Origin of the sequence: Streptomyces sp. NPDC004732 (assembly GCF_040609235.1) — a bacterium.
In the GTDB taxonomy this organism is placed as follows: Bacteria; Actinomycetota; Actinomycetes; order Streptomycetales; family Streptomycetaceae; genus Streptomyces.
The window spans coordinates 282817-338740 of record NZ_JBEXJR010000011.1 but is presented as its reverse complement, the minus strand read 5'-3'; the positions used below and the strand labels follow the sequence as shown (position 1 = coordinate 338740).

The 55924-nt window shown below is 72.5% G+C and carries 52 protein-coding genes and 1 tRNA gene (2 of these 53 running past the window's edge); 31 read left to right on the top strand and 22 right to left on the bottom strand.

Going from position 1 to position 55924, the window contains the following annotated elements:
• The 3 genes in view from ABZV77_RS32070 to ABZV77_RS32060 are tightly spaced (each overlapping or abutting the next) and all read left to right on the top strand, a layout consistent with a single transcriptional unit that may run on beyond the window.
• A protein-coding gene (locus ABZV77_RS32070; protein WP_356264420.1) for a putative cobaltochelatase crosses the window boundary here: on the top strand, nucleotides 1–1399 show its 3' portion. 659 nt of this gene lie to the left of the window's left edge; 1399 of the gene's 2058 nt are visible here — the last part of the coding sequence; the start codon falls outside the window, past its left edge; it ends in the stop codon at nucleotides 1397–1399.
• Nucleotides 1399–2007: a cob(I)yrinic acid a,c-diamide adenosyltransferase gene (gene cobO / locus ABZV77_RS32065; RefSeq protein WP_055569405.1), complete on the top strand. Its 609-nt coding sequence runs from the start codon at nucleotides 1399–1401 to the stop codon at nucleotides 2005–2007. Before ABZV77_RS32070 ends, cobO begins: the two co-directional genes overlap by 1 nt.
• Complete coding sequence (locus ABZV77_RS32060; RefSeq protein ID WP_356264417.1) at nucleotides 2001–3356, top strand: cobyrinate a,c-diamide synthase; 1356 nt, start codon at nucleotides 2001–2003, stop codon at nucleotides 3354–3356. Before cobO ends, ABZV77_RS32060 begins: the two co-directional genes overlap by 7 nt.
• 17 nt (nucleotides 3357–3373) lie before the next feature.
• On the opposite strand, the gene ABZV77_RS32055 is transcribed toward ABZV77_RS32060, so the two are convergent.
• Nucleotides 3374–4105 (bottom strand): ZIP family metal transporter, encoded by a 732-nt coding sequence (locus ABZV77_RS32055; RefSeq protein WP_356264414.1) that lies wholly within the window; start codon nucleotides 4103–4105, stop codon nucleotides 3374–3376.
• Between the two features lie 72 nt (nucleotides 4106–4177).
• Between ABZV77_RS32055 and cobC the strand changes: the two genes are divergently transcribed.
• Nucleotides 4178–5665, top strand: coding sequence for an Rv2231c family pyridoxal phosphate-dependent protein CobC (gene cobC / locus ABZV77_RS32050; RefSeq protein ID WP_356264411.1), 1488 nt, complete (start codon nucleotides 4178–4180; stop codon nucleotides 5663–5665).
• A gap of 946 nt (nucleotides 5666–6611) precedes the next feature.
• Here cobC and ABZV77_RS32045 read toward each other — a convergent pair.
• Nucleotides 6612–7535, bottom strand: coding sequence for an SCO1860 family LAETG-anchored protein (locus ABZV77_RS32045; protein WP_356264408.1), 924 nt, complete (start codon nucleotides 7533–7535; stop codon nucleotides 6612–6614).
• 307 nt (nucleotides 7536–7842) lie between these two features.
• Nucleotides 7843–8940 carry an amidohydrolase family protein gene (locus tag ABZV77_RS32040; protein WP_356264405.1) on the bottom strand — a complete coding sequence of 366 codons (1098 nt, stop codon included), beginning with the start codon at nucleotides 8938–8940 and terminating at the stop codon, nucleotides 7843–7845.
• 112 nt (nucleotides 8941–9052) lie between these two features.
• Between ABZV77_RS32040 and ABZV77_RS32035 the strand changes: the two genes are divergently transcribed.
• The 5 genes from ABZV77_RS32035 to thpD all read left to right on the top strand — a co-directional run bounded on the left by ABZV77_RS32035 (nucleotide 9053) and on the right by thpD (nucleotide 13879).
• Entirely contained in the window at nucleotides 9053–10192 is a 1140-nt protein-coding gene (locus tag ABZV77_RS32035; RefSeq protein ID WP_356264525.1) for an aminotransferase class V-fold PLP-dependent enzyme, read from the top strand.
• A gap of 350 nt (nucleotides 10193–10542) precedes the next feature.
• Nucleotides 10543–11094 (top strand): diaminobutyrate acetyltransferase, encoded by a 552-nt coding sequence (gene ectA / locus ABZV77_RS32030; protein WP_356264402.1) that lies wholly within the window; start codon nucleotides 10543–10545, stop codon nucleotides 11092–11094.
• 105 nt (nucleotides 11095–11199) lie between these two features.
• Entirely contained in the window at nucleotides 11200–12471 is a 1272-nt protein-coding gene (ectB, locus tag ABZV77_RS32025; protein WP_356264399.1) for a diaminobutyrate--2-oxoglutarate transaminase, read from the top strand.
• A 52-nt stretch (nucleotides 12472–12523) separates the two neighbouring features.
• Entirely contained in the window at nucleotides 12524–12928 is a 405-nt protein-coding gene (locus ABZV77_RS32020; protein WP_055698017.1) for an ectoine synthase, read from the top strand.
• A gap of 51 nt (nucleotides 12929–12979) precedes the next feature.
• Nucleotides 12980–13879 carry an ectoine hydroxylase gene (gene thpD, locus ABZV77_RS32015; RefSeq protein ID WP_356264396.1) on the top strand — a complete coding sequence of 300 codons (900 nt, stop codon included), beginning with the start codon at nucleotides 12980–12982 and terminating at the stop codon, nucleotides 13877–13879.
• A gap of 85 nt (nucleotides 13880–13964) precedes the next feature.
• Here thpD and ABZV77_RS32010 read toward each other — a convergent pair whose 3' ends face one another.
• Nucleotides 13965–15026, bottom strand: a complete 1062-nt coding sequence (locus ABZV77_RS32010) for an alkene reductase (protein WP_356264394.1) — start codon at nucleotides 15024–15026, stop codon at nucleotides 13965–13967.
• Between the two features lie 145 nt (nucleotides 15027–15171).
• Here ABZV77_RS32010 and ABZV77_RS32005 point away from each other — a divergent pair, with 145 nt between their 5' ends.
• Entirely contained in the window at nucleotides 15172–15693 is a 522-nt protein-coding gene (locus tag ABZV77_RS32005) for a MarR family winged helix-turn-helix transcriptional regulator (protein WP_356264391.1), read from the top strand.
• Between the two features lie 14 nt (nucleotides 15694–15707).
• Here ABZV77_RS32005 and ABZV77_RS32000 read toward each other — a convergent pair whose 3' ends face one another.
• The 6 genes from ABZV77_RS32000 to ABZV77_RS31975 all read right to left on the bottom strand — a co-directional run bounded on the left by ABZV77_RS32000 (nucleotide 15708) and on the right by ABZV77_RS31975 (nucleotide 21491).
• The gene (locus ABZV77_RS32000) at nucleotides 15708–16751 is read right to left on the bottom strand and encodes a maleylpyruvate isomerase family mycothiol-dependent enzyme (protein WP_356264388.1); all 1044 of its coding nucleotides are present in this window, start codon (nucleotides 16749–16751) and stop codon (nucleotides 15708–15710) included.
• On the bottom strand, nucleotides 16748–17401 hold the full coding sequence (locus ABZV77_RS31995; RefSeq protein WP_356264385.1) for a sigma-70 family RNA polymerase sigma factor: 654 nt from the start codon (nucleotides 17399–17401) through the stop codon (nucleotides 16748–16750). The genes ABZV77_RS32000 and ABZV77_RS31995 overlap by 4 nt, the downstream gene beginning before the upstream one ends.
• A gap of 43 nt (nucleotides 17402–17444) precedes the next feature.
• Complete coding sequence (locus ABZV77_RS31990) at nucleotides 17445–18500, bottom strand: aminotransferase class V-fold PLP-dependent enzyme (RefSeq protein WP_356264382.1); 1056 nt, start codon at nucleotides 18498–18500, stop codon at nucleotides 17445–17447.
• 22 nt (nucleotides 18501–18522) lie between these two features.
• A complete protein-coding gene (locus ABZV77_RS31985; RefSeq protein WP_356264379.1) occupies nucleotides 18523–19239 on the bottom strand; it encodes a DsbA family oxidoreductase in 717 nt (238 codons plus the stop codon).
• A 106-nt stretch (nucleotides 19240–19345) separates the two neighbouring features.
• Nucleotides 19346–19954, bottom strand: coding sequence for a DUF1349 domain-containing protein (locus ABZV77_RS31980; RefSeq protein WP_356264376.1), 609 nt, complete (start codon nucleotides 19952–19954; stop codon nucleotides 19346–19348).
• A gap of 4 nt (nucleotides 19955–19958) precedes the next feature.
• On the bottom strand, nucleotides 19959–21491 hold the full coding sequence (locus ABZV77_RS31975; protein ID WP_356264373.1) for an aldehyde dehydrogenase (NADP(+)): 1533 nt from the start codon (nucleotides 21489–21491) through the stop codon (nucleotides 19959–19961).
• 124 nt (nucleotides 21492–21615) lie between these two features.
• Between ABZV77_RS31975 and ABZV77_RS31970 the strand changes: the two genes are divergently transcribed.
• The 6 genes from ABZV77_RS31970 (at nucleotide 21616) to ABZV77_RS31945 (ending at nucleotide 27568) form a co-directional block, all read left to right on the top strand.
• On the top strand, nucleotides 21616–22389 hold the full coding sequence (locus ABZV77_RS31970) for an IclR family transcriptional regulator (protein WP_055698026.1): 774 nt from the start codon (nucleotides 21616–21618) through the stop codon (nucleotides 22387–22389).
• A gap of 3 nt (nucleotides 22390–22392) precedes the next feature.
• A complete protein-coding gene (locus ABZV77_RS31965; RefSeq protein WP_356264370.1) occupies nucleotides 22393–22869 on the top strand; it encodes a GNAT family N-acetyltransferase in 477 nt (158 codons plus the stop codon).
• A 74-nt stretch (nucleotides 22870–22943) separates the two neighbouring features.
• Nucleotides 22944–24083, top strand: a complete 1140-nt coding sequence (locus ABZV77_RS31960) for a hypothetical protein (RefSeq protein WP_356264368.1) — start codon at nucleotides 22944–22946, stop codon at nucleotides 24081–24083.
• Nucleotides 24080–25360 carry a histidine kinase gene (locus ABZV77_RS31955; protein WP_356264366.1) on the top strand — a complete coding sequence of 427 codons (1281 nt, stop codon included), beginning with the start codon at nucleotides 24080–24082 and terminating at the stop codon, nucleotides 25358–25360. Before ABZV77_RS31960 ends, ABZV77_RS31955 begins: the two co-directional genes overlap by 4 nt.
• Nucleotides 25357–26016, top strand: a complete 660-nt coding sequence (locus tag ABZV77_RS31950) for a response regulator transcription factor (RefSeq protein ID WP_356264363.1) — start codon at nucleotides 25357–25359, stop codon at nucleotides 26014–26016. Before ABZV77_RS31955 ends, ABZV77_RS31950 begins: the two co-directional genes overlap by 4 nt.
• A 103-nt stretch (nucleotides 26017–26119) precedes the next feature.
• Nucleotides 26120–27568, top strand: coding sequence for a penicillin-binding protein 2 (locus ABZV77_RS31945; RefSeq protein ID WP_356264360.1), 1449 nt, complete (start codon nucleotides 26120–26122; stop codon nucleotides 27566–27568).
• Between the two features lie 68 nt (nucleotides 27569–27636).
• Here ABZV77_RS31945 and ABZV77_RS31940 read toward each other — a convergent pair whose 3' ends face one another.
• The 5 genes from ABZV77_RS31940 to ABZV77_RS31920 all read right to left on the bottom strand — a co-directional run bounded on the left by ABZV77_RS31940 (nucleotide 27637) and on the right by ABZV77_RS31920 (nucleotide 31217).
• A complete protein-coding gene (locus ABZV77_RS31940) occupies nucleotides 27637–28416 on the bottom strand; it encodes a hypothetical protein (protein ID WP_356264357.1) in 780 nt (259 codons plus the stop codon).
• On the bottom strand, nucleotides 28413–28757 hold the full coding sequence (locus tag ABZV77_RS31935) for a PadR family transcriptional regulator (RefSeq protein ID WP_356264354.1): 345 nt from the start codon (nucleotides 28755–28757) through the stop codon (nucleotides 28413–28415). The genes ABZV77_RS31940 and ABZV77_RS31935 overlap by 4 nt, the downstream gene beginning before the upstream one ends.
• 44 nt (nucleotides 28758–28801) lie before the next feature.
• The gene (locus ABZV77_RS31930; protein WP_356264351.1) at nucleotides 28802–29533 is read right to left on the bottom strand and encodes a CPBP family intramembrane glutamic endopeptidase; all 732 of its coding nucleotides are present in this window, start codon (nucleotides 29531–29533) and stop codon (nucleotides 28802–28804) included.
• A gap of 111 nt (nucleotides 29534–29644) precedes the next feature.
• The gene (locus ABZV77_RS31925) at nucleotides 29645–30469 is read right to left on the bottom strand and encodes an HAD family acid phosphatase (RefSeq protein ID WP_356264348.1); all 825 of its coding nucleotides are present in this window, start codon (nucleotides 30467–30469) and stop codon (nucleotides 29645–29647) included.
• Between the two features lie 154 nt (nucleotides 30470–30623).
• The gene (locus ABZV77_RS31920; protein WP_356264345.1) at nucleotides 30624–31217 is read right to left on the bottom strand and encodes a TIGR03086 family metal-binding protein; all 594 of its coding nucleotides are present in this window, start codon (nucleotides 31215–31217) and stop codon (nucleotides 30624–30626) included.
• A 133-nt stretch (nucleotides 31218–31350) separates the two neighbouring features.
• Here ABZV77_RS31920 and ABZV77_RS31915 point away from each other — a divergent pair, with 133 nt between their 5' ends.
• Entirely contained in the window at nucleotides 31351–32556 is a 1206-nt protein-coding gene (locus ABZV77_RS31915; RefSeq protein ID WP_356264342.1) for an MFS transporter, read from the top strand.
• Here the strand turns inward: ABZV77_RS31915 and ABZV77_RS31910 are convergent.
• The 3 genes from ABZV77_RS31910 to ABZV77_RS31900 all read right to left on the bottom strand — a co-directional run bounded on the left by ABZV77_RS31910 (nucleotide 32531) and on the right by ABZV77_RS31900 (nucleotide 36089).
• Complete coding sequence (locus ABZV77_RS31910) at nucleotides 32531–33877, bottom strand: S28 family serine protease (RefSeq protein ID WP_356264340.1); 1347 nt, start codon at nucleotides 33875–33877, stop codon at nucleotides 32531–32533. The genes ABZV77_RS31915 and ABZV77_RS31910 overlap by 26 nt on opposite strands.
• Nucleotides 33878–33939: 62 nt before the next feature.
• The gene (locus tag ABZV77_RS31905) at nucleotides 33940–35112 is read right to left on the bottom strand and encodes a hypothetical protein (protein ID WP_356264523.1); all 1173 of its coding nucleotides are present in this window, start codon (nucleotides 35110–35112) and stop codon (nucleotides 33940–33942) included.
• A gap of 17 nt (nucleotides 35113–35129) precedes the next feature.
• Nucleotides 35130–36089 (bottom strand): 5-dehydro-4-deoxyglucarate dehydratase, encoded by a 960-nt coding sequence (locus ABZV77_RS31900; protein WP_356264337.1) that lies wholly within the window; start codon nucleotides 36087–36089, stop codon nucleotides 35130–35132.
• A gap of 228 nt (nucleotides 36090–36317) precedes the next feature.
• Between ABZV77_RS31900 and ABZV77_RS31895 the strand changes: the two genes are divergently transcribed.
• The 8 genes from ABZV77_RS31895 (at nucleotide 36318) to ABZV77_RS31860 (ending at nucleotide 44050) form a co-directional block, all read left to right on the top strand.
• Nucleotides 36318–37127: an NAD(P)-dependent oxidoreductase gene (locus ABZV77_RS31895; protein WP_356264334.1), complete on the top strand. Its 810-nt coding sequence runs from the start codon at nucleotides 36318–36320 to the stop codon at nucleotides 37125–37127.
• A gap of 233 nt (nucleotides 37128–37360) precedes the next feature.
• Nucleotides 37361–38131: a DeoR/GlpR family DNA-binding transcription regulator gene (locus ABZV77_RS31890; protein WP_356264331.1), complete on the top strand. Its 771-nt coding sequence runs from the start codon at nucleotides 37361–37363 to the stop codon at nucleotides 38129–38131.
• A gap of 126 nt (nucleotides 38132–38257) precedes the next feature.
• Nucleotides 38258–39622, top strand: a complete 1365-nt coding sequence (locus ABZV77_RS31885) for a sugar ABC transporter substrate-binding protein (RefSeq protein WP_356264328.1) — start codon at nucleotides 38258–38260, stop codon at nucleotides 39620–39622.
• A complete protein-coding gene (locus ABZV77_RS31880) occupies nucleotides 39619–40590 on the top strand; it encodes a sugar ABC transporter permease (protein WP_356264325.1) in 972 nt (323 codons plus the stop codon). The genes ABZV77_RS31885 and ABZV77_RS31880 overlap by 4 nt, the downstream gene beginning before the upstream one ends.
• Entirely contained in the window at nucleotides 40590–41450 is an 861-nt protein-coding gene (locus ABZV77_RS31875) for a carbohydrate ABC transporter permease (RefSeq protein WP_356264322.1), read from the top strand. The genes ABZV77_RS31880 and ABZV77_RS31875 overlap by 1 nt, the downstream gene beginning before the upstream one ends.
• A complete protein-coding gene (locus ABZV77_RS31870) occupies nucleotides 41447–42436 on the top strand; it encodes a zinc-dependent alcohol dehydrogenase family protein (RefSeq protein WP_356264319.1) in 990 nt (329 codons plus the stop codon). The genes ABZV77_RS31875 and ABZV77_RS31870 overlap by 4 nt, the downstream gene beginning before the upstream one ends.
• Nucleotides 42437–42513: 77 nt before the next feature.
• A complete protein-coding gene (locus ABZV77_RS31865) occupies nucleotides 42514–42735 on the top strand; it encodes a hypothetical protein (RefSeq protein WP_356264316.1) in 222 nt (73 codons plus the stop codon).
• Between the two features lie 88 nt (nucleotides 42736–42823).
• A complete protein-coding gene (locus tag ABZV77_RS31860; protein ID WP_356264313.1) occupies nucleotides 42824–44050 on the top strand; it encodes a TerD family protein in 1227 nt (408 codons plus the stop codon).
• A 106-nt stretch (nucleotides 44051–44156) separates the two neighbouring features.
• Here the strand turns inward: ABZV77_RS31860 and ABZV77_RS31855 are convergent, their stop codons facing one another.
• The 3 genes from ABZV77_RS31855 to ABZV77_RS31845 all read right to left on the bottom strand — a co-directional run bounded on the left by ABZV77_RS31855 (nucleotide 44157) and on the right by ABZV77_RS31845 (nucleotide 46597).
• Nucleotides 44157–44384 carry a CarD family transcriptional regulator gene (locus tag ABZV77_RS31855; RefSeq protein WP_055564387.1) on the bottom strand — a complete coding sequence of 76 codons (228 nt, stop codon included), beginning with the start codon at nucleotides 44382–44384 and terminating at the stop codon, nucleotides 44157–44159.
• A gap of 160 nt (nucleotides 44385–44544) precedes the next feature.
• A complete protein-coding gene (locus ABZV77_RS31850; RefSeq protein ID WP_356264310.1) occupies nucleotides 44545–46146 on the bottom strand; it encodes a TROVE domain-containing protein in 1602 nt (533 codons plus the stop codon).
• Nucleotides 46147–46527: 381 nt separating this feature from the next.
• Nucleotides 46528–46597 (bottom strand) — tRNA-Arg (locus ABZV77_RS31845).
• A gap of 154 nt (nucleotides 46598–46751) precedes the next feature.
• Here ABZV77_RS31845 and ABZV77_RS31840 point away from each other — a divergent pair.
• From ABZV77_RS31840 to ABZV77_RS31830, 3 genes are read left to right on the top strand one after another with little or no spacing between them, the layout of a single operon-like run.
• Nucleotides 46752–48941, top strand: coding sequence for a protein kinase (locus ABZV77_RS31840; protein WP_356264307.1), 2190 nt, complete (start codon nucleotides 46752–46754; stop codon nucleotides 48939–48941).
• Entirely contained in the window at nucleotides 48938–49642 is a 705-nt protein-coding gene (locus ABZV77_RS31835) for a hypothetical protein (RefSeq protein WP_356264304.1), read from the top strand. The genes ABZV77_RS31840 and ABZV77_RS31835 overlap by 4 nt, the downstream gene beginning before the upstream one ends.
• Nucleotides 49639–52002: a protein kinase gene (locus tag ABZV77_RS31830; protein ID WP_356264301.1), complete on the top strand. Its 2364-nt coding sequence runs from the start codon at nucleotides 49639–49641 to the stop codon at nucleotides 52000–52002. The genes ABZV77_RS31835 and ABZV77_RS31830 overlap by 4 nt, the downstream gene beginning before the upstream one ends.
• 27 nt (nucleotides 52003–52029) lie before the next feature.
• Here ABZV77_RS31830 and ABZV77_RS31825 read toward each other — a convergent pair whose 3' ends face one another.
• Entirely contained in the window at nucleotides 52030–53493 is a 1464-nt protein-coding gene (locus ABZV77_RS31825; RefSeq protein ID WP_356264298.1) for an alkaline phosphatase PhoX, read from the bottom strand.
• Nucleotides 53494–53608: 115 nt separating this feature from the next.
• Here ABZV77_RS31825 and ABZV77_RS31820 point away from each other — a divergent pair, with 115 nt between their 5' ends.
• The 3 genes from ABZV77_RS31820 to ABZV77_RS31810 all read left to right on the top strand — a co-directional run.
• Entirely contained in the window at nucleotides 53609–54388 is a 780-nt protein-coding gene (locus tag ABZV77_RS31820) for an SDR family oxidoreductase (RefSeq protein ID WP_356264295.1), read from the top strand.
• Between the two features lie 146 nt (nucleotides 54389–54534).
• Nucleotides 54535–54774, top strand: coding sequence for a hypothetical protein (locus ABZV77_RS31815; RefSeq protein ID WP_356264292.1), 240 nt, complete (start codon nucleotides 54535–54537; stop codon nucleotides 54772–54774).
• A gap of 66 nt (nucleotides 54775–54840) precedes the next feature.
• Nucleotides 54841–55924: the 5' portion of a hypothetical protein gene (locus tag ABZV77_RS31810; RefSeq protein ID WP_356264289.1), read on the top strand. 80 nt of this gene lie beyond the right edge of the window; only the first 1084 of its 1164 coding nucleotides appear in the window; it begins with the start codon at nucleotides 54841–54843; the stop codon falls past the right edge of the window.

Sequence of the window (55924 nt, the reverse complement as noted above, 5' to 3'; positions counted from 1 at the left end):
CGACGACGACCCCGAGGGCTTCGCGGGGCGCTGGGACGAGGACGAGTCGGCGCTGCGCGCACAGGTCGTGGCGGCCCGCGCGCTGCTCCCCCAAGTCGTCCTCGGCGACGCGGCGTTGCGGCAGATCGCGGCGACCTGTGCGGCCTTCGAGGTCGACGGGATGCGCGCGGACATCGTGATGGCACGCACGGCGACGGCGCTCGCCGCGTGGGCGGGCCGCACCGACGTACAGAGCGAGGACGTGCGCCAGGCCGCGCTGCTCGCGCTGCCGCACCGCAGGCGCCGCAACCCGTTCGACGCGCCCGGTCTCGACGAGGACAAGCTGGACGAGGCGCTGGAGGACTCGCGCGAGGACGAGGAGCCCGAGCCGCCCGAGGGGGACGACGACCCCGACGGCGGCGGCCCTGACGGCGGCCCCGGCGGCGGGCAGCCCCCGGCCGACGGCCCCGACTCCCCCGAACTGCCGTCCCAGAACCAGGGCCAGGACACCGACGAGGCACCGACCCCCGAGGAGCCAGCCCCGACGTCCGGCGCCCCCGCCGGCTCCGGCGAGCAGCAGGCGGTGCGCGCCACGGAGCCGTTCCGCACGAAGATGCTGAGCGTGCCCGGCATCGGCGAGGGTGCGGCGGGCCGGCGCTCGCGGGCCCGCACCGAACACGGCCGCACGACGGGTTCGCGCCGCCCCCGGGGCGCCCTGACCAAGCTGCACCTGGCGGCGACGGTGCAGGCCGCCGCCCCGCACCAGAAGGCGCGCGGGCGTTCCGGCGCCGGTCTCGTCGTACGCCGTGACGATCTGCGGCAGGCGACGCGGGAGGGCCGCGAGGGCAACCTCGTGCTGTTCGTCGTGGACGCCTCCGGGTCGATGGCGGCGCGGCAGCGGATGAGCGCCGTCAAGGGCGCGGTGCTCTCCCTCCTCCTCGACGCCTACCAGCGGCGCGACAAGGTGGGGCTCGTGACGTTCCGCGGCACGGAGGCGCAGGTGGCGCTGCCGCCGACGTCGTCGGTGGACGCGGCCGCGGCCCGCCTCGAATCGCTGCCGACCGGCGGCCGCACGCCGCTGGCCGCGGGCCTGCTGAAGGCGCACGACGTGCTGCGCGTGGAGCGGCTGCGGGACGCCGCGCGGCGTCCGCTGGTGGTCGTGGTGACGGACGGGCGGGCGACCGGGGGCGTGGAGCCGGTGGCCCGCGCGGGCCGGGCGGCCCGGCTGTTCGCGGCCGAAGGCGTCGCCTCGGTCGTCGTGGACTGCGAGTCGGGTTACGTACGGCTCGGCCTGGCCGGACAGCTGGCGGGCGAGCTCGGCGGCACCGCCGTCACCCTCGACGAGCTGCGGGCGGACTCGATCGCCGGCCTCGTCAAGGACGTACAGGGAATGAACTCGCCTTCGAGGAGGGCCGCTTAATGCCGCAGGGACAGCCGAGCGTCGTACCGGACGACGGGCTCACGACGCGCCAGCGCCGCAACCGTCCCCTCGTCTTCGTCCACACGGGCGTCGGCAAGGGCAAGTCGACCGCCGCGTTCGGGCTCGCGCTGCGGGCCTGGAATCAGGGGTGGCCGATCGGCGTCTTCCAGTTCGTGAAGTCGGCGAAGTGGAAGGTCGGCGAGGAGAACGCGCTGAAGGTCCTCGGCGCCACCGGTGAGGGCGGCACGGTCGCCTGGCACAAGATGGGCGAGGGCTGGTCGTGGATCCAGCGCGCCCCCGCCGAGGGCGAGCTGACCAACGAGGACAAGGCCCGCGAGGGCTGGGAGCAGGTCAAGCGGGACCTCGCCGAGGAGACGTACAAGCTCTACGTCCTCGATGAGTTCGCCTACCCGATGCACTGGGGCTGGATCGACACCGACGAGGTCGTCGAGGTGCTGCGCAACCGCCCCGGCACCCAGCACGTCGTCATCACCGGCCGCAACGCGCCCCAGAAGCTGATCGACTACGCGGACCTGGTGACCGACATGTCGAAGATCAAGCACCCGATGGACGCGGGCCAGAAGGGCCAGAGGGGCATCGAGTGGTAGCTCGTCTCGTCATCGCGGCGCCGTCGTCGGGCAGTGGCAAGACGACCGTCGCGACGGGCCTGATGGCCGCCTTCGCGGCGGCCGGGCTCGCCGTCTCCCCGCACAAGGTCGGCCCTGACTACATCGACCCGGGCTACCACGCGCTGGCGACCGGCCGCCCCGGCCGCAACCTCGACGCGTACCTGTGCGGCCCCGATCTGGTGGCGCCGCTGTTCGCGCACGGCGCGACAGGCTGCGACCTCGCCGTGGTCGAGGGCGTGATGGGGATGTACGACGGGGCGGCGGGGCAGGGCGAGCTGGCCTCGACGGCCCATGTCGCGAAGCTGCTGCGGGCGCCGGTCGTCCTGGTCGTCGACGCGTCGTCGCAGTCGCGGTCGGTGGCGGCGCTGGTGCACGGCTTCGCGTCCTGGGACCCGGAGGTGCGGGTCGCGGGCGTCATCCTCAACAAGGTCGGCTCCGACCGGCACGAGGCGCTGCTGCGCGAGGCGCTCGACGAGTCCGGGGTGCCGGTGCTCGGGGCGCTGCGCCGCGCTCCCCAAGTGCAGGCGCCTTCGCGGCACTTGGGGCTCGTGCCGGTCGCCGAGCGGCAGGCCGATGCGGTCGAGTCGGTGGCGTCGCTCGCCGCGCGGGTGCGGGAGGGATGCGACTTGGAGGGGCTGCTGGCCCTGGCGCGCAGTGCACCGTCCTTGCCGGGCGAGGCGTGGGACCCGCGCACGGGGCTCGGCGCGGCACCGCAGGAACCGGCGAAGCCCGTGGTCGCGGTGGCGGGCGGCGCCGCGTTCACCTTCTCCTACGCCGAGCATGCCGAGCTGCTCACCGCCGCCGGGGCCGACGTGGTCACCTTCGACCCCCTGCACGACGAGCAACTGCCCGACGGAACGGCCGGGTTGGTCATCGGCGGCGGGTTCCCCGAGGTGTACGCGCCCGAGCTGTCCGCCAACGAGCGGCTGCGCAAGGCCGTGGCGGAGCTGGCGCTCTCCGGTGCGCCCGTGGCCGCGGAGTGCGCGGGGCTGCTCTACCTCTCCCGCGAGCTGGACGGGAAGCCGATGTGCGGGGTGCTCGACGCGAAGGCCCGGATGGCGGAGCGGCTGACGCTCGGCTACCGGGAGGCCGTGGCTATCTCGGACAGCGTGCTCGCGGCGAACGGCACACGGATGCGGGGCCACGAGTTCCACCGCACGGTCGTCGAGCCCGGCGCGGGCCCTGCTCCTGCCTGGGGCCTGCACCAGCCCGAGCGGCGCGTCGAGGGCTTCGTACAAGGAAACGTGCACGCCAGCTATCTGCACACGCACTGGGCGGCGGAGCCGGGCGTCGCGCGCCGTTTCGTCGGAAGATGCGCCACCCCGTGAACCGGCCGCCGTCGCGCTCAGCCCGCGATGCCCACCACCAGCCAGATGAAGGCCGCGCCCGCCACCGTGCACAGCAGGGTCGAGCGGGCCGGGTGGTCGTGGTGGGCCTCGGGCAGGATCTCGGCCGCCGCGAGATACAGCAGCGCGCCGCCGAAGAAGCCCAGATAGCTGCCGAGCAGTTGCTCCGGAATGGTGAAGAGCAGGGTCGAAGCGGCGCCCACCACGGGGGCCGCCGCGTCCGCGAACAGCATCGCGAGCGCCTTGCGGCGGGCGTTCCCGTACAGGCTGGTGATCGTGTACGTGTTGAAGCCGTCCGCGAAGTCATGGGCGACGACGGCCAGCGCCACGGCCGTGCCCATGCCGCCGCCCACCTGGAAGGCGGCGCCGATCGCGACGCCGTCCATCACGCTGTGCCCGACCATCGCGGCGGCGGCGGTGAGCCCCACCTCGGGCACCCGGCCACCCTCGTGCTCGTCGGCGCCGTGCGCGGCCTGGCGGCCCGCGAGGAGGCGTTCCACCAGATGGGCGACGAGGAAGCCCGCCACGAACAGGAGCAGCGCCGCCGGTACGCCGAAGACGGGCTCGCCCGCGGCGTCCAGCGCCTCCGGCAGCAGGTCGAGGCCGACGACCCCGAGCATCAGCCCGCCCGCGAGCCCCAGGACGAGGTGGCGCCGGTCGGTGACCCGCTGGGCCGTCCAGCCGCCCACCAGGGTCATGAGGAAGGCGCCGAGCGCCACGAACACCGCCATGGCCCCTTGCTAGCCGATTGACCCCCTGCTCCGCACATCCATCACCCCACCCCACACGAAAGGACCTCCCCCATGGCCGTGGCCGATGCCGACGCCGGAAAGGTGATGTCGTCCACCGAGGACGCCGTACTCGTCGTCGGCGTCGGCGCCTGCGAGGACGCCCCGGTGGAGGAGGTGCTCGGCCTCGTCCGGGACACGGTCCGGGAGGCGGGCCTCTCCGAGGGGGCGGTCGCCGAGCTGGCGACGGTCGACGTGAAGGGGACGGAGCCGGGGATCGTCGGGGCGGCGGCGCGGCTCGGGGTGCCGCTGGTGACGTACTCGGCGCGGGAGCTGGCGGATGTGAAGGTGCCGAACCCGTCCGCGCGGTCCCGTGCGGCGGTGGGCACGCCGTCCGTGGCGGAGGCGGCGGCGCTGCGGGGCGGCGGCGAACTCCTCGTCCCCAAGCGGAAGTCGACACCGATGGGCCGCCCGCCCATGGCAACGTGCGCGATAGCGGCCCGCCCCCACCCCCCGGCCGCGCCCTTCGATCTACGTCACCACGGCGACGCGGAGGTACGGGACGACGGCGCCGATCTGACCGACCTGGCGGTCAACGTACGCTCCGACACTCCCCCGGCATGGCTCAAGGAGCTGATCGCCGCGTCCCTGGACGGCCTGGCGGCGTACCCCGACGGCCGGGCGGCGCGCGAGGCAGTGGCGGCACGTCACGCCCTGACGCCGGACCGTGTCCTGCTCACGGCGGGCGCGGCGGAGGCATTCGTCCTCCTCGCCCGCGCCCTGAAGGTCCGTCACCCCTACGTCGTCCACCCCCAGTTCACCGAACCGGAGGCGGCACTGCGGGATGCGGGGCACGAGGTGGGCCGGGTGCTGCTGCGCGAGGAGGACGGCTTCCGGCTCGACCCGTCCGCGGTGCCGGAGGAAGCGGACCTGGTGGTCATCGGCAACCCCACCAACCCGACGTCGGTCCTCCACCCGGCCGAATCGATAGCCCAACTCGCCCGCCCCGGGCGCACTTTGGTGGTCGACGAGGCCTTCATGGACGCGGTACCGGGCGAGCGGGAGGCTCTGGCGGGCCGCACGGACATCCCCGGCCTGGTGGTGCTCCGCAGCCTCACCAAGACATGGGGCCTGGCGGGCCTGCGGATCGGCTACGTCCTCGCCGCACCCGACACGATCTCCGCCCTCACCCAGGCGCAGCCGCTGTGGCCGGTGTCGACACCGGCGCTCGTGGCCGCGCGGGCGTGCGTGGGGCCGCGGGCGCTGGCGGAGGCGGGCCATGCGGCGCACCGGGTCGCGGCGGACCGCGCCCATCTCCTCGCCGGGCTCGCGGAGTTGGCCCCCGCGGGGGTTCGCGCGGTGGAGCCCGCGGAGGGGCCCTTCCTTCTTGTACGGGTCCCGGGGGCGGCGTCGGTGCGCGAGCGGCTTCGGGGGCGGGGGTTTGCTGTGCGGCGCGGCGATACGTTTCCTGGCCTGGGGCCTGACTGGATCCGCCTCGCCGTCCGAGACCGCGCCACGTCGTCCGCCTTCCTCGCGGCGCTGGCGTCGGTGCTCCGGTCCTAGCCGGATGCCCCGCGCCGTCCGGCGGGGGTAGGAGCCCCAAGCCCGCCGCTTCGCGGCGGATGTTTCCCACCCACCCACCCGTTTACCCCGCAACGTCCAGCGGGAGTAGGGGCCCGAGGCCTGCCCCACCGCGGTCAGGGCGTGGGTGGGTGGGCGGGAGACCCCCTCGGCCGCCAGCAAGACCAGCAGCCCGGGGGCGCCCCCACCGGGACAGGGCATAGGTGGGCGGGAGACCCCCATAGCCGCCAGCAAGGCCAGCAGCCGGGGCGGGCATCGCCCCCACGGGGTCAGGGCGTCGGCGGGCGGGTGGGTGGGTGATGAGCAGCCGGGGAGGGGATCGCCCCCCACCGGGCCAGGGCGTCGGCGGGTGGGTGGGTGACGAGCAGTCTGGGCGGGCATCTCCCCGGCGGGTCAGGGCATGGGCGGGCGACCCCCGTAGCCGTCAGCACGACCAGCAGCTCAGGGAGGGCATCGCCCCCACCGGGACGGGGCGTGGGTGAGGGAATGGGGGACCCCGCAGCCGTCAGCAAGGCCAGCGGCCCGGGGAGGGGATCGCCCCCACCGGGGGCAGGGCGTCGGCGGGTGGGTGATGAGTAGCCGGGGCGGGCATCTCCCCGGCGGGTCAGGGCATGGGCGGGCGACCCCCGTAGCCGTCAGCACGACCAGCAGCTCAGGGCGGGCATCGCCCCCACCGGGACGGGGCGTGGATGGGCGAGTGGGGGAGCCCGCAGCCGTCAGCGAGACCAGCGGCCCGGGGAGGGGGGCGCCCCCCCTCCCCGGGCCGCAGCCGCGTACGAGACGGGAGGGGACGTGGGGGTATGTGCGCACGGAGCACCGAGCCGACCGGGACGGGCAGATGGTCTTCAGGCGGGGCGTAGGGATAGCGAGTACGTACATACCCCCACGGCCCCGCACCCACCCACGGGCCCAAGGCGACCCGCCCGGACTAGCCCCGGTTACGCCGCGCCATCGCCACCGCTCCTCCCCCGGCCACCAGCAGCACCACCGCCCCACCCGCCACATACGGCGTCATCGCGCTGCCCCCCGTCTCCGCGAGGTTCGCCTCCGTCTTCGGCTGGACGGGCTTCTCCGGCTTGCCCTGGGGCTTTTCGCCGGGCTCCTTCGGCGGGGTCGCCCCCACCGGCGTCTCGCACCCCGCCCCGGCCAGCGTCACCGTGCCCGTGACCTCCGCGACGTTCAGCTTCAGCGGGTTCACGGACACCGTGAGCTCCAGCGCGGACGCCGCCGCCGTACGCGACGTCGTGTGCGTCTTCGACAGGGCGAGGCTCACCTCGCCGACCCCCGGCACCTTCACCTCCGTCGTCCCCTTCGCCGTCAGCGTGACCTTCTTGCCGAGCACGGTCACCGCGCCCAGGAGATTCGATTCGGCAACCGGCCGCTTCCCCGCCGCGCACACCGCCTTGGAGGTGACCTGCTCGACCTCGACGAGGGACAGCAAGGGCAGCCCCGGCACATGCATCTTGGCGCGCGCGATGTTGCTGTAGCCCTCCGCCGTGCCACCCCGAACCGTGGCCTTCGCCGTGGCGACGTCCGCGCGGAGCACGCTGAAGGGCCGCCCGCCGTCGACCCCGTCCAGCCGCGCGGTCAACGCGGTCTTCTCGGCGCTGGCAGGAGCCTGCACCTCGTTCAGGGCGACCTTGAGCGGGACGTTCACGGTCTTGTTGAGCAGGGAGACGTTCAGCCCGGTGCGCAGCACGACGGCGTCGGCCCGCCCGCCCCGGTGGCTGTCGCCACCCGTGGCCTGCGCGGCCCCCGCACCGGCGAGCGCCGCGGGCCCGGCGGCGAGCGCGGTGGCGACGGCGACGACGGAGAGGCGACGGACGGGCGCACGGAATGTATTGCTGTTCAAGGTGGTGGAACCCCCACAGGAGACATGGGCCACCGGCCACGCACGCCACATGGGGACATGGGGACATCACGTGCGCACCGACGGCGTCGCCCCTCATCGACGAGGTACGACGCGGGAATCTTTACGCACACAGAGTGAACGGGCAGCAACCTGGCGTCAGTTCACTCCAACGGGACGTTTCCGTAGCTTCATTCGAATCCCACGGCACAGGCGTTCCCAGAAGGCCCCTCAGCACCACCCCGGCGCAGCACCACGCAGCACTACGGGGGAGACCAACGAGCCGCACCGCCCCCACGTCACGCCCAGGTCAACCCACCACCAGACCGTTCAGCACCACCCTCCGCGGCGCCCCCAACACCCGCACGTCCTCCCGCGGATCCGCCTCGTACACCACGAGGTCCGCGGGCGCGCCCTCCGTGAGGCCGGGGCGGCCGAGCCACTCCCGGGCGCCCCACGTAGTCGCCGAGAGCGCGTCCACCGCGGGGATGCCCGCGCGGGTGAGCTCGACGATCTCCGCCGCGACCAGACCGTGCGGCAGCGAGCCACCCGCGTCGGTGCCCGCGTAGACGGGAACGCCCGCGTCGTACGCGGCCCGCACCGTGTCGTAGCGGCGCGCGTGGAGCCTGCGCATGTGGTCCGACCAACGGGGGAACTTGCTCTCGCCGCCCGCGGCCAGGTCCGGGAACGTGGCGATGTTGACGAGGGTCGGGACGATCGCGACGCCGCGCTCCGCGAAGAGCGGGATCGTGTCCTCCGTGAGGCCCGTCGCGTGCTCGATGCAGTCGATGCCCGCCTCGACCAGGTCGCGCAGCGAGTCCTCGGCGAAGCAGTGGGCCGTGACGCGGGCCCCCAGCCGGTGCGCCTCCGCGATGGCCGCCCGCACCGCGTCGCTGGGCCAGCACGCCGTCAGGTCGCCCACCTCGCGGTCGATCCAGTCGCCGACGAGCTTGACCCAGCCGTCGCCGCGCCGCGCCTCCTGGGCGACGTACGCCACGAGTTCCTCGGGCTCGATCTCGTGGGCGTAGTTGCGGATGTAGCGGCGCGTGCGCGCGATGTGGCGGCCCGCGCGGATGATCTTCGGGAGGTCGTCGCGGTCGTCGGTCCAGCGGGTGTCCGAGGGGGAGCCCGCGTCGCGCAGGAGGAGGGCGCCGATCTCGCGGTCGGTGAGGGCCTGCTTCTCCGCGGTGTCGGAGTCGACGGGCCCGTGCGCGTCGAGGCCGACGTGGCAGTGCGCGTCGACCAGGCCGGGCAGCGTCCAGCCCTCGACCGTGCGGACGTCGCCCGCCGCGGTTCCGACGGGCCGCTCGAAGGTCACCCTCCCCCCGACCACCCACAGCTCGTCGCGTACGTCCTCGGGCCCGACGAGCACCCGCCCCTTCACGTGCAGCACCGCGTGATCGCTCATGGGCAGCAGCTTAGGAGGCACTCGGAACGCCCGGTACGTGGCCGGTCGGTACGCTCAGTACCGCAGCCCGAACGAACTCGTGAGCGAAGTGAGCAGTGACGTGAGCAGTACTGTGACGCACCCCTTTCTGGACCTGGCGCCGCTGAGCGCCCAGCACTTCGCCGCCATCGAGGCGCGGGTGGCCGGGCTGCTCGACACCGAGCAGGACGTCGTGATCATGCAGGGCGAGGCGCTGCTGCCCCTGGAGGGATGCATCCGGGGCGCCGCACAGCCCGGCACCACGGCGCTGAACGTGATCACGGGACCGTACGGCCAGACCTTCGGCAACTGGCTGCGCGACTGCGGGGCGACCGTCATCGACCTCGCCGTGCCGTTCCACACCGCCGTCACGGCCGAGCAGGTCCAGCAGGCCCTCGCCGAGCACCCGGAGATCGACTTCGTCTCGCTGGTGCACGCGGAGGCCGCGACCGGCAACACCAACCCCGTCGCGGAGATCGGCGCGGTGGTGCGCGAGCACGGCGCGCTGTTCATGCTGGACGCGGTCGCCTCGGTGGCCGCCGAGCCGCTGCTGCCGGACGCGTGGGGCGTGGACCTGTGCGTGATCGGCGCGCAGAAGGCGATGGGCGGGCCCGCGGGCGTCTCCGCGGTGTCGGTGAGCGAGCGGGCCTGGCAGCGCATCGCCGCCAATCCGCAGGCGCCGCGCCGCTCCTACCTCTCCCTCCTGGACTGGAAGGAGCGCTGGATCGACGGCGGCAGGAAGGCGCTGCTGCACGCGCCCGCCCAGCTGGAGATGCTGGCGCTCGAAGCGTGCGTGGAGCGGATCGACACGGAGGGCCTGGACGCCCTGATGGCGCGGCACGCCACCGCAGCCGAGGCCACCCGCGCAGGCGCGCTCGCGCTGGGCGGCGGCCTGGCGCCGTACGTGCACGAGGCGGTGGACGCGGCGCCGGTCGCCACCACCCTGCGGACGCCCGAGGGCGTCGACGCCTCCGCGCTCGTCGCCAAGGCGCTCGCCGCCGACCCGGTGCTTCCGCTGGTCGCAGGGGGCGGGGCGCTCGCCCAGGAGATGATCAGGGTCAACCACTACGGGCCCGACGCGACCAGGGGCGTCGTGCACGCCTCCCTCGCCGCGCTGGGCGCCGCGATGGGCGAGGCCGGTCTCACGGTGGATCTGGAGGGGGCCCGGCGCGCGGTGACGGACGTCTTCGCCTCCGACGGGACCACCGGATCTACCGGATCCACCGGCTCCTGATTCCACGCCTCCGCCCCTTTGCGGGACTTTGAATTCCCGCGCACGTTCTCACGAATTATTTATAAACTGCGAAGCACAGCTTCCCGTATTCTTCTGCCCGCTTTCCAGGGACCTAAACGCTAAGATTTCGACAGCATCAAACGCCGCAATTCGGACGCACCCCAAATGGACTACGCCTATGTGACGTACTCCACAGTGCGTCCGTTTTGTGCATTTCGTACGGGTCAAACCATCCCAAAAAGACGAGAACTCATGCGGGCGCGCGCCCACGCCTGATAACACAAAGAGCGCCCTGGCGTAACCCCTCCCCCCGATGCAATCCAAGAAATAGCTCGGTAAATTCAATCTGCATGACCGCTGCACAAGCCGATCTACCGACCGACCTGCAAGCGAAATTCCAAAAAATGCCGGAAGGGCTGCAACTCGACAGTCCCGATGTCGCCGACGGCGCCGCGATCTGGCGGATCGCCCGCGACTCGAAGGTCCTCGACCTCAACTCGTCCTACAGCTACCTGCTGTGGTGCCGTGACTTCGCGGCCACGTCCGTCGTGGCCCGGGACGCCGACGGGGAGACGGTCGGGTTCATCACCGGCTACATCCGGCCCGAGCACCCCGACGTCCTCATGGTCTGGCAGGTGGCCGTGGACCACGGCCAGCGCGGCCGGGGCCTGGCGGGCGCGCTGCTCGACGGGCTGACCTCGAAGGTCGCCGCCGGCCGGACGCTGAGCAGCATCGAGACGACGATCGCGCCCTCGAACACCGCGTCCGAGCGGCTCTTCCTCTCCTACGCGCGTCGACACGGCGCGTCGGTGGAGCGGAAGGTCCTGTTCGACGCCGGGATATTCCCGGACGACGGCCACGAGCCCGAGGTGCTGTACCGCATCGGTCCACTCGACCTCTGATCCACCCTCGCTCCCCCCCAGAACCACTTGAACCACCTGAACCGCCCAGAACCACCCGCAACTCCCCCCACCTCCCACGCCTTTCCATCTCCCAGGAGATCTGCTGTGACCATCACCCAGCCCGACCTGAGCGTCTTCGAGACCCTGGAGTCGGAGGTGCGCAGCTACTGCCGCGGTTGGCCTACGGTCTTCGACCGCGCGCAGGGCAGCCGCATGTACGACGAGGACGGCCACGAGTACCTCGACTTCTTCGCCGGAGCCGGTTCGCTCAACTACGGCCACAACAACCCGGTCCTGAAACGCGCCCTGATCGACTACATCGAGCGGGACGGCGTCACGCACGGTCTCGACATGTCGACGACCGCGAAGCGTGCCTTCCTGGAGACCTTCCAGAACGTCATCCTGCGGCCGCGCGACCTGCCGTACAAGGTCATGTTCCCGGGCCCGACGGGCACCAACGCCGTGGAGTCGGCGCTGAAGCTGGCCCGCAAGGTCAAGGGCCGCGAGTCGATCGTGTCGTTCACGAACGCCTTCCACGGCATGTCGCTCGGCTCGCTCGCCGTGACCGGCAACGCGTTCAAGCGGGCGGGCGCGGGCATCCCCCTCGTCCACGGCACCCCGATGCCGTTCGACAACTACCTCGACGGCCGGACCCCCGACTTCATCTGGTTCGAACGCCTCCTGGAGGACTCCGGCTCGGGCCTGAACACCCCCGCCGCCGTGATCGTCGAGACGGTCCAGGGCGAGGGCGGCATCAACGTGGCCCGCGCCGAGTGGCTTCGCAAGCTCGCCGACGTGTGCCAGCGTTGGGACATGCTGCTCATCGTCGATGACATCCAGATGGGCTGCGGCCGCACCGGCGCCTTCTTCTCCTTCGAGGAGGCGGGCATCACGCCGGACATCGTCACGGTGTCGAAGTCCATCAGCGGCTACGGCATGCCCATGTCGCTCTGCCTGTTCAAGCCGGAGCTCGACATCTGGGAGCCGGGCGAGCACAACGGCACGTTCCGCGGCAACAACCCCGCGTTCGTGACGGCCGCCGCCGCCCTGGAGACCTACTGGACCGACGGCCCGGCCATGGAGAAGCAGACCCGCGCCCGCGGCGAGCAGATCGAGCAGGCGCTGACCTCGATCGTCGAGGAGAACCGCCCGGCCATCAAGGAGTGGCGCGGCCGCGGCATGGTCTGGGGCGTCGAGTTCCACGACAAGGACCGCGCGAGCGCCGTGGCGAAGCGGGCCTTCGAACTGGGCCTGCTGATCGAGACCTCCGGCCCCGAGGGCGAGGTCGTCAAGCTCCTTCCGGCGCTGACGATCACCCCCGACGAGCTGGACGAGGGGCTGCGCACGCTGGCCCGCGCGGTACGCGAGTCCGCCTGACCGAGCGTTCTACCGAGCCCCGGCACCGTAAGAGAAAAGGAACCAACTCACCGTGATCGTCCGTTCGTTCAAGGACATTGAAGGCACCGACCGGCATGTGAAGGCCGCATCGGGCACCTGGGAGAGCAAGCGCATCGTCCTCGCCAAGGAGCGGGTGGGCTTCTCCGTCCACGAGACCATCCTGTACGCGGGCACGGAGACTTCGATGTGGTACGCGAACCACATCGAGGCCGTCGTCTGCACCAAGGGTGAGGCGGAGCTGACCGACGACACGACCGGCGAGAAGTACACGATCACGCCGGGCACCATGTACCTGCTCGACGGGCACGAGAAGCACACGATGCGGATCAAGGAGGACTTCCACTGCATCTGTGTCTTCAACCCGCCCGTCACGGGTCGTGAGGACCACGACGAGAACGGCGTGTACCCGCTGCTCACGGAGCCGGAAGCGGGCTGACCCCACCTACATCCCGAACAGGGCCGTACGAGAGGAGAGGCAGGCAACACCATGACCACCGCACCCGAACGCACCAGTGACCTGTACCCGACCCGAGGCGCCGAAGAGGTGCTGATCGAGCGCAAGGACCCCGTCGTGTGGTCCGAGCCGGGCGCAGCGGGGCCGATCGCGGCCGGGGATCTGGCCGGGTTCGAGCGGGACGGTTTCCTGGCGATCGACCAGTTGATCTCCCCGGACGAAGTGGGCGTGTACCACGGCGAGCTGGAGCGGCTGATCAACGATCCGGCGATGCGTGAGAACGATCGCTCCATCGTCGAGCCGCGTTCCCAGGAGATCCGAACGATCTTCGAGGTGCACAGGATCAGTGAGCTGTTCGCCAAGCTGGCGGCGGACCCGCGGGTCGTCGGCAGGGCACGGCAGATCCTCGGCTCGGACGTGTACGTCCACCAGTCGCGGATCAACGTCAAGCCGGGGTTCGGTGCCACGGGTTTCTACTGGCACTCGGACTTCGAGACCTGGCACGCGGAGGACGGCCTGCCGAACATGCGGACCGTCTCGGTGTCCATCGCGCTGACGAAGAATTACGACACCAACGGTGGTCTCATGATCATGCCGGGGTCGCACAAGACGTTCCTCGGCTGCGCGGGTGCCACGCCGGAGGACAACTACAAGCGGTCGCTGCAGATGCAGGACGCGGGCATCCCGTCGAACGGGACGCTCACGCACCTCGCCGCCGACTACGGCATCCGTCTCTTCACGGGCGAGGCCGGCTCGGCGACGTGGTTCGACTGCAACGCCATGCACGGCTCGGGGGACAACATCACCCCGTACCCGCGCAGCAACGTCTTCATCGTGTTCAACAGCGTGGAGAACACGGCGGTGGAGCCCTTCTCGGCGCCGGTGCGTCGGCCCGACTACATCGGTGCGCGGGACTTCACCCCGGTGCGGTGACGTAGCGCCTGCACGAGTTCGGCCCGACTCCCCTGGGGGGAGTCGGGCCGTTCGCCGTGGGTCGCCGTGGGTCACCGCGCGGGGGTCACAGCGCGAGGTAGTCCGTGTAGCCCTTCTCGGTGCCGCCGTAGTAGGTCGCCCGGTCCGGGGTGTTGTACGGGCCTCCGGCCTTCAGGCGGGCAGGCAGGTCGGGGTTGGCGAGGAACAGGGCGCCGAACGTGACGAGGTCCGCGGTGCCGTCCTCGACCAGGGCCAGCGCGTCGGGGCCGGTGGGGCCTTCGCTGTGCGGGTTCAGGAGGAACGTGCCGCCGAAGTCCTGGCGCAGCCGCACGGAGAGCTCGCGGACGTCACCGACCTCCATGACGTGCAGATACGCGAGGTCGAGCGCGGCCAGCTCCTTCGCGAGCGCGGTGTAGGTCGGCTCCGGGTCGGGCTCGGAGATGCTGTTGGCGGAGTTGCCGGGCGAGATGCGGAAGCCGGTGCGGGAGGCGCCGATCTCCTCGGCGACGGCCGCGGCCACCTCGACGGCGAAGCGGATGCGGTTCTCGGCCGGGCCACCCCACTCGTCGGTGCGGTGGTTGGAGCCGGGCGCGAGGAACTGGTGGATCAGATAGCCGTTGGCGCCGTGCAGCTCGACGCCGTCGAAGCCCGCCTCGACGGCGTTGCGGGCGGCGGTGGCGAAGTCATCGATGGTGGCGCGGATCTCGGCGTCGGTCAGCTCGCGCGGGGTGACGAAGTCCTTGGGGCCCTCGGCGGTGTAGACCTGCCCGTCCGCCGCGACGGGCGAGGGGGCGACGTTGATCAGTCCGTCGGGCAGCAGGACGGGGTGGCCGACGCGGCCCGCGTGCATGAGCTGGGCGAAGATCGTGCCGCCCGCCGCGTGCACGGCGTCGGTGACCTTGCGCCAGGCGATGATCTGCTCGGCGCTGTGCAGACCCGGCGTGTCCGGATATCCCTGGCCGACCACGGAAGGCTGGATACCCTCGGTGACGATCAGCCCGGCGGAGGCGCGCTGGACGTAGTAGGCCGCCGTCAGATCGGTGGCCACACCGCCCTCACCGGCGCGACTGCGGGTCATGGGGGCCATGGCGATGCGGTTGCCGAGCTGGATGCCGGACAGGTCGATCGGGTCGAACGCGGTGGTCATCAGAACTCCCGGACTGGAATATGTGGTCGGCCAATCATTCGCGCCGAGAGCCACTGTAACCCATTCATTGGCCGACCAAGGTAAACTTCTCGTAGATCTGGTCAGCGCCAGCAGGACAACGACCGCAGGACAACAGGAGCGCGCGATGAAGGCCGACACCGTCCAGGCACCCCCGGCCGACCCCGTCTGTACGCCCGGGGCGTCCGGTGTCTCCGACGCGGGACCCGTCAGTCTCGCCGTCAGCCGGGTGGCCCGGCTGCACCGCATCGCCGCGGGCAAGGTGCTGAAGGGGCTCGGCCTCTACCCCGGCCAGGAGTTCGTGATGATGCACCTGTGGGAGGCGGGCGCGGTGCGGCAGTCCGAGCTGATCAAGGCGGTCGACCTCGACCCCTCGACGGTCACGAAGATGCTGCAGCGCCTGGAGCAGGCCGGACACGTGCGGCGCCGCCCCGACCCGGCCGACCGCCGCGCCGTCCTCGTCGAGGCCAGCGCGGCGAGCTGCGGGCTGCTGGCACAGGTGGAGCGCGCCTGGGGCGAGCTGGAGGGCCACACGCTCGCGGGACTGGACGAAACGGAACGCGCGGACCTGACGCGGCTGCTCGCGAAGGTCGAGACGAACCTCTGCAAGCAGACGGAGGACTGCCCGGAGCGCAAGGGACGGCCCTGAGCGGGGACTCCGGGCTACAGCCAGGACAGTGAGGCCGCCCGGGCCAGGACCCCGCGGGCCGCGGATTCGTCGCCCGTCATGCCGCGCGGCACCCGCTCGGGAGTGCGGCGGCCGCCCACCAGCAGGCAGAAGTCGACGGGGTCCAGAACGAGTTCGGCCCGTACCGGGTCGTCCGCGCTGCCAAGGACCCACTCCGTCTGCCCGCCCTCCCCGGCGACGGTGAGCGCGACGGGCGGCGCCTGGGGGCCGAGGGCCGGGCCGAGGATGCGGACGGCGAACCGGACGAGCTGCCACAGGTGCGGTCCTGGCGGCGGGGGCACCACCCGGTCGAGGGCGGCGCCGATGTCCTGGGCGTGCACCCAGGCCTCGAAGGCGCGGGCCAGGAAGTGGTCGGCGACGGGCAGCCGCACTCCGTTCAACAGCGTGCTGCGGGCGGCGAGTTCGGTGTCGTGGGCGGCCCGGGACGAGAGCAGCCCAGCGGCCTGGTTGCGCCACGTGGAGACGGTCTGGGCGGGCGTGCGGGACCGTTCGCGGCGGATCATCTCGCGGGTGCGCGCCTCCCAGGCGACCCGCCACGGCTCGGGTGAGCCGCCCGATGCCACCGGCGACCCGTCCGTCGCGGGGCCTCGCCCGTTCCGCCCCACGAGCCGGGCGAGGGGTTCGTCCGCGGCGACCAGGTGGGCGACCGTGTCGTGGACGTCCCAGCCGTGCACGACCGGCGTCCCCCAGAGCCCCGGCTCGTCCAGCTCCGCGAGCAGCGCCTGGAGCCCGGCCACTCCGGCGGCGTAGGGCGCGGCGTGCGGGGCGGTGCGCAGGGCGGGGGCGCGGCTGCGCAGGGCGAGGGAGAGCCCGTACGCGCCGGAGGTCTCGTCCGGCGCCGGATCGGGCGGCGCCGGACCGTCCAGGTGCAGCACGGTGGCCCGCAGCCGCACGGCCTCGGCGGCGCACTGCTCGCACTCCCCCAAGTGCCGTACGACCAGGGCCTCGTCACCCGGCATGAGGGCGTCGAGGGCCCAGGCGCCGAGCAGGTCGCGTACCGCTTCGTGAGGGGTGGTCATGGGTGCTCACCTCGCAGGGGTGGTTCCGCGAGGGTCTCGGCCAGCGTGCGCAGGGCCGTTCTCAGGCGGGTCTTCGCGGTGCCTTCGGGGATGCCGAGTTCGACGGCGGCCTGCCGGTAGGTGCGGCCCGCGAAGTAGGCGAGGTGCACCACCTGTTGCTGGGGCACCGGGAGCCGGGCGAGGGCGGAGTGCAGGAGCAGGGAGCGTTCCTGCTCCAGGATCGCCTCGTCCGGGGAGGGGCCCGACGCGTGGACGGCCCGCAGGGACGCCTCGTCGGCGTGGGCGGCCTTGCGGTGCCGCTCCTCGCCGCGCACCCAGTCCACGGCGCGCCGGTGGGCGAGCATGGAGAGCCAGCCGCGCAGGCTGCCGCGGCGCGCGTCGAACGCGTAGGGCCTGGACCACAAGTGGGCGAAGACCTCCTGGGCCACGTCCTCGGCGGCGGTGTGGTTGCGGGTGACGCGGGTGGCGACGCGGTGCACGAGCACGCCGTACGCGGCGTAGACCTCGGCGAGCGCCGCCTCCTCGCCGTAGACCAGCCGCCGGTGCAGCTCGGCGTCGACGGGCTTCCTTCCGGCGCCGGACGACAGGTCCGACGTACCCGGCCTCTCGGCGGACGGCTCCACCGGCACCACCACCTCGCGCGGCCGCATCGTCCTGCCAAGCCTGACTGCCCGAGGCCCGCCGCGCCAGGCCTCAGCCCGACAGCACGTCCAGGAGACGGTCCACATCCGCCTCGGTGTTGTACAGGTGGAACGCCGCCCTCAGGTGTCCCGCCCGTGCCGAGGTCAGAATGCCCGCCCGGGCCAGCTCGGGCGCCCGGTCGCCGAGTCCGGGCACGGAGACGATGGGCGCGGCACCCGGCACGGGGGCGTGACCCAGTGCGGCGAGTCCCGCGCGGTAGCGGGCGGCGAGCGCCGTGCCGTGGGCGTGGATCGCGTCGACGCCCGTCTCCTCGATCAGGGAGAGGGCCGCGGCGGCCCCGTGGTAGGCGAGGAAGGCGGGCGGCTCGTCGAACCGGCGGGCGCCGGGGGCGAGTTCGGTGACCGGGCCGTAGGTCGAGTTCCAGGTGTCGGCTGCGGCGAGCCAGCCGCCGTGCAGCGGGACCAGGGAATCCTGGGCGTCCTCGCGGACCGTCAGGAAGGACACCCCGCGCGGGCAGAGCAGCCATTTGAAGGCGCCGGTGAGGGTGTAGTCGTACGCGTCCGCGTCCAGTGGCAGCCAGCCCGCCGACTGCGTCGCGTCGAGGAGGGTGCGGGCGCCGTGGGCGGCGGCCGCCGCGCGGACGGCCGGGAGGTCGACGGCGCGGCCGTCGGCCGACTGGACGGACGAGAAGGAGACGAGGGCCGTCGTGGGCGTGACCGCCGCGGCGAGCGCGTCCAGGGGTGCGTACCGCATCTTGAGGTCGCCGCGCAGCACGAAGGGGTTCACGATCGACGCGAACTCGTCCTCGGGCGTGAGGACTTCGGCGCCCGGCGGCAGGGAGGCGGCGATCAGCCCGGCGTGCACCGCGACCGAACCGCCGGTCGCCACCCGGCTCTCCGCCACCCCGACGAGCCGGGCGAAGGCCGCCCGCGCCGCGTCCACCACTTCGAAGTCGCCCGCGCCGCCCGGCCGCCCTTCGCCGCCCTCGGCCGCGAGCGTGCGGACCGCGTCGATGGCCCGGCGCGGCAGCAGACCGCAGCTGGCGGTGTTCAGATACGTCGATGTGGGAGCGAATTCGGTGCCGTTGTTGATCCCCATGGACTCCATGGGGATCAACCTATGCGGCGTTTCAGGACTGCGGAACCGCGCATCCGTCGGGCCCGCAGGCGTCGCCGTCCTCGGCCGACGCCAGGGTGGTGAGCGGCGCGTGCTCGCCCCAGGCCTGCGTCAGGGCCTGGGTGAAGACCTCGGCGGGCTGGGCGCCCGAGATGCCGTACTTGCGGTCGAGGACGAAGAACGGCACGCCGTTCGCGCCGAGCTCGGCGGCCTCGCGCTCGTCGGCGCGGACGTCGGCCGCGTACCGCTCGGGGTCGGCGAGGACGGCCCGCACCTCGTCCGCGTCCAGGCCCGCCTCGACGGCGAGCTCCACGACACGTGCCTCGTCCTCGAAGACGGACCGCTCCTCGGCGAAGTTCGCGCGGTAGAGCAGGCCGATCAGCTCGTCCTGCCTGCCCTGCTCACGGGCGAAGTGCAGCAGGCGGTGCATGTCGAAGGTGTTGCCGTGGTCGCGGCCCTCGGTGCGGTATTCGAGGCCCTCGGCGGTCGCGTTCTCGCCGAGCCGCTGCTCGCCCTCGCGGGCCTGCTCCTCGCTCATGCCGTACTTCTGCATGAGCATCGGCAGGACGAGGCCGGTGTCGCCCTTGGCGCGGCCCGGGTCCAGCTCGAAGGAGCGGTGCACGACCTCGACGCCGTCACGGTGCGGGAAGGCGGCCAGGGCCTTCTCGAAGCGGGCCTTGCCCACGTAGCACCAGGGGCAGGCGATGTCGCTCCAGATCTCGACGCGCATGTGTGTGGCTCTCTTCAGGTCGTACGTCAGGTCGGTGCGGAGGTGACCTCCGCTCCTGACGACAACGTACGGGCAAAGCACCGCATTCCCGGTACCGCTCCCGGGCCTACGAACCGTCGCGCAGCCCCTTCGGCCAGTTGGGGCGGAACTCGATGTGGTCGTACGTCACCACGCAGCCCTCGCCGACGGGCGACTGCGCCATGAAGCCGACCAGCGCGGCGCCCGCCGACTCCTCGTCGCCGAGCGAGAAGATCCGCACGAACGTCCACCGCTCGCCGTCCGTCGACGCGTGGAACGCGAACGCCGACCCCGTACGGCTGATGCGCAGCCAGGCGCTGCTGCCGTCCACCACGAAGGCGTTGGCGTCGTCGGAGTGGCCGCGGGTGACGACCGTGCAGATCGTGGGCTCGTCCGGGGAGCGCTCCAGGCAGAGCTTGGCCCACTCCCGCTCGCCCACGTGCAGATACAGCACGCCCGCGTCGAAGGCGGCGGCGAAGCCGACCGTGACGCGGGCGATCAGCTGGAAGTCGCCCTCCGGGGCGCCGAGGAGACGGGGCGCGTCGGAGGCGGGCTCCAGCACGGCGCCTGTCGGAGGAACGAAGCGGTCCTGGCGGGGGCCCGCCCAGCCGGTGAGGACGCCGTCCTCGTGGGACCAGTGCCCGTCGGGGCCGTAGGTGCGCAGCGGGTAGGGCAGTTCGGGGATCGTGACGTCCATGGCCTCAGTGTTGCAGGCGCCCGTCGTAGCGCCGGGGCAGTTCCAGCGGGTTGGCGTCGCGCAGCTCCGGCGGGAGCAGCGCCTCGGGGGTGTTCTGGTACGCGACGGGGCGCAGCCAGCGCTCGACGGCCGTGCCGCCCACGGACGTCGAGGTCGACGTGGTCGCGGGGTAGGGGCCGCCGTGGTGCTGGGCGGGGGCGACGGCGACGCCCGTGGGCCAGCCGTCGACGAGGACGCGTCCGGCGAGCGGGGTGAGCTCGGCGAGCAGCTCGGCGCCCCGGCCGCTCTCCCCCGCCGCCTCGTCCGACGACAGCTGGACGGTGGCGGTGAGGTTGCCGGGCAGGCGGGAGAGGACGGCGGTGATCTCCGCGTCGTCCGCGTAGCGCGCGACGACGGTGACCGGGCCGAAGCACTCCTCCAGAAGCAGGTCGTGCGCCCCCTCGGCGGCGAGGCGCGCGGCCGGGACGGTGAGGAAGCCCGCGCTGACGGTGTGCTCGCCGCCCGCGCCGGGGGTCACCGGTGCGTCCACGTCGGGGAGCCCGGCGCGCTCCCGCACCCCGGCGACGAAGTTGTCCCGCATCCGGTGGTCGAGGAGCACCCCGGACTCGGTGTTGCTGACCGCATCGGTCAGGGACTTCACGAGCCGGTCGCCGCCCGCGCCCTCGGGGGCGAGGACCAGGCCCGGCTTGACGCAGAACTGGCCGACGCCGAGCGTCATCGAGCCCGCGAGCCCGGTGCCGATCTGCTCGCCGCGCTCGGCGGCCGCCGCCTCGGTGACGACGACGGGGTTGAGGGAGCCGAGCTCGCCGTGGAAGGGGATGGGCACGGGCCGGGCGGCGGCCGCGTCGAAGAGGGCGCGCCCGCCGCGGATGGAGCCGGTGAAACCGGCGCCGGAGACCAGCGGGTGCCTGACGAGTTCCACCCCCGCGTCGAAGCCGTGCACGAGGCCGAGGACGCCTTCGGGGATGCCGTGCCTGGCCGCTGCCCTGCGCAGCACGGAGGCGACCAGCTCGGAGGTGGCCGGATGGTCGGGGTGGGCCTTGACCACGACGGGGCAGCCCGCTGCGAGCGCGCTGGCGGTGTCGCCGCCGGGCACGGAGAAGGCGAAGGGGAAGTTGGACGCGGAGTAGACCGCGACGACGCCGAGGGGGATCTTGTAGCGGCGCAGGTCGGGGACGGGCGGGGTGGCCGAGGCGTCGGGGTGGTCGATGACGATGCCGAGGAAGGCGCCCTCGTCGACGATGTCCGCGAAGGAGCGCAACTGGTAGCAGGTGCGGGCGAGTTCGCCGGTGAGCCGGACGGGGCCGAGCGCGGTCTCCGCGTCGGCGGCCTCCACCAGGTGGTCCTTCGCCTCTTCGAGGAGGTCCGCCGCGCTGCGCAGGAAGGCGGCGCGGACCGTGCGGTCGGCGAGCGCGGCCGCGGCGTCCGCGGCGGCCCGGACCGCGAGGTCGACCTCTTCGGCGGTGGCTTCCACCGCAACCTGCTCGCGCTGCTTCCCGGTTCGGGGGTCGACACTCCAGACTGGTGCTGCTGCCACCGCGGATTCCCTTTCCAGAGGTATGCCACTCACCAGGGCCGTTCGATATGCTGAACGCTGTCCTCGCTGGTGAATAGCGGAGACTTCGGAGACTATTTCTCGGCGTTCTAAGGGGTCAAGGGCGATGTCGGCTGGCGAGACCGGAGGCGGTGCGCAGGTCAAGTCCGCGGTGCGGACGGTGGAATTGCTCGAGTACTTCGCGGGCCGTCCCGGAATGCACTCCCTGGCCGCGGTCCAGGAGGCCGTCGGCTACCCCAAGTCGAGCCTCTACATGTTGCTCCGCACCCTGGTCGAGCTCGGCTGGGTGGAGACGGACGCGACCGGCACGCGGTACGGGATCGGGGTGCGCGCCCTGCTCGTCGGCACGTCGTACATCGACGGCGACGAGGTCGTGGCCGCCGCACGCCCCACCCTCGACCGGCTCTCCGACGACACCACGGAGACCATCCACCTGGCCCGGCTCGACGGCACGAACGTCGTCTACCTCGCCACCCGCCAGTCGCAGCACTACCTGCGCCCCTTCACGCGCGTGGGCCGCCGCCTCCCCGCGCACTCCACGTCGCTCGGCAAGGCACTGCTCGCCACCCACACCGACGAGCAGGTCCGCAAGCTGCTCCCGGAGACGCTGCCCGCGCTCACCGAGCACACCATCACCGACCGCGAGAAGCTCATCGAGGAACTGCACACGGTGCGCGAGCAGGGCTTCGCGGTGGACCGCGAGGAGAACACGCTCGGCCTGCGCTGCTTCGGCGTGGCCATCCCCTACCGCACGCCCGCGCGGGACGCGATCAGCTGCTCGGTGCCGGTGGCGCGGCTCACGCCCGCGCACGAACAGATGGTGAAGGACGCGCTCTTCGACGCGCGCGACCGGCTGACACTGGCAACTCGTAGGCTCTGAGCCATGGATGTCAGCCTGCGCGAAGTCCACGACAGCGATCTGCCCGTCTTCTTCCGGCAGATGAACGATCCCGAGTCGAGCCACATGGCCGCCTTCACCCCCGAGGATCCGGCCGACCACGACGCCTTCGCGGCGCACTGGACGAAGATGCGGGCCTCCGCCGACGTCGCCATCCGCACGGTCCTCGCGGACGGCGACGTGGTGGGGAACGCGGGGGTGTACGGGGCGCCGGGCGAGCGTGAGGTCACGTACTGGATCGACCGTGCGTACTGGGGCCGCGGCCTCGCCACGGCGGCGCTGCGCGGCCTCCTGGAGCTGGAGCCGGAGCGGCCGATCTACGCCCGCGCAGCGGCGGACAACGCGGCCTCGATCCGGGTCCTGGAGAAGTGCGGCTTCCGGATCTCCGCGAAGGACCGGGGGTACGCACCGGCCCGCGGGGCGGAGATCGACGAGGTCGTCCTCGTCCTGCACGGCGGCTGAACTCCGCCGCGCGGCGGAGGCGGATCGTCGCGGCGCAGGAGGTGGCGGGGGCGCCGCGGCGAGAGCGTTAAGACATGCCCCAAACACGTCCCGTCTCCCCCACGACCTCCGACTCCGTCTCCGCCTCCCCAGCGGCCTCCTCCGCCACCCTCTCCGCCTCCGCCGCCCTCTCCCCCACGACACCCGCCTCCCCCCGGGCCCCCTCCCCTGCGGCCTCCGCCTCCACGGCCTCCGCGGCGCCCGCGCCCGCCGCCCCCGCGCCCCTCGGCCGCCCCGGCCGCGTGCTGCGCTTCGTGTCCGTGGCCGCCTGCGTCCCGTACCTCGCCCTCAAGGTCGCCTGGATCTCCGGCAGCCGTCCCGGGATCCCCGACGGCAGCCCGCTGCTCGACCACCGCGCCCTGATGATCTTCGCCAACGGCCTGACCGTCCTCATGGACGCGGCCGTCATCGTGCTCGCGCTGCTCCTGACCTGCCCCTGGGGCCTGCGGACGCCCGCGTGGCTGCTCGCGGCGCCGATGTGGGCGGCCACCGGACTGCTCCTGCCGATCGTGGCCGGGTTCCCGCTGACCCAGCTGGCCGGGGTGTTCGACGGCGGCGGCTCCGCCGGGAGCGGCGGGCCCGCTGAGCCCTTCCTCCACGAGTGGGTCTTCGGCGTCGTCTACGTCGGCTTCATCGTCCAGGGCCTCGCCCTCGGCGCCCTGTTCGTCCGCTACGCCAGGGCCCGCTGGAGCCACGCGTGGCGCGGCCGGGTGGGAGACCTGCCGCCAGGACCCGGCCGCGGGGCACGCACCGCCGCGGTCACGGCCGCCGTGCTCGCGCTCCTCCCCGTCACCCTGCACCTGCTGTGGGCGTGCGGCTCCACCACCGGTCTCGCCCCGTCCCGGGCCCGGGACCTCACGCAGGACGCCCGGATCCTGGAGGCCCTCAGCGCGCTCTATCCCGCCCTCGCCGTCACCGGCGCCCTGCTGCTCGCCTTCCGATGGGGCCGCGCCCTGCCCGTCGGCGTGCCGCTCGCGCTGGGCTGGCTCGGCTCGGGCGCGGTGGCCTGCTGGGGAGGCTGGCTGCTCCTCGGCTCGCTCACGGCCATCGGCGACGCCATGAACCGGCCCACCGGCGCGATGCTCCTGACCTACGCTGTGCAGATGATCATCGGGGCGATCGTCGCCGTCCTCGGAACGCGCTTCCTGCGGCAGCGGGCGGGGTCCATCGCGTGAAGGAACTCGCCACCGCCCTGTTCGGGCGCCGGACGCGCCGCCGCTGGATCCATCTGATCCTCGGCGGCGCCCTCGCCATGCCGTACGTCTTCGTGGGTTCCGTCGTCGTGGGGCCGCTCTTCGGCGACAGCGCCTTCTTCGGCTCGATCGGCGCCCAGCTCAGCGCGTTCGCGGTCGGGCTGCCGCTCGCCGCGATCACCGCGCTGTTCCCGCTGACCCGGCCGATGTCGGCGGCCGCCGTGCGGGCGCTGTGCGGGGTGCCGGACGAGTCGCTCGCCGAGGGGCCCGCGCGGACCCGGGCGGCGCGCGGCCGCACCGTCGCGTGGTTCACGCTGCACCTCGGCCTCGGCGGGGTCATCAGCGGCATGTCGCTCGCGCTGCCGCCGTTCGCGGTCTTCCTGATCGCCCTGCCGTTCGTCCCCGCGCTGCGGGACACGAGCGACGGGGCGCCCGCGTTCTTCGACGCGCCCTGGTGGCTCGTCCTCTCGCCCGCCGTCGGCCTCGCCGCCCTGGTGGCGCTCGCGGCGTGCGCGGCCGCGGCCGGTGGGCTCCTCGCGCGCTGGGCGCCCGGCCTGCTCGGGCCGACGCCCGCCGACCGGCTCGCGGCCGCCGAGCAGCGCGCCGCCGACCTCGCCGTGCGCAACCGCCTCGCGCGCGAGCTGCACGACTCGGTCGGCCACGCCCTGAGCGCCGTCACCCTCCAGGCGAGCGCGGCCCGCCGGGTCCTCGACCACGACCCGGAGTTCGTGCGCGAGGCGCTGGCCGCCATCGAGGACACCACGCGCCGCACGGTGGGCGAGCTCGACGCCGTGCTCGGCGTGCTGCGGGAGACCGGTAACGGCGCTGCCGGCGCTGACGGCGCTTCCCGTCCGACGGCGCCCGCGCCCACGCTCGCCGCCGACCTCGAAGGACTGCTGCGCCGCACCCGGGCGGGCGGCCTGCGCGTGACGGCCACGGTCGACATGGACCCCGACGCGCTGCCCCCGCTGGTCTCCCGCGAGGCCTACCGCATCGTCCAGGAGGCCCTGAGCAACGCGCTGCGGCACGGCGGCGACACCGCATCCGTCACCCTGCGCATCGCCCTGGACGGCCCCGGCCTGGCCGTCACGGCCGAGAACCCGCTGCCGTCCCGCTCCGCAGCGGCGCGGCCCGGCGGCGGCCACGGCCTGCGCGGCATCGCCGACCGCGCCCGGCTCCTCGGCGGCACGGCCGAGGCAGGCCCCCGCGACGGGATATGGCGACTGGACGTACGACTTCCTCTGAAGGGACAGCAATGACGGCGAACGACATCAGGGTCGTCCTCGCGGACGACGAGCGCATGGTGCGCACCGCGCTGCGCGCGATCCTCTCGGCCGAGCCGGGCATCGAGGTGGCGGGCGAGGCGGCGACGGGCGCCGAGGCGGTCTCCGTCGTGCGGGAGCTGAAGCCGGACGTGGTCCTGATGGACGTCCGCATGCCGGAGACCGACGGCATCCGCGCCACCGAGCAGATCCTGCAGACGATGTCGGAACCGCCTCGCGTCGTCGTGGTGACGACCTTCGAGAACGACGCGTACGTGTACGAGGCGCTGCGCGCGGGAGCCGCCGGGTTCCTCCTCAAGCGGGCGGACGCGGACGAGCTCGTCCAGGCGGTCCGGCTCGTCGCGCGCAGCGACTCGCTGCTCTTCCCCGCGGCGGTCCGGTCCCTGGCCGCCGAGTACGGCCGCGCCGAGCCCGCGCCGCCCGACTGGGTGGCGCGGCTCACCGGCCGTGAGAGCGAGGTGCTGCGGCTGATGGCGGCGGGCCTGACCAACGCGGAGATCGCGGGGCGGATGGGCGTCGGCGCGGCGACGGTGAAGACGCACGTGGCGTCCGTCCTCGCCAAGACGGGGGCGCGGGACCGCACACAGGCCGTGATCGCGGCGTACGAGGCGGGCTTCATGAAGACGGGCTGAGCCCGCCCCCGCCCATGAGGCGCCCATGAGGACTTGATGAGAAAACGGTCTCAAGCACACCAGAAGGGAACGAAACCCTTCCCTCCGCTCGTCCTCCCACGGGATGAACAAGACGATCAGGCACGCCTCGGTCTTCGCGCTGGTGCTCGTGCTCGCCCTGCTGCTGCGGGCGACATGGGTGCAGTTCCACGACTCGAAGGCGCTCGCGGACGACAAGCTGAACCGGCGGAACGCGATAGCGCAGTACGCGAACCCGCTGGGCGACATCATCGTGGGCGGTGAGGCCATCACCGGCTCCGAGCGGACGAAAGGCGGAGACCTCGCGTACAAACGCACGTACAAGAACGGCGACCTCTATTCGCCCATCACGGGCTACAGCTCCCAGGTCTACGGCGCCACCCAGCTCGAAGGCATCTACAAGGACCTGCTGGACGGCACCGACAACCGGCTGAAGAACCCGCTGGACGCCCTCACGAACAAGCGGGCCGACCCCGGTGACGTGATCACGACGATCGATCCCGCGGTGCAGAAGGCCGGGTACAAGGCGCTGGGCGACACCAAGGGCGCGGCGGTGGCCCTCGACCCCAAGACCGGCAAGATCCTCGGCATGGTCTCGACCCCGTCGTACGACCCGTCGAAGATCAGCGGCTCCACGGACTCCGAGGCGTGGCAGAAGTTGACCACCGACAAGGAGAAGCCGATGGTCAACCGCGCCATGCGGCAGCCGCTCCCGCCGGGCTCGACCTTCAAGCTGGTGGTCGCGGCGGCGGCTCTGGAGGACGGGCTCTACGGCTCGGTGGACGCCAGGACGAGCAGCCCGAACCCGTACACGCTGCCCGGCACGCGGACGGTCCTCAAGAACGAGAACCAGTCGGCTCCCTGCGAGAACGCCGACATCCGCACGGCCCTGCAGTACTCCTGCAACAACGTCTTCGCGAAGATGGCCGTCGACCTGGGCCAGGACAAGGTCAAGGCGATGGCGGACAAGATGGGCTTCAACACCGACAAGCTCGACGTGCCGGTGCGCGCGGGCAAGAGCGTCTACCCGTCCGACATGGACAAGGCGCAGACGGCGCTCAGCGGCATCGGCCAGTTCGACGTGACGGCGACGCCGCTGCAGATGTCGATGGTCTCGGCGGCCATCGCCAACGGCGGCGTGCTGACCAAGCCGCACATGGTGTCGCAGGTCAGCGACTCCGGTGGCGACGTCCTGGAGAAGTACGACGACGGCGACTCCCAGCGCGTGATGGACGAGTCGGCCGCCGAGGGCCTGCAGTCCGCGATGCAGACGGTCGTCGAGAAGGGCACCGGCACGAACGCGAAGATCAGCGGCGCGACGGTGGGCGGCAAGACCGGTACGGCGCAGCACGGCGAGAACAACAGCAAGACGCCGTACGCCTGGTTCACGTCGTACGCCAAGGGCAGCGACGGCAAGCAGGTGGCGGTCGCGGTGATGATCGAGTCGTCGAGCGCGGCGCGCGACGAGGTCAGCGGCAACGGCCTGGCGGCGCCGATCGCGAAGGCGATGATGGCGGCGGCGCTGAAGTCCTGAGCCCTGCCGCCGGTCCTGACCCGCGTACCCGACGTCCCCGAGGCGCCGCCCCACCCGTCCCCCGCGGGTCAGGGGCGGCGCCCGCGCCACATCTGCAGGGCCCACACCACGGCGGCGACCGCTCCCGCCCCGGCGAACAGCCCCACCACGAACCCGGCACCGGAGCTCGCATCGCCGTCGTCGACGGCCACCGAGACGCCCGCCACGACCGCCGCGAGGGCGAGCACGGCAAGCAGCGCGTAGAACTTCCGGCTGAAGAAGCCGGACCGCTCCGGCACCGGCGGCGGCGACTCCACGCGGGCCGCGGGCCCGAGGCTCGCCGCCCGCGGCCGCTTGAACCAGGCGTAGATCACCCAGGTCCCGCAGGCCTCCCAGCCGTCGGGCGCGAGCCGCTCGTCGAGCCCCTCACGTCCGCGCGTGACCAGCTCGCGCCGGTACTCCCAGCGCTGCGGCTGCGCCACGTCCCGGTGGCTGACGAAGCGGCCGATGGCGTCGACGCGCTCCACCTCCCAGCCCTCGTCGCCGAAGCGGTTCAGGAGCTCCTCGTCGAGGTAGATGTCGGCGGTCCAGCGCCAGGTCTCCACCGCATCGCCCGGCGCCTCGCCCGCCGCCCGCGGTGCCCGCTCCCCCGTGGCGGGCACCAGCTGGGCGGCGAACTCCTCTGCGGGCCCGAACTCGGCCTCCGCGTCCTTCGCCCCGGACTCCTCCAGATGGGCGGCGAGGTCGGTGACGGTCGCCTCGACGCGGTCGGCGGGCAGACCGTGCGCCCGCAGCCGCTCGGCGAGACCGATGAGGTAGCCGTCCCGCTCGTACTCGTACTGCGCGTTGGTGGCAGATATCGCGTTCATCGTGGTTCCACTCCCGCCTTCGCGAGGACTTCGCGTACGGATCCGTTGAAGGCGAGCCACAGCCCGCCCTGTTCGCCGAGGGTCTCCCGCCCGGCGTCGGTGAGCCGGTAGTAGCGCCGCCCCGGCCCCTTCTCGGTGGCGCGGAACTCCGCGGCGACCAGGCCGGCCTCCTCCAGGCGGTTGAGGACGGGATAGAGCGTGCCGCCCTTGATCTGGCCGAAGCCCGCGGCACCGAGCAGCTTGGCGATCTCGTAGCCGTAGCTCTCGCCGTCGGTGAGACTGGCGAGCACGAGCAGGTCGAGGACGCCCTTGAACCAGCTGGCGCGGCGGTCTGTCGTCACTTCGGGTCTGCCTTTCGGGCGGCGGACGTTCGGGCGGCGGGTCCTCAGGCGGCCTGCACGGCGCGCGGCTTCTCCGGCGCGGGCAGCGTCAGATCGCGCACGGAGAGGACGACGTGCACGGCGACGGGGAGCAGGAGGCTGCCCGTGGCGAGGTAGAGGGCGGTGAGCATGGCGCCGAAGAGCGCGAAGACGAGGACGCCCTTGCGGCCCTGGTAGAGACCGGCGACCGCGTAGACGAGGACCGAAAGGGCCGCCGCCGCATAGAGGTCGAGGCCGAGCGCGCCGACGCCGAAGGCGATGAGGAGGCCGCGGTAGACGAGTTCGGCGCAGAGGCCGTCGGTCACGGCGACGGCGATCGCGAGCCTGCGCTCCTCGGCGGTGCGCGGCAGCATCGCCTCGATGGCGGCGAGCCCCGGCACGTTCTTGCCCTGCCTGGCGAGGTCGTGGAAGTTGCGTCCGGAGGCCACGGCGATCGCGGTGGCGAGCAGGATCCCGGTCACGACGTACCCGGGCCGCTCGGGCGCCGTGAGGCCGAAGTCGGCGGCGCCAGTGCCGGGCGAGAGCAGCAGGGCCGCTGCGGCGAGGGCGGCGAAGGCCCACCAGAGGGTGAGGACGAGCCCGAAGTAGCGGACCAGGGCGCGGGGTTCGGTGTCCCTGCGGCGGGCCAGCGAGCCGTACATCCGGCGTCCGGCCCACGGCTCGCCGACGAGCAAGTAGACGGCGAGCGTGGCCGCGACGGCCGTCGATGCGGCCGAGAAGTCCGGCGAAATGGTCATGTGAGTCCCCCAACCCTGAGCGTCTGAGCTACCTAGACCGTAAGGCGACCTAGTCAGGATTGCAACCTATCTCGCTGTGCCGACTTCCCGGCCGCGGCGTCGACCGGGCTCCTAGCCCACGAAGTACGTCGGGTTGGGGAGCTTGTACGTCTTGTCCGCGTAGGCGCCCGCGAGGTCGGAGACCTGGTCGCCGAAGCTGCCGACGATGTTGTAGCCGGTCGACTCGATGTGCTTGCGCGTGCCTTCCTTGAACTGGACGGTGTCGCACTTCCAGGCGTCCGGCGTGGCGCAGTGGCTGAGGTAGGCCGGGGGGTTCGCCTTGTTCTTGGTGAAGACGTGCGTGCGGTCCAGCGACGTCCCGTAGCCCGCCTTGGCGAGGTTGGTGACGGCACCCTCGCGCTGCGACTCGGCCAGGCCCGTGAGGAAGAAGACCTCGACGCCCCGGCTCTTCGCGTACTTCACCAGCTCGGGCATGCCGAACACGGCGGGGCGCTTGGCCGCCTTGACGTACGCGTCCCAGCTGTCGTTGTTGTACGTGAAGTTGGTGGACTTCTCGTAGTCGAAGCTGAGCAGTGCGGTGTCGTCGACGTCGAGGACGATCGCGGGCTTCTTGCCGCGCGCGCCCTGGCCGCCGTGGCCGCCGTGGCCCTGATGAGCCTTGCGCGCGGCCTTCTTGATGTCCTTCTTCGCCTTGGCCTGGATGCGGGCCAGGTCCTTGGCGTACGGGCTGTCGGGCGAGGACTTCCAGACGCCGTCGGCCCCCTTGGTCGCGCCGTAGTACTCGTCGATCTCACCGACGAGGAGGCCTATGTTGTGGGGCTCCTTGGTGGGCCGCGGCCGGGCCTGGTCGGCGGTGGCGGCGCCGGAGGCGTAGAGGGCGGCGCCGGCGACGGTGCAGGCAGTGGCCAGGCCGGCCACGCGTAGGGACTTGCGCATGTGTTGCGTCTCCGCATCAGGGTTCGGGCAGGTCAAGGTCTGTCTACGCGCATCAACCCGGCCATGGGGAGACCATGGACCGACCCTTTACCTGATCCATACCTGGACCCGCCCTGGCCCGGGGGCCCCGCCCGGCCCTGGCTGCACGCCCGACTCAGGCCCCCGTCCCCCAGCCGGGATCCCGCCCGCTCAGCCCGATCACCCTGTCCAGCAGGGGCGCGTCAGCGGGCACCGGCACCGGCGTTCCGAACAGCCCGCCCTCACCTCCGTCTTCGCTGCTCTCGGCCGGTGTGAGCAGCGCCTGGGCCGCCCCCAGGCTCGCCTCGTCGGGGTCGTACTCCTGGCCGGTGGCGCGGGCCAGGTCCCAGCCGTGCACGACGAGTTCGTCGATGGCGACGAGTCCCGCGACCTCGCCGGGCAGGTCGAGACCGCCCGCACGCGTCATGCCCTGCCAGGCGTCGGGGTCGCGCCACGCACGGGCCAGCCCCGCGAGCGCCTGCGCCAGCTCGGGCCGCCAGCCCGGGGCGACATCGGGCAGGGAGCTCCCGGGGGCCGTGTCCAGCGCGGGGCCGAACTCCTTGCGAGCGGCCCCCTGGAAGGCGTGGGAGAGGCCGATCATGTGGCCGAGGAGGTGGCGCACCGCGTAGTCGGGGCAGGGGGTGGGCGCCGAGAGCTGTTCGTCGGTGACGCGTTCGGCGATCCGGGCCACGAGGCGGGCCTGCGGCCCCAGGTCGAGCATGTCGGTCATGAGAGGTCCTTCTGAGTCGGCGAAGTCGGTACGTCTCCCCTTGTAGACCCGCCGCGCGCCGTGAAGTCATCGCCACCCTTAGGGAAGCCGCCCGATACCCCCGCAGGGGCCTTAGGAACCAGCATCACCAGGCATGACAACGACGATCGGACGCGTCCTGCGGGACCGCAACGCGGGTCTGTACCTGGGCGCCGTGGTGGTCTCCGGGTTCGGGACCTCCGCGCTGTGGCTGGCCTCCGGGATCTGGGTGAAGGAGCTGACGGGCTCGGACGGGCTCGCCGCGCTCTGCCAGTTGGCGATGTGGGCGCCCACCTTGGCGGGCCCGCTGCTCGGCACGCTCGCCGACCGCACGCGCCGCAGGCCGCTCCTGGTGGCCGCGAACCTGGCGCTCGGCGCGCTGCTGCTCTCCCTGTTCGCGGTCGACGGCCAGGACCGCCTGTGGATCCTCTTCGCGGTCCTCCTGGTGTACGGGACGTGCGGCGTCGTCACCGACGCGGCGGAGGCGGCCCTGGCCGCGACAGCCGTCGACAAGGACCTCCTGGGCGACTTCAACGGCCTGCGGATGTCCGCGAACGAGGGCATGAAGCTGGTGGCGCCGCTCGCCGGGGCGGGCCTGTTCGCCGCGTACGGGGGCGCCCGGGTGGCCCTCCTGGACGCGGTGACGTTCGTGCTCGCGGCGGGCATGTTCGCGCTGCTGCGGGTGCGGGAGAGCGCACCGGTACCCGACCGCACGCCCCTGCGGGCGCGGACGGCGCAGGGAGTAAGGCACCTGTGGGGGCACGAGCGGCTGCGGCCCCTCGTGGTGGCGGGCGGTCTGACGATGCTGACCTCGGGCATCAGCGGCGCGCTGGTCTACGCGATCGTCGAGGGCCTGGGCCGCTCCCCCTCGTACACGGGCGTCCTGTACGTCGTGCAGGGCGCGGGGTCCGTCGCTGTGGGGTTGGCGTCGGGGGCGCTGATGCGGCGGTTCGGGGCGCGGTGGTTCGGCGGCGCGGGCATCGCCGTGACGGGCCTCGCAGCGGTGCTCACCGCGGTCCCGAGCGACGCCGCGGTCATCGCGGGCAGCCTCACGAACGGCATCGGGCTGCCCTGCGTACTGATCGCGGGCCTGACGGCGGTGCAGCGCGAGACGCCGGACGCGCTCCTCGGCCGGGTGGCGGCCACCGCGAGCACCTTGATGTTCGCGCCGACCGCGGTCGGCATCGCGGCGGGCGCGGCGCTCGTGGAGAGCACCGACTTCCGCATCCTGCTCCCGGTCCTCGCGGGGGCGCGGCTGCTGATCGCCGCGCCCCTGCTGAGGCCCCGGGCGCGGGTTACTTCACGTCGGCCCAGCGCTTGATGGTCGCGACCGCCTTCTTCTGTTCGGCCGCGGGCAGCCCGGCGATCGACGCGCCGTGGTTGGCGCCGGGCACCACGTAGCGGTACGAGTCGTGGCGGCTGGGGGTGAACTTCTCGGCGCTCCACGGGTCGTTCTCGCCGTAGACGAACATCATGCGCTGGCCGCGCTTGTGCACCCAGCGGTCGACGTCGGCGATGGTGTGGTTGTTGTACGTGCCCCGCATGGCGGCGGGCAGCACCGAGTTCGGCTGGTAGATGCCGGGGTGGCGGCGGACGCCGTCGAGGTGTTTGAACCTGAGGTCCGCCCAGCCGAGCTGGGTGGCCGCCTGGCGGTAGTAGGGGCCCGTGCCGTTGGTGCCGAGCTCCTGGTCGCGGTAGACGCTGAAGCCGTGGTCCTTCGACCACTTCCAGAGCTCGTCGTCGCCGGTCTTCTTCGCGTCGGGGACGGTGGCGCAGTCGGCCTCTGCGCCGCTCTGCCAGAAGTTCCACACCTGGTCGAGGGCCGCGAACTCGTAGGCACGGTCCGTGGTGCCGAGGGTCTGGTCGAAGGTGTATCCCTCGGCCGCCGCTTCCTTCTCGAACCTGGGCAGCAGGGCATCGCGTCGTACGAGCATCTCGCGCTGCACGGCGTTCAGCGCGGCCCGGCACTCTTTCGTACCGACGGTCTTGAAGAAGCGCTCGTAGCCGCTGTCGTCGCGGTTGTCGGCGTCGTTGGGCGCGACGAACGCGACGACCGCGTCAAGGTCCTCGGGGTAGAACCGCTCGTGGTACGTCGCGGTCATACCGCCCTTGCTGGCGCCGGTGCCGAGCCACTTGCCCTTCTCGATCCCGCGCAGGGCCTGAGTGAGGCGGTGCTCGTCGGCCGCCTCCTGCTCGACGGTCATCTTCGACCAGTCGTCGCCCGCGGCGCCCTTGGGCCGCGACTCGGCGAAGTAGCGGTGCTCGACGCTGACCTGGTTGGCGTCGATCAGCTTGGTGAGAGCGGTGGTGCCGCCTGCGAGGGTGTAGCCGCCGGTGTAGAGGACGGTCGGCTTGTCCGTGGCCTTGTGCCAGAGGGTGGCCCGCTGCGTGAAGGTGGCGCCGTGCGGCTTGCGGTGGTCGACGGGCTGTTCGTACGTCAGCGTGTAGAGGGGGTGGCCCTCCTTCTCCGCGACGGAGACCACCGTCATGCCCGGTATGCGCTCCAGGCGGTCGCGGACGTCGGACCCGGCGGCTTCCTGTCCGGTGGCCGCCCGGGCGGCGGCGGGCACCGCGCCGCCGAGCACCGCCGCGCCCGCCATCACTCCTGCGCAGACCAGCGCGGATATCCCCTTGTTGCGCACCTTTTCCCCCTCTGTCCCCTGATACAGGAGTGATGGTTGTGGTGCGCGGATCGTATCGGTGATCACTCCGTGGGCGACAGTGCCTTCGTGACGAGGGCCAGGTCCGCGTCGGAGGCCAATCCGGCGTGGTAGAGACGCAGTTCGGTGGCGCCGAGCTCCGCGGCGCGTGCCGCATCGGCGGCGAGGGTGGCGGGGCTGCCGCCCATGCCGCTCACCACGGTGAGGTTGGCGGCGAGGACCGCTCCCTCCCCGGCCCGCGCGGCGAACGGCTCAAGCAGGTGCGCGCCGCCCGTGCAGGGCACGACCACGCCGTCGGCCACGGAGAGGATGTGCGCGGGGTCGACGCCCGCGTTCGCACCGCAGTGGTAGGCCACCGGGTCGGCGTGGAGCAGCACCTGGAACCCGGCGGGGGCCGCTGCGCGGACGGCGCCGACGACGGTCTCCTGGAGGGTGCGTGCGGTTTCCTCGCGCCACGCGCGCGTGGCCGCCGCCCGGTCCGCACCGAGGAGCTTCTCGACGGCCGCCCAGCCGTCGGCTTCCTCGCCGCCTCGCCAGAGGGGCTCCAGGGCGCGGCGGACGGCGTCCGCCAGCTCGTCGGGGTCGGTGCCGAGTGCTGCGTACCCCGCACGGCAGGAGGGGCAGAAGCAGAGCGACATCAGGTACTGCCCGGCCTCGCCGAGGGGGACGCCCGCGATCTTGTCGTGGGCGTGCAGGTGCGCGAGGCCGTACCAGCCGCAGGACTCCAGCTCGGTGCCGCGCGTGCCGGTCCCGGGGCGTACGGCCGCTTCCGCCGCCAGGTCGGCCAGGTACGCGCGCGTGGCGGGCTGTGCGATGCAGGGCGCCCAGGGGTAGCGGTCTCCGTAGGCGTTGACCACCGAGGTCGCCGGGTGGTCGTCGCCCAGGCGGGAGTTGTGGGCGAGGACGACCCAGCTGTGCACGTCGAGCCCGGCGTCGCGCAGGGCTTGCGCCGCCTCTCCGTAGGCATCGCCCCGCGCCCAGTCCCCGGCCGCGTACGGCCGCAGCTCGCGCTCCTGCCAGTGGTCGCCGGGCGGGTAGAGGACGGCGGCGTGCGCGGCGGTGACGATGCGGTGGCGCGGGTGCCGCGGGGTCAGCGCGCGCGTGGAGTGGTAGGCGGCGGCGAGGGTGACCTGGCGGACGCCGAGGCGGGCCAGGCGCCCGGGGGCCTCGGGGTCGCCGACGACGTCCCACGGGTAGAGGAAAGCGGCGGCCTTCATGCGGAACGCGGCGGCCTTCATACGGTGCCCTTCGCGTCCCCGAGCAGCGCACGGCCCTGCTCGACGAGTTCGGCCAGCCGCTTGACGTGGTCGTCGGCGGGCTCGTGCAGCGGCGGCCGCACGGGGCCGACGTCCAGGCCGCCGAGCCGCACGCCCGCCTTGACGAGGGAGACCGCGTAACCGCGGCCGAGGGCGCGCAGCTCCACGAAGGGCCGGTAGAAGCCGTCGACGAGGCGGTTCACGACGGCGTCCCCCTCCGGCGTACCGGCGTTGAACGCGCGGTGGAAGGCGAGTGCGATGTCCGGCGCGAAGCAGAAGACGGCCGAGGAGTAGAGGGTCACGCCGATGCCGCGGTAGGCGAGGCCGGTCAGCTCGGCGGTCGGCAGGCCGTTGAAGTACAGGAAGTCGCCCGGCACTTCGCTGCGCACGGCGCTGACCGTGCGCTGCATCAGGTCCATGTCGCCGAGGCCGTCCTTGAAGCCGATGACGCCGTCCGCGCGGGCGAGTTCGACGACCGACTCCGGGGTGAGGACGGCGTTGTCGCGCTGGTAGACGATGACGTCCAGGGAGGTGGCCGCGGCCAGTTCCGTGTAGTGCCGGACGAGCCCCTCCTGTTCGGCGACGACGAGGTAGGGGGGCATGGCGAGCAGCCCGTCGGCGCCCGCCTCCTCGGCGAGGCGTGCGTACCGCACGGCGAGCGCGGTGCCGTATCCGGCGCCCGCGACCACCGGCACCCGCCCCGCGGTCTCGTCGACCGCGGCGGCGACGCACTCCTGGAACTCCTCGGGGGTCAGGGCGTGGAACTCGCCCGTGCCGCAGCAGGCGAACACAGCCGCCGCACCGGCCTCGATGCCGTCGCGCACATGGGCGCGGAAGGTGTCCAGGTCGAGAGCGCCGTCGGGCCCGTACGCGGTGACCGGGAAGAACAGCGGCCCGCTGGGGACGCGGAGTCGGGAAGCGAGGGGGGCTGACGTCACGGGCTCTCCCTAGGCGTGCACGGTTCTGATTCACGTCCATATTTCTGAACGCCACCACGCTAAGGCGCCCTCTTGGGGCCGGTCAAGCGGATGAACTCCCCGCGGACGAGCGGACTTGCCGCCTCCGCGGCCTACTTGACGCCGCGCGACGGAGATCCTTAACTTGACGCCCATCCAAGAGTGTGAATTCTGTACGCGCATGAGTACGCGTCGCCCGAGGAGACCCGCATGCCCGCTCCCCGCACCGTCCTGCTCACCGGCGCAGCCGGCGGCCTCGGCACCCTGATGCGCGGGCTCCTGCCCTCGTACGGATACGACCTGCGCCTGCTCGACGTGCGCCCCCTGGCGGACGAGCCGGGGGCCGTCACGGCCGACCTCGCCGACCGGGACGCCCTGCGCGAGGCCGTGCGGGGCACCGACGCGGTCCTCCATCTCGCGGGCATCTCCCTGGAGTCGACCTTCGACAAGATCCTCAAGGCCAACATCGAGGGCACGTACAACCTCTACGAGGCGGCCCGCGAGGAGGGCGTCCGGCGGATCGTCTTCGCCTCCTCCAACCACGCCGTGGGCTTCACCCCGCGCCCGCAGGGCGACGACCCGCTGATCCCGGTCGACACCCCGCGCCGCCCCGACACCTTCTACGGCCTGTCGAAGTCATTCGGCGAGGACCTGGCCCGGTTCTACTGGGACAAGCACGGCATCGAGACCGTGTCGGTCCGCATCGGCTCGTGCTTCCCCGAGCCGTCGAGCGTGCGGATGCTCTCGGTCTGGATGAGCCCCGGCGACGGGGCCCGGCTCTTCCACGCGGCCCTCACCGCCGAGGACGTGCGGCACACGGTCGTGTACGGCTCGTCGGCCAACACCCGCCTGTGGTGGGACCTGTCCTCCGCGCGTGCGCTCGGTTACGACCCGCAGGACGACTCCGAGGACTACGCGGAGAAGCTGGTCGCGGAGCAGGGCGAGCTGGACCCGGCCAACCCGGACCACGCGCACCTGGGAGGCCACTTCTGCACGAACCCGCCGGTGTGGCCGTACTGAGGAATCCGCGCCCGCTCGCCCCCATTCGGGCACCGAACGGGCGCTTCCGCCCCCACAAACGGGCACGCCCGAGGCCGGTCCCACTGGCCGTCGCCCCGCCAAGCGGGCAGATACGGGCATCATCGTGCCCGCTCGGAGCCTGGTAACCCCCCTTGTCCGCGCTGTAGAACTTCCCCACAGGGCCCGAACGGGCACCGCGCAGACCGCAGACCCAGGGGAAGAAGGTGGCGCCGATGACCGCGGAGGAACGTCAGCGGCGGATCGTCAACGCGGCCCGGCACGCGGGGTCCGTCGACGTGACGGCCCTCGCCGGTGAGCTCGGCGTCGCCAAGGAGACCGTCCGCCGTGACCTCAGGGCCCTGGAGGACCACGGCCTGGTCCGCCGCACCCACGGCGGCGCCTACCCCGTGGAGAGCGCGGGTTTCGAGACCACCCTCGCCTTCCGCACGACCATGCACGTGCCGGAGAAGCGGCGCATCGCGGCCGCCGCCGCCGAACTCGTCGGCGACGCCGAGACCGTCTTCATCGACGAGGGCTTCACCCCGCAGCTGGTCGCCGAGTCGCTGCCCGGCGCCTCCGCGGGCCGCCCGCTCACCGTCGTCACCGCCTCGCTGGCCACCGCGGGGGCCCTCGCCGAGGCCGAGAACATCACCGTTCTGCTGCTCGGCGGCCGGGTGCGGCCCGGCACGCTCGCCACCGTCGACCACTGGACGACCCGCATGCTGGCCGGGTTCGTCATCGACCTGGCGTACATCGGCGCCAACGGCATCTCCCGCGAACACGGCCTGACGACCCCCGATCCCGCGGTCAGCGAGGTGAAGGCGCAGGCCATCAGGGCGTCGCGGCGCACGGTGTTCCTGGGTGTGCACACCAAGTTCGGGGCGACGAGCTTCTGCAGGTTCGCCGGGATCGGCGACCTCGACACGATCGTCACGAGCAGCCGTCTGCCCGCGTCCGAGGCGCACCGCTACTCACTCCTGGGCCCGCAGGTCCTGCGCGTCTGACCGCACCCCCGCACGCCCTCCCCTGCCCCCTCCCCCTCCCAATCCCCTGTACCGCCGACACGGGGTCCCGCACGCCCCGAAGCACATCGATTTTCCCCAAACGACCCTCTACGTCCAGGAGCTTTCATGCGAACCCCGAGCCGACGGAGGCCGCGCACGCTCGCCGCGGCCGCCGCAGGGGCGCTGCTCGCCCCGCTGCTCGCCGGCTGCTGGGCCGGCGCCGGCGGGGCAGGTTCAGGCGACTCCATCAACGTCCTCATGGTGAACAACCCGCAGATGGTCGAGTTGCGCAAGCTCACCGCGGCCCACTTCACCAAGGAGACGGGCATCAAGGTGAACTTCACCGTCCTGCCCGAGAACGACGTCCGCGACAAGATCAGCCAGGACTTCGCCAACCAGGCGGGTCAGTACGACGTCGCGACGCTCAGCAACTACGAGATACCGATCTACGCGAGGAACGGCTGGCTGCACGAGGTCGGTTCGTACGCGCGCAAGGACAGGACGTACGACGAGAAGGACATCCTGCCGCCCATGCGCCAGTCCCTCACCGGCAACGACGGCAAGCTCTACGGACAGCCCTTCTACGGAGAGTCGTCCTTCCTGATGTACCGCAAGGACGTCTTCAAGAAGGCCGGTCTAACCATGCCCGAGCACCCCACCTGGCAGCAGGTGGCGGACCTGGCCGCCCGCGTGGACGGCAAGGAGCAGGGGATGAAGGGCATCTGTCTGCGCGGGCTGCCCGGCTGGGGCGAGGTGATGGCGCCGCTGACGACCGTGGTGAACACGTTCGGAGGCACCTGGTTCGAGAAGGACTGGAAGGCCCGCCTGGACGCCCCCGAGTTCGAAAAGGCAACCCGCTTCTACGTAGACCTCGTGCGGAAGCACGGCGAGTCCGGAGCCGCACAGTCCGGCTATGCCGAGTGCCTCAACAACCTCACCCAGGGCAAGACGGCCATGTGGTACGACGCGACGGCCGCCGCGGGGTCGCTGGAATCCGCCAAGTCCCCGGTGAAGGGCAAGATCGGATACGTACCCGCCCCGGTGGCGAAGACCGAGAACTCCGGGTGGCTCTACACCTGGGCCTGGGGCATGCAGAAGGCCTCGCGCAACCCGGACAAGGCCTGGAAGTTCATCTCCTGGGCCTCGGGCAAGGAGTACGAAAAGCTCGTCGGCGAGCAGATCGGCTGGTCGAACGTCCCCGCGGGCAAACGCGCCTCGACCTACGCCAACCCCGCCTACCGCAAGGAAGCCGCCGCCTTCCAGGACGTCACCCGCGCCGCCATCGAAGGGGCCAGGCCCCGCGACCCCGGCGTACAGCCCCGCCCGGCGCCCGGCATCCAGTTCGTCGGCATCCCCGAGTTCACCGACCTCGGCACCAAGGTCTCCCAGGAGATCAGCGCGGCCATCGCCGGACGCCAGTCCGTCGCATCGGCCCTGGAGAAATCGCAGGAGCTCGCCGAGAAGATCTCCGAGGAGTACGAGGGACGATGACCGCCACCGCGAGCACCACCGCAGCAGGGCAGACACGCGTGCCCGGCGCCCGCAGGCCGGGGACGCCGGGAGCGCCGGGTACACCGGGACGACTGCGCGCCTGGGCGACCAGGGCACCCCTGCTGCCCGCCCTCATCTTCATGATCGCCGTGACCCAACTGCCCTTCGTGGCGACCCTGGTGATCTCCTTCTTCGACTGGAACGCCCTCTACCCCGACGCCCGCAGTTTCACCGGGTTCGCCAACTACAGCGAGGTCCTCACCGACCCCGACCTGCGCAAGTCCGTGCTGACCACGATCCTCCTTACCGCCTCCGTGGTGCTCGCGAGCCTGGTGCTCGGGCTCGCTCTCGCGCTGCTCCTGAACCGGAAGTTCAAGGGGCGCGGGCTGGTCCGCACCCTGCTCATCGCGCCGTTCCTGCTGGTCCCCGTGGCCGCCGCGCTGCTGTGGAAGCACGTGCTCTACAACCCCGAGTACGGGCTCTTCAACGGCCTGCTGCACTGGATCGGCGGGGACTCCGCGACGCAGCCCGACTGGGTCTCCAACACCCCGCTCCTGGCCATCGAGGCCTCCCTGGTGTGGCAGTGGACGCCCTTCATGATGCTGATCCTCCTCGCGGGGCTGCAGAGCCGTGACCCCGAGCTGATCGAGGCGGCCCGCATGGACGGCGCCAGCAACTGGCAGGTCTTCCGCCATCTGACGCTGCCGCACCTGCGGCGCTACCTCGAACTGGGCGCCCTGCTCGGCTCGATCTACATCGTGCAGAACTTCGACGCCGTCTTCACCATCACCTCGGGCGGCCTCGGCACGGCGAACCTGCCCTACACCGTCTACCAGAGCTTCTACCAGGCCCACGAGAACGGCCTGGCCTCCGCGGCGGGCGTGCTCGTCGTCATCGGCTCGATCATCATCGCGACCTTCGCCCTGCGGGTCGTCTCGTCGCTGTTCCGTGAGGAGGGGTCCCGCTGATGTCCGCTCTCGTGAAGAACCCGCCGGGAAAGACCCGTCCCCGCGCGCGCGGGTCCGCGCTCGGCCTGGTCGCCTGGCTCGCCGGGATCCTGTTCTTCCTGCCCATCGCCTGGATGGCGCTGACCTCCTTCCACTCGGAGGAGGACGCCGCGACCAACCCGCCCTCGCTCGCCGCATCGCTCACCCTCGACGGCTACCGGGACTTCTTCGGGACGGGCGGCGGCGCGAGCCCCTGGCCGTCCCTGATCAACTCGACGGTGGCGTCGCTCGCCTCGACGCTGCTCGTCCTCGTCCTGGCGCTCCCGGCCGCGTACGCCCTGTCCATCAGGCCCGTGAAGAAGTGGACGGACGTGCTCTTCTTCTTCCTGTCCACGAAGATGCTGCCGGTCGTGGCGGGCCTCCTGCCGATCTACCTCTTCGCCAAGAACACCGGCATGCTGGACAACATCTGGCTGCTCGTCCTCCTCTACACCTCGATGAACCTGCCGATCGCGGTGTGGATGATGCAGTCGTTCCTCGCCGAGGTGCCGAAGCCCGTCATCGAGGCCGCGCAGATCGACGGGGCACGGCTGCCCACGATCCTCACGCGCGTGGTGGCGCCCATCGCGCTCCCCGGGATCGCCGCGACCTCCCTGATCTGCTTCATCTTCAGCTGGAACGAACTCCTCTTCGCGCGGGTCCTGACGGGCGTCGTCGCCCAGACCGCGCCCGTCTTCCTGACCGGCTTCATCACCAGCCAGGGCCTGTTCCTGGCGAAGGTGTGCGCCGCGTCGCTCGTGATCTCCCTGCCGGTGCTCGCCGCGGGGTTCGCCGCCCAGGACAAGCTGGTCCAGGGCCTTTCGTTGGGAGCCGTCAAGTGAAGGCCGCCATCATCGAGTCCGTCGGCAAGGCCGTCGTCGGGGAGCTGCCCGACCCGACCCCGGGCCCCCGTGACGTCGTCGTCGAGGTCGCCGCGTGCGGCCTGTGCGGAACCGATCTGCACATCCTCCAGGGCGAGTTCGCACCGACCCTGCCGGTCGTGCCTGGCCACGAGTTCGCCGGGGAGGTCGTCGCGCTCGGCAGCGACGTCACGACGCTCGCCGTCGGCGACCGGGTCGCCGTGGACCCCTCGCTGCACTGCCACGAGTGCCGCTACTGCCGGGACGGCCGGGGCAACCTCTGCGAGCGGTGGGCCGCGATCGGCGTGACCACCGCGGGCGGCGCCGCCGAGTACGCGGTGGCGCCCGCCGCCAACTGCGTGCGCCTGCCCGACCACGTCCGCACCCAGGACGCCGCCCTGATCGAGCCGCTGTCCTGCGCGGTGCGCGGCTACGACGTGCTCCGCGCCCGGCTCGGCTCGCACGTCCTGATCTACGGCTCGGGGACGATGGGCCTGATGATGCTGGAGCTCGCCAAGCGCACCGGCGCGGCGAGCGTGGACGTCGTGGACCTGAACGCAGACCGGCTCGCCACCGCGCAGCGCCTCGGCGTCTCGGGATCGGCGGCAGGTCCCGACGAACTGGACCGCCCCCAGGGCTGGGACGTCGTCATCGACGCGACCGGCAACGCGGCCGCGATCCAGGACGGTCTCGACCGGGTCGCCAAGGCGGGCACGTTCCTGCAGTTCGGCGTCGCCGACTACGCCACGCGCGTGAGCATCGACCCGTACCGGATCTACAACCAGGAGATCACCATCACCGGTTCGATGGCGGTCCTGCACAGCTACGAGCGGGCGGCCGAACTCTTCGCGGCCGGGGTGCTCGACCCCGACGTCTTCATCAGCGACCGGCTCTCGCTCACGGAGTACCCGCAGGCGCTCGACCGGTTCGCCGCCGGGGTGGGGCGGAAGATCGTGGTGGTGCCGTAGTTCGGTACCGGTTCGTAGCTCGGTACCGGTCCGTAATTCGGTACCGGCGGGCATGGCCGGGACGTACGCTCCCGGCCATGCCGAGACCTCATGGATTCACGTACGAAGAGCGCGCCGACGGGACCGTGGTGATCACCCACGGGACCCGTGCCGCGGGAACGCTGCGCGGTGCCCGCGCCGAGCAGTTCCTCGGTGAAGTGGCGGGCGGCGACCCGCAGCTGGTGATGGCCCGCTGGACCGGCAACTACAAGCACGGGAACGAGCGGACGGCCCGCGCCCACCCGCGCAACCGCGGCTGATCCGGGCCGTCGGCCGGCCCCGGAAAAATCCTTCCTTGGGTAAGGGAACGGCAAAGCGGGATCGTTCGTTACCCCTGGCATGACAGCTATGACCCCTGGCTCGAACATCCCGCTGACCGCCGCCCGCGTGGCGGTGGACGTCGCCGCTCCGGTGCGGCTCGACGTATCGGGCCTGCTGCTCACCGCCGACGGCAAGGTGCGCTCCGACGACGACTTCATCTTCTTCAACCAGCCCTCGGGGCCCGGTGTGACCTACCAGTCGGGCGGCGGCACGACCCCCGACAAGATCACCGTCGACACGGCGGCCGTGCCGTCCGGCATCGAGAAGATCGTCGTGACCGCGAGCCCGGACGCGGCGGGCCAGACCTTCCAAGGCGTCGAGCCCACCGCCACGATCCGCAACGCCGACGACGGCTCGGTGCTCGCCACCTTCACGCCGCCCCAGCTCGGCGCCGAGACCGCCCTCGTGATCGTCGAGATCTACCTGCGCAACGGCGCATGGAAGGCCCGTGCGGTCGGCCAGGGGTACTCCAACGGCCTCGCGGGCATCGCGACGGACTTCGGCGTCTCGGTGGAGGAGCCCGCTCCGGCCCCGGCCGCCGCCCCCGCGGCCCCCATGGCTCCCCCGGTGGGCCAGCCGGTGCAGGGCCCGCCCCCGCCGGTCGCCGACCCGCGCCTGGCCGCGCCCGCCGCTCCTGCCGCGCCCCCGGCCCCCGCCGCGCCCGCGCCCGGCGCCGGGAAGATCAACCTGGACAAGGGCCGCGTCAGCCTCCAGAAGAACCAGACGGTGTCCCTGGTCAAGGGCGGCCGTCCGCTGCTCTCGCAGGTCAAGATGGGTCTCGGCTGGGAGCCCGCGTTCCGCGGCAAGGACATCGACCTCGACGCCTCCGTCATTGCGTACGGCCCGCAGCGCAACCACGTCGACAGCTGCTACTTCGGCAAGCTGTCGATCGTGAACGGCGCGATCAAGCACTCCGGCGACAACCTCACGGGCGAGGGCGGCGGTGACGACGAGGTGATCGTCGTCGACCTCGGCCGTCTCCCGCAGGACGTCACGGGCCTGGTCTTCACGGTGAACTCGTTCTCCGGCCAGAAGTTCACGGAGGTCGCGAAGGCGTACTGCCGCCTGATCGACGCGGCGTCGGGCGAGGAGCTGGTCCGCTTCGACCTGACCAACGCCGAGGCGCAGACGGGCGTCATGATGGCGAAGCTGATCAAGCAGTTCACCGGCGAGTGGGAAATGACCGCTATGGGGCAGTTCGTCAAGTCCCGTACGGTGCGCGGCATGGTGAAGCCTGCGGCGCAGGCGCTCTGAGGAACGTGCGAACGCGCTGAGGGGCGGCAGTCCGCGCCTGCGGTCCGCCGCCCCTCATGCGTGTCACGTGGTGTCACGTCATGTCATGTATGTCACAAGGTTGAAATCAGAGCTTGGCCAGCTTCGGGTAAGGGCTCAGGAACCGTCCCTGACGGCCTGCGAAGTCGATGACAACCGCGTCCTCTCCCTCGACGCCCACGATCCTCCCCAGGCCGTACTGGTCGTGGGAGACCCTGTCACCCACCTCGAAGTGCTCCACGGGTGGGGCGGGCGGGGCAGGCACGTTGAAGGGACTGTTCGGCAGGTGTCGGCGCGAGCCGGGGGGCCTCGTCATATTCGCAGTATGAGGCTTCGGGAGCCCGCGGCACCATGCTCTGTGCTGACACTGCCCTCACATCGGTATGGAACAGACACACAAGCCACGGGCTGAGGAGCCGCATCCGCGGGTGCGGATGCGACCCGAACGGGGGATGCAGGTGACGGCCTGCTCCCCTTCAGCCACGCACCGTGTCCGAAGCCGCCGCCCAGGGCCAGTCGGCGTTCTCCCCCGCCTCCAGGAGCTGCACCATCCGGAACGCCGCGTCCGAGAGTCCGCCGAAGACGTGGCGGTTGCCCTCGCCCGAGGCGCCGTGCCCGGCGCGGTACCCCGCCAGGTTCCAGGTGTAGACGGGGACGGCCGCCGGGACCTGCTCGGTCGGATCACCGTGGTAGTGGTACGTCGCCTGTTCGTCGGTGACGATCAGCACCCGGTCGTGCTTCTTGTAGGAGCGGCGCACCGCCTCGGTGGTGTTCGTGCCGCCGAGATTGCCGAAGCGGTCGAGGATCTTCAGGACGGACTCGCCCGCGCCGAACTTCACCGGCTGGCTGCTGGTGCCGAACTGCACGAGGTCCGCGTCGGCGGCCCGCAGCGCGAGCGCCGTGCCGAAGATCGCTGCCGCATCGGCCCGGCTGAGCTGCGAGCGGTCCGAGAGCGGCGACCACATCGAACCGGAGCGGTCGACCAGGATCAGCGTCCTGCCCGGCAGCGACGGCACGTTCGCGAGCGAGTGGCCGAGCGCCTGCTCCAGCGGGTACGACCAGCGCAGCGACGGCGCGTGCTGGTACGCGGCGAGGTAGCGGAAGGGGAACTGCCGCGACTTCGCGACGGCCTCCGGGTCGGCGAGCCGGGCCGCGACGGTCGCCGCGACCTGGTCCGAGACACCCGCCCCGTCGAAGTTCCGCAGGTTGCGGACGAGCGCCATGGCGCCCATCGACGGGATCACGGCCTCCCAGGCCGCCTTGTCCATGGGCCCCTGCAGCCATCCGGCGAGCGCCTCCCAGGTGATGCCCGCGGCGGCGAGCCGCTCGGCGCCACCCTCGCCGGTGACGACCGCGCGACGCTCCTCGACGGGCAGCGCCATCAGCTCGTGGTGCGCGGCGAGGACGCGCGCGCCCTCGGGCGGCACGGCGGTCTCCGGGTGGTGACGGCGGTCGAGCGCGTACCGGAACAGGTCGCCCTGCCACGGCTTGGCCGGGTCCGGCGCCGCGTGCACGAGGTTGAGGATGTCGCCGAAGCGGTAGCCCTTGGCCGCCGTGTCGTACTTGAGCAGGGACTTCTCGGTGTAGAGGCGGCGCACGGCGTCGGCGATGCCGCGCTTGACGGGCTTGGGGACCGCCCGGCCGTACGTCGACGTCCAGTAGCCGAGGAGCTCCCCGGGCTCGTCGGGGCGGCGCAGCACGGACGCGACGACCTGGCGGCTCGTGGGGCCGCCGGTGGCACCGGCGTCGAGGCGCGCCTTGACGTACTCGGCGGCGCCGACGATCGAGGCCGTACGCATGTTGCCGTCGCCGCGCAGCCAGCCGAGCAGGCCCGCGGTCCACTCCGGGTCCGCGACGGCGAGGCGGCGCACGAGACCGGCGAACCGGTCGTCCCGGCGGTCGCCCGTCTCGTAGAAGGTCTGCTGGGAAACGAAGTTCGCGACCGAGAGCAGAAAGAGCTCGGAGCGGGCGTCGCGGAGGTGTCCGCGGCCGCCCTGATGGGTGCGGGTGGTGCGGCCGGTCGACTTCACCGCGGAAGTGACCCGCGCCTTGACGGACTTGGTGTTGAAACGCGCCATGAGAATTCCCCCGAATTCGTTGCGTGCTGGACGTACAGAACTGAGGGGGAGACAGGCGGCAGGAGTGTGCCCGAGTTCAGAAGCGGCGACGGACTATTGTCGGATGCTCTACCCAATTGAGCTACACCGACCCGAAGTCGATGACGGGACTCGAACCCGCAACCCTCTGATCCAGGAAGTAACCGTTGCCTGCGCACCGGGCACACACCAGCTGCTGCCTCCCGAGATCGAGGTGGCGGCGGCGTGTTTTCTGCAAAGGAAGTAGCCGCTGCCTGTGCACCGGGAGGTGCAGGGAAATACATGAAGTTGTGGTGTCCAGAGTTCATTTCGGCGGAACCGACGATGGTGCTCTGCCACTGAGCTACACCGGCCTGTGAGTGCCGGTGACGGGATTCGAACCCGCGACCTCCCCATTAGGAGTGGAAGTAGGTCCTGCCTTCGCACCTGGACGTGCATCACTTTAGGAGAATGAACTGGCGGGACGCCAAAGGTTTTTCCGCGTTCTCCTCGTACTCTGCCGCCGTCCGCTGATCTCGCGGCGGCCGCAACCGTACGATGCCCCACAGGCGTCGCACAGTCCGTCGGGGGCAACGGAGGGAGCAGCCGTGGAGGTCGGCGGGTACCGGATCGTCACGCTGCTCGGCGAGGGCGGCATGGGCCGGGTGCATCTCGCGCGGTCCGCGTCCGGGCGGCCGGTCGCCGTCAAGACGGTCCACGGGCATCTCGCCGCCGACCCGGAGTTCCGCGAGCGGTTCCGTCGCGAGGCGGCCGCGGTGCGTGCCGTCACCGGTCCTTACACCGCCGCCGTGCTCGACGCGGGCCCGGACGCCGAACAGCCCTGGCTGGCCATCGAGTTCTGCGCGGGCCCCGGTCTGCCGGAGGCGGTGGCCGCGCACGGCCCGCTCGGGCCCGCCGAGCTCGCCACGCTGGGCGCCGCGCTCGCCGAGGCGCTTGCCGCGGTGCACGCGGCGGGGCTGGTGCACCGTGACGTGAAGCCGTCCAACATCGTCATCACACGCGGAGGACCGAAGGTCATCGACTTCGGCATCGCCAAGAGCGCGGCCGACGAAAGCCTCACGGCCGAGAGCGAGGCCATCGGCTCGCCCGGCTTCATCGCTCCCGAGCAGCTGGCGCGGGGCGGGCGCCCCGGGCCCGCCACCGACGTGTTCGCACTCGGCGCGGTGCTCGCGGTGGCGGCGACCGGGCGCGGCCCCTTCGGTTCGGGCGGCGCCCCCGAGGTCCTCCACCGCACGCTGCACGACGAGCCGGACCTGGTGGGCGTGCCGGGCCCGGAGTGGCCGGACTTCCTCGGCCGCTGCCTGTCCAGGGACCCGGCGGCCCGCCCCGCGGTCGCGGAGGTGCTCGCCTGGTGCGCCGAGCGGGCGGCGGACGAGCCGTGGTGGGAACAGCAGCCGGTGGCCGGGCTGATCCGCCGCCAGGAGGACAAGGTCGCGGAGCTGCTGGGGGGTGCGGGGGCGGAGGACGACCCTCCGCCCCCGCACCGCACGTCCCGGCGACGTCTCCTCGGCTGGGGCGGTGCGGTCCTCGCGGCCGTGGGCGGCACGACGGCGGCGGTCGTCCTCAAGGACAGGGACGGGGACGGGGGCGCGGCCCGCGGCGGGCGGCGCGGGGCGTCCCGGCCACCGGCCGGTGAGCTGGTCTGGAGCCGTGACATCGGTGAAGTCGAGTACGGCGGCGCCCTGTTGCGCGACGGCAAGGACCTCTACGTACTCGACGACAAGGGCCTCACCCGCCTCGACGCGGAGACGAACACGCTCCGCTGGACCTATCCGGAGGAGGACCTGCGGAGCGTCGATACGCGCGGCGACCTCGTCTACGTACTCCGGAACAGCCTGTTCGAACCCGAGTTGATCGCCCTGCGCGTGGCGGGCGGCCGGGAGGCGTGGACGTCGGGCGTCCTGTCCCGCAACCGGCACCGCCCGCCCCGTCCCCTGGACGCGCCGCCGAGCCAACTGGAGGGCGGCGAAGGAGTGTTCACCGTGTCGGACGACGTGGCCTGTCTGTTCACCTCCGCCTCGTACGGCACCCAGTGGGAGCGGCGGGGCACCTGGGACCGGCCCTGGCGCGCGTACGGCTTCGACGCGCGTACGGGGCGCGAGCTCTGGTTCCACGAGGGGCGCGCGGCGGGTGTGATCGGCGTGGACGGATCGGGCGGCCGCATTGCCGTGGCCGCCGCGGCCGAGGACTCGGGCGCCCCGGGCACGGACCGGTACGCGCGACACGATCCGCTGGTCGTCCTCAAGGCGTCCGACGGCACGGTGGAGCGGGAGGTCGCGAACGGCGCCCGCCGCCCCCAGGCCCATCCCGGCGCCGAGGGCGTCGGCTTCTTCGCATCAAAGGAGCGGATCGAGGCGGTCGACCTGGCGACCCGCCGCACGGTGTGGAACCGGCCCGCGGGCACGGTCACGGCGGTCGCGGCACGGGCCGCGCAGGGCGGCGGCCCGGTGCTGGCCGCCGGGGCGGACGGCGTCGAGGCGCTGGATGCCCGTACGGGCAGGAGACGGTGGTCGCGGCCGGAGTTCCGGTGGATCGAGGAGGGCGCGCCACCGGTCTCGGGCGGCCTGGCCCTCGTCTCAGGACCGGACCCGGGCGGGGAGACGGGCGAGGGAACGTGGGGGGTGTACGCGCTGGACGCGGAGACGGGTGACGCGGTGTGGGCGGCACCCGTCCCCGCCGCGTCCGACATGAGCCTGACGGCGGCACACGACGGCCTGTTCCACGTCTGCGCGGGCCGCACGCTGCACACGTTGCGGGGCCCGGGGACGCGGACGTGACGCCGCTGGGCGGGCAGCAGGAGAACCCGACCGCGCCCGTCCACCAAGGGGCCTGCGATGTCGGTGCCGGTGGTGCTGGTGGCGATGCCGGTGCCGCCGGTGCCGAGGCCAGTGCCGCCCAGACCGATGCCGCCGAGGCCGGTGCCGCCAGCGCCAATGCCGCCGAGGCCAATACCGGCGCCGGTGCCAGCGCCACCCAGGCCGGTACCGCCGAGGCCGCTGCCAGCGCCGCTCAGACCGGTGCCGCCAGCGCCAATGCCGCCGATACCGATACCGGTGCCGGTGCCGGTGCCGGTGCCAGCACCGCGCAGATCGGTACCGCCGAGACCGGTGCCAGCGCCGCTCAGACCGGTGCCACCGAAGCCGGTGCCGCCAGCGCCAATGCCGCCGAGGCCAATACCGGCGCCGGTGCCAGCGCCGCCCAGACCGGTACCGCCGAGGCCGATGCCAGCGCCGCTCAGACCGGTGCCACCGAAGCCGGTGCCGCTGGTGCCGGTGCCAGCGGCACCCAGGCCGATGCCGCCGATCCCAGTGCCAGCGCCGCTCAGACCACTGCCACCGAGGTCGGTGCCGCCGGTGCCGGTGCCAGCGCCTCCCCGGCCAGTGCCGCCGGTGCCGCCCGCGCCGCCCAAGCCGAGCACCGCGACCACGCCCCACACCGCCCCCGCCCCTCCGGCACCCCCCGAGACGTCGCCCCGTGACCGGAACCCCCCGGGCCCCCGGGGCCCTCGGCACCCCCCTGCTCCCCGGCGACCCCCGTCTCCTCGGTGGCCACCGCATCGTGCGGCGGCTCGGGGCGGGTGGCATGGGGCAGGTCTATCTGGGGCGCAGTCCGGGTGGGCGGCTCGTTGCCGTCAAGACCGTGCACGCGCACCTCGCCGCCGATCCGCACTACCGGGAGCGGTTCCGGCGCGAGGCGACCGCCGCGCGTGCCGTCACGGGGGCGCACACCGCCGCCGTGCTCGACGCCGACCCCGACTCCCCCGTGCCCTGGCTCGCGACGGCCTTCCTGCCCGGAGTCACCCTGCGCCGTGCGGTCGCCGCGGGTGTGCCGTTGGGCGCCGCGGCCGTGCGGTCGCTCGGGGCGTGTCTCGCCGAGGCCCTGGCAAGCATCCACGCCGCGGACATCGTGCACCGCGACCTCAAGCCGTCCAACGTGCTGCTGACCGCCGACGGCCCGCGCGTCATCGACTTCGGCATCGCCCGTGCCGCCGGGGACCCGGGTCTCACCCAGGCCGGATCGATGATCGGCACGCCGGGGTTCATGGCTCCGGAGCAGATCACCGGCGGGGGCGATGTCGGTCCCGCCGCCGACGTGTTCGCGCTGGGCGCGGTCCTCGCCTTCGCCGCGACCGGCGAGCAGCCCTTCGGTTCGGGGCCCGTCGCCGTGCTGCTCTACCGCGCCACGCACGAGGAGCCGCACCTCGCCGACGTCCCGGAGACGGCAGGCCTGCGGGCGCTCGTCGCCGACTGTCTGCGCAAGGACCCGCGGCAACGCCCTTCCGTGGCGCGGGTCCTGGCCCTGGCCTCGGCTGCGGACGCGCCTCTGTGGTGGCGGGATGAGCCGCTGAGGTCGCTGATCGCGGGCGAGGAGCGGGAGGACGGGGCGAGGGACGGGGCGAGGGACGGGGACGGCGCCCCCACCGAGCAGCTGCGGGCCACCGCGCCTGCACCCGTGTCCTCCCCCCGAAACGCACGCCACCGCACCCTCACCCGCCGCGCCCTCCTCACCACCACCGGAGCCGGGCTCGCCGGACTCGCCGTGTGGGCCGTCGCCCGCGCCCCGAAGTCCCCGGCCGTGGACGCGGAGCAGGAAGGGCCCGTGCTGCGGAAGGGGTCGAAGCGGCCGGGCAGGCAGCGCTGGGAGCTGACGGGCGCCGAGGGCGGCGCGGGCGGTGTGCTGTCCGCCCTGCTCGCCGGGGACACGGTGCTCGTGCACGGGGCGAGCACGGAGTTCAGCGCCTCGCAGGGCGTGGTCCGGGCCGTCGGCGCCGCGGACGGCACGAGCCGCTGGCAGTACGGGAAGGCTCCCGCCGCGGCCGCCCGCGAACCCCTCTGGGGCGTCAGCGACGGCCTGCTGATCGCCCCCGAACTGCTGGCCAGGGCCTATGAGGTGGCGTCCGGCGACCCGTGGCGTCCGGAGCGGCCGTGGCCCGGCACCGTGAAGTGGTTCGCCGTCGCGGGCGGGCGGCTGCTCACGCTGGACGACGGCGGCGGGTCGTCGAGCGACCGGGTGCTGCACACGCGGGCGCTGCCCTCGGGAGGCTCGCCCCGCACCCGCGGCAAGGAGGACACGCGGGACTGGCGGGCGCCCGCGATGTCGGGCGGCAGGCTGCTCCTCGTCCCGGACACCGGCTCGCTGGACCCGCGCGTGTTCTGCCTCGACGCGGTCACCGGCCGCGAGCCGTGGACGTACAAGGGACTCGGCAGGGACGGACAGGCGCGGACCGCACCGGTCACGCTGCCCGCGCCGGACGGCCGCGGCGGCGACCGCTTCGCCCTGCTGAGCGACGCCGACGAGCTGCACCTCATCGACGTGCGCACGGGCGACCCGCTGCGCAAGGAGCCGCTGCGGCTGACCGCGGGGAGCGGCGCCACGGCCCTCGGGCACGCGTCGGGCACCGGTCTGCTGCTCGCCGCCGGGGAGGACCTGATCGGCTTCGACCCCGGGAGCGGCAAGCGGCTGTGGAGCCATCCCACCGCCGGGCTCGACACCGGCTGGCCGCCGCTGCCGGGCGGTGGCAGGCGAGGGCCCGTCGTCCGGGACGGGACCCTGCTGAACTGGGTGGACGCCAGGGTGTTGCAGGCGATCGATCTCGCCGACGGCGGGCGGCCGTTGTGGCGGACGTCGTTCGACGCCGTCGCGCGCTGCCCGCCCGCCATCGGTGGCGGCACGGCCTATGTCACGGCGGGGCGGGTGTGCCGGGCGCTGGAGCTGCGTACGGGGAAGACGGTGCGGGAGTGGCCGGTGGACGAGGCCGTCACCTGGCTCGCCGCCGACGGGGACGGCTGGTACGCCCGGGTCGGCACGTCGTCCCTGCGGGCGGTCAACGCGCCGTGACGCCCGCTCCCGCGCCCGCCGCCCCGGTCAGTGCCGCTGCCGCCGCCACGGGCCGGTGATCGCGAGCATGATGCCGGGCGTCTGGATGTTGGCGTACAGGGTCCTGCCGTCGGGCGAGAACGTGACGCCGGTGAACTCGCTGTACTCGGGCTTCTCTTCGGTGCCCGCGTTGAGTTCGTTGCGTGCGATCGGGTACGTGCGGCCGCTCTCCGTGGCGCCGAAGAGGTGCTGGATGCCGTCGCCGTCCTCGGCGATGACCAGGCCGCCGTAGGGCGAGACGGTGATGTTGTCGGGGCCGTCGAAGGCGCCGTCCTTGCCCGGGTCCTGGTTCACGCCGAGCAGCACCTTCAGGGTGAGGGTGCGACGGCCCGGGTGGTAGAACCACACCTGCCCGTCGTGCGGGACGGGGCTCTCGTCGCGGGCGAAGGAGGCGACGATGTAGACGCCGCCGTCGCCCCACCACATGCCTTCGAGCTTGCGGGCGCGGGTGATGTCGCCGTCGTCGAACTGCTGGCGCACGGGCACGGTCCGCGCGTCACGGTCGGGGACCTCGACCCAGTCCACGCCGTAGACCGTGCCGGTCTTCGTGGCGCGGGACAGGTCGTCGACGAAGCGGCCGCCGGAGTCGTAGCACTTGGGGGCCTTCAGGACGCCCGCGTCGTCGGCGAGGGTGCGCAGTCTGCCGCGGCCGTGCACGAAGCCGTGCGGCGGGGTCCAGCGGTAGAGGAGCCCGTTCGGGCCCGAGGCGTCCTCGGTGAGGTAGAGGTGGCCGCGCTTGGGGTCGACGACGACGGCCTCGTGGGCGTAGCGGCCCAGCGCCTTGATGGGCTTGGGGGCCCGGTTGGCGCGCCGGTCGAGGGGGTCGACCTCGAAGACGTAGCCGTGGTCCTTGGTCATGCCGTTGCGACCCGCCCGGTCCTCGGTCTCCTCGCAGGTGAGCCAGGTGCCCCAGGGGGTGCTGCCGCCCGCGCAGTTGGTGGCGGTGCCCGCTATGCCGACCCATTCGGCGACGCGCCCGTCGGGGCGGACCTCGACGACGGTGCAGCCGCCGGACGCGGCGGGGTCGTAGACGAGGCCTTCGGTGAGCGGCACGGGGTGCGGCCACTTGCTGCGGGGGCCGCCGAGCTCGTGGTTGTTGACGAGGAGCGTGGTGCCACGCGGGCCGCGGAAGGTGGCGGTGCCGTCGTGGTTGGAGGGCGTGAACTCGCCGCTCTCCAGCTTGGTCTTGCCGCTGTGGGTGAGGACGCGGTACGAGAATCCGGCGGGCAGCGCGAGCAGGCCATCGGGGTCGGGCAGGAGGGGGCCGTAGCCGGGACCGTGATCACCGGGGCGGCCGTGGCCATCGTGGCCCTGGACGTCCTCCGCCTCCGGGACGTCCGTCGCGGCCAGGGCGCCGGGCGCGGTGGCGAGCGCGCCGACGCTGCCGGTCAGGGCGACCCCCGCACCGGTGAGGGCGGAGCGTCTGGCGAAATCCCTGCGGGTGAGCGACATCGTTTCTCCTGAGGACGCGAGAGCGGTACGTGGGACCGGGCTGCTGTCGGCGTCACCGTCCCGCTCGCGTATAAACGGCGGTTGAACACCGTCCGACGTCGAGGGGCCTCCTTCCATGAACCTGCCCATCAACCAGTCAGGCACCGGCCGCCGCGTTCTGGTCAGCGGGGCCTCCCGCGGCCTCGGCCGTGCCGTCGCCCGGGCCTTCGCAGGGAACGGCGACCGGGTCGCGGTGCACTACGGCTCGCGGGAGGAGGACGCGCGGGCGACGCTCGACTCCCTGGCGGGCGCGGGGCACGTGCTGGTGGGCGGCGATCTGTCGGACCCGGCGGGCGCGGCGGACATCGCGGGGCGGGCCGCCGAGGCGCTCGGCGGCATCGACGTCCTGGTGAACAACGCCGCCGTGAACCTTCCGCACCCCCTCGCCGACACGTCGTACGAGGACTGGGCGGCCCTGTGGCAGCGGCACGTCTCCGTGAACCTGCTCGCCACGGCGAACCTCAGCCATCTCGCGGCCCGCCGCATGATCGACCAGGGCACGGGCGGGCGGATCGTGAACATCGGCTCGCGCGGCGCGTTCCGTGGCGAGCCCGACCACCCGGCCTACGGCGCGACGAAGGCCGCCGTCCACGCGCTCGGCCAGTCGCTCGCCGTCTCCCTCGCGCCGCACGGGATCGCGGTGGCTTCGGTGGCGCCCGGGTTCTTCGGGACGGAGCGGGTGGCGCACCGGCTGAGCGGCGCCGAGGGGGAGGCGATCCGCGCGCAGAGCCCCTTCGGACGGGCGGGCACCGCGGAGGAGATCGCGGCCGCCGTGCTGTGGCTGGCATCGCCGGTGGCCGAGTGGGCGTCGGGGACGGTGCTCGACCTCAACGGCGCGTCGCACCTCCGTACGTGACGAGGCTTGATAAACAAGGTCAACAGTCGCGGATCATCCGTAAAGCGAAGAATCACCGCAGAACACCTTGACCCGCGATGCACACCGCAATAGACATCACCTACGTGCAGTGCTGCATGCACCACCCGCACGGAGAGGCGAGCCGAGTGGACGCACATCAGGCACGCAGCCTCCATGAAGACCGGCTGATGAAGCTGGCCAATGTCACCGGAGTCGGCACCGGCAGAGACGAAGACTCGGGTCAGGACGTGATCGTCGTCTTTGTGACCCACCGGGTGCCCCGTGACCGTCTCCGTGACGAAGACGTGGTTCCGGACACGCTCGAAGGTGTTCCCGTACGCGTACTCGCCATCGGCGAAGTCGACGCGCAGGACGGCGGAACGTAGCGGGAACGATGCCCTGGCGCGGCCCGGAGCCCCCACCCTTCACAGGGGAAGAGGTGGTCTGGCGTGGTGAGCCAGCCCGAACTGATGCGAGGACCCACCGGCGGGCAACTGAGTGACAGCTCCCGCCAACAGGCGATGTCCGACTTCCTACGGCCCCAGCAGCCGCTCGCCAACGTCGTCGGCTTCGGCCACGGCGTGAAGTGGAGCGACGGGGAGCCCACGGGCGAGCCCGCCGTCGTCGTGTTCGTCACCCAGAAGGTCCCGGAGTCCATGCTCCCGGAGCGGGACGTCGTCCCCCGTCAGATGGACGACGGCACCCCGACCGACGTCGTCGCGGTGGGCCACATCGCGGCGCAGCGCCAGCAGAGCAGGGCGGGCGGCCGTCGCGCCGACGACCGCGCCTCGGTGACGTACGGACCGGACGGCAGCGTCAGCGAGCAGCTCTCGGGCCTCGGACAGCCGCAGCTCGAAGAGCTCGTCGGACGCGGCGCGTTCGAGCCGCAGCTCCTCAAGCGCCGGATGCGCCCGTGCCCCTCCGGCTTCTCGGTCGGCAACGTCCGGGTGACCGCGGGCACGCTCGGCAGCGTGGTCTACGACTTCCTGCCCGGCGCCTCGGTCGATCCGCCCGGCGCGGGCCTCGGCACACCGGCGAAGTTCTACATCCTCTCCAACAACCACGTGCTCGCCGACTCCAACCGGGCGCAGCTGGGCAGCGCGATCGTGCAGCCCGGCGTCTTCGACGGCGGGCAGGACCCGGCGGACCGCATCGCGACGCTGGAGCGCTTCATCACGATCCAGTTCGCCCCGCAGATCCCGGTGGAGCGGCACAACAACGTCGTGGACGCGGCGCTCGGCGCGGTCGAGTTCCAGGACGCGACGCGCGAGCAGTACTTCAGCGGCGCCCCGCGCGCCTGGCGGCGCAAGGCCAACGTGGCCGTCGGCGACCTGGTGAAGAAGACCGGCAGGACGACGAACATCAGCTTCGGCCGGATCATTGCGATCGACGCGACGGTCGACGTGAACTACGGCACGGCGGGCACGGCCCGCTTCAAGGACCAGATCGTCACGACGAACATCTCCGCGGGCGGCGACTCCGGTTCGCTGGTCACCTCGCAGGACGACGTCGCGGTGGGTCTGCTCTTCGCCGGTT

Coding starts and splice junctions, on each gene's coding strand:
- cobO (WP_055569405.1), top strand. CDS start 1,399: ATGCCGCAGGGACAGCCGAGCGTCGTACCGGACGACGGGCTCACGACG.
- ABZV77_RS32055 (WP_356264414.1), bottom strand. CDS start 4,105: ATGGCGGTGTTCGTGGCGCTCGGCGCCTTCCTCATGACCCTGGTGGGC.
- cobC (WP_356264411.1), top strand. CDS start 4,178: ATGGCCGTGGCCGATGCCGACGCCGGAAAGGTGATGTCGTCCACCGAG.
- ABZV77_RS32040 (WP_356264405.1), bottom strand. CDS start 8,940: ATGAGCGATCACGCGGTGCTGCACGTGAAGGGGCGGGTGCTCGTCGGG.
- ectA (WP_356264402.1), top strand. CDS start 10,543: ATGACCGCTGCACAAGCCGATCTACCGACCGACCTGCAAGCGAAATTC.
- thpD (WP_356264396.1), top strand. CDS start 12,980: ATGACCACCGCACCCGAACGCACCAGTGACCTGTACCCGACCCGAGGC.
- ABZV77_RS32010 (WP_356264394.1), bottom strand. CDS start 15,026: ATGACCACCGCGTTCGACCCGATCGACCTGTCCGGCATCCAGCTCGGC.
- ABZV77_RS32005 (WP_356264391.1), top strand. CDS start 15,172: ATGAAGGCCGACACCGTCCAGGCACCCCCGGCCGACCCCGTCTGTACG.
- ABZV77_RS32000 (WP_356264388.1), bottom strand. CDS start 16,751: ATGACCACCCCTCACGAAGCGGTACGCGACCTGCTCGGCGCCTGGGCC.
- ABZV77_RS31995 (WP_356264385.1), bottom strand. CDS start 17,401: ATGCGGCCGCGCGAGGTGGTGGTGCCGGTGGAGCCGTCCGCCGAGAGG.
- ABZV77_RS31990 (WP_356264382.1), bottom strand. CDS start 18,500: ATGGAGTCCATGGGGATCAACAACGGCACCGAATTCGCTCCCACATCG.
- ABZV77_RS31985 (WP_356264379.1), bottom strand. CDS start 19,239: ATGCGCGTCGAGATCTGGAGCGACATCGCCTGCCCCTGGTGCTACGTG.
- ABZV77_RS31980 (WP_356264376.1), bottom strand. CDS start 19,954: ATGGACGTCACGATCCCCGAACTGCCCTACCCGCTGCGCACCTACGGC.
- ABZV77_RS31970 (WP_055698026.1), top strand. CDS start 21,616: ATGTCGGCTGGCGAGACCGGAGGCGGTGCGCAGGTCAAGTCCGCGGTG.
- ABZV77_RS31965 (WP_356264370.1), top strand. CDS start 22,393: ATGGATGTCAGCCTGCGCGAAGTCCACGACAGCGATCTGCCCGTCTTC.
- ABZV77_RS31960 (WP_356264368.1), top strand. CDS start 22,944: ATGCCCCAAACACGTCCCGTCTCCCCCACGACCTCCGACTCCGTCTCC.
- ABZV77_RS31950 (WP_356264363.1), top strand. CDS start 25,357: ATGACGGCGAACGACATCAGGGTCGTCCTCGCGGACGACGAGCGCATG.
- ABZV77_RS31945 (WP_356264360.1), top strand. CDS start 26,120: ATGAACAAGACGATCAGGCACGCCTCGGTCTTCGCGCTGGTGCTCGTG.
- ABZV77_RS31940 (WP_356264357.1), bottom strand. CDS start 28,416: ATGAACGCGATATCTGCCACCAACGCGCAGTACGAGTACGAGCGGGAC.
- ABZV77_RS31930 (WP_356264351.1), bottom strand. CDS start 29,533: ATGACCATTTCGCCGGACTTCTCGGCCGCATCGACGGCCGTCGCGGCC.
- ABZV77_RS31925 (WP_356264348.1), bottom strand. CDS start 30,469: ATGCGCAAGTCCCTACGCGTGGCCGGCCTGGCCACTGCCTGCACCGTC.
- ABZV77_RS31920 (WP_356264345.1), bottom strand. CDS start 31,217: ATGACCGACATGCTCGACCTGGGGCCGCAGGCCCGCCTCGTGGCCCGG.
- ABZV77_RS31915 (WP_356264342.1), top strand. CDS start 31,351: ATGACAACGACGATCGGACGCGTCCTGCGGGACCGCAACGCGGGTCTG.
- ABZV77_RS31905 (WP_356264523.1), bottom strand. CDS start 35,112: ATGAAGGCCGCCGCTTTCCTCTACCCGTGGGACGTCGTCGGCGACCCC.
- ABZV77_RS31895 (WP_356264334.1), top strand. CDS start 36,318: ATGCCCGCTCCCCGCACCGTCCTGCTCACCGGCGCAGCCGGCGGCCTC.
- ABZV77_RS31890 (WP_356264331.1), top strand. CDS start 37,361: ATGACCGCGGAGGAACGTCAGCGGCGGATCGTCAACGCGGCCCGGCAC.
- ABZV77_RS31885 (WP_356264328.1), top strand. CDS start 38,258: ATGCGAACCCCGAGCCGACGGAGGCCGCGCACGCTCGCCGCGGCCGCC.
- ABZV77_RS31880 (WP_356264325.1), top strand. CDS start 39,619: ATGACCGCCACCGCGAGCACCACCGCAGCAGGGCAGACACGCGTGCCC.
- ABZV77_RS31875 (WP_356264322.1), top strand. CDS start 40,590: ATGTCCGCTCTCGTGAAGAACCCGCCGGGAAAGACCCGTCCCCGCGCG.
- ABZV77_RS31865 (WP_356264316.1), top strand. CDS start 42,514: ATGCCGAGACCTCATGGATTCACGTACGAAGAGCGCGCCGACGGGACC.
- ABZV77_RS31860 (WP_356264313.1), top strand. CDS start 42,824: ATGACCCCTGGCTCGAACATCCCGCTGACCGCCGCCCGCGTGGCGGTG.
- ABZV77_RS31855 (WP_055564387.1), bottom strand. CDS start 44,384: ATGACGAGGCCCCCCGGCTCGCGCCGACACCTGCCGAACAGTCCCTTC.
- ABZV77_RS31850 (WP_356264310.1), bottom strand. CDS start 46,146: ATGGCGCGTTTCAACACCAAGTCCGTCAAGGCGCGGGTCACTTCCGCG.
- ABZV77_RS31825 (WP_356264298.1), bottom strand. CDS start 53,493: ATGTCGCTCACCCGCAGGGATTTCGCCAGACGCTCCGCCCTCACCGGT.
- ABZV77_RS31820 (WP_356264295.1), top strand. CDS start 53,609: ATGAACCTGCCCATCAACCAGTCAGGCACCGGCCGCCGCGTTCTGGTC.